This window comes from Bacillus sp. B2-WWTP-C-10-Post-4, from assembly GCF_009183805.1.
Classification (GTDB): Bacteria; Bacillota; Bacilli; order Bacillales; family Bacillaceae_G; genus Bacillus_A; species Bacillus_A cereus.
The window spans coordinates 1-49,237 of record NZ_WEII01000030.1; the positions used below are offsets into that span (position 1 = coordinate 1).

A 49,237-nucleotide genomic window follows, 5' to 3' on the forward strand; every position below is an offset into this window, starting at 1 on the left:
AGATGTGATAGGTGAATAATTTATGGACAATTATATTAAATGTGAATGTATGACGAAAAGATTAAAAGGAAATATTGTGTTAGATAATATTAGTTTGTCAGTAAAAAAAGGCGAATTTTTAGTTTTGAAGGGGCATAATGGCTCTGGTAAAACGATGATTTTACGCGCTATATCAGGGTTAATGCGCTTGAATTCTGGAGTTGTTTATATAGATAATGAAATAATTGGAAAACAAAAGCAATTTCCTGATTCTATGGGAATATTGATTGAATATCCAAGTTTTATTCCAGGGTATACTGGTTTTCAGAATTTGAAATTTTTATCATCGATTAACAATAAAATCTCCGATGAGGAGATTTATAATATTATTCAAAGGGTTGGACTTGATAAAACAGATAAGAGAAAGTATAAAAGATACTCTTTAGGTATGAAACAACGTTTAGGGATAGCGCAAGCTTTAATGGAACAACCAAAATTACTGTTATTAGACGAGCCAACTAATGCTTTAGATAGTGATGGGATAAAAGATGTTTTAGATATTTTGAAAGTAGAAAAAGCCAAGGGAACGACTATTGTTGTAGCCAGTCATGATGTGCATGTTTTAGATAATGAAATGGTAGATCGTATTGTACATGTTAATAATGGAAAGTTGGTAGATTAAGAGTGACGAGAAAACATATCTTAATAAGTATTGGATTGTGTCTGTTGCTATGTATATTTGCTAGTTTATTAAGATTTAAAACATTAAATCTTAATAATGAATCTTATAAAGTGGTAAAAGATGAGTTTTTATCTAATAGAACTTTTGAAGATGGGCAAGGAGTTACGTTTCATGCACTCAATCCTCTTGATCCTACAAAAGTTTATGATCCCTATGAAGACCGTGAAGTAGTGACGTATGTTTTACCTTTAGATATTACAAATACAACAAATCGAGATATTAACTTGCTTAGTAATAAGTCTATTTCCGATACAATGTTTTATTCTAAAATAGGTGAGTTTTATAATTTAATCCCTTATTCAATGGAATTACCTAAAAAATATCAGTTTGATCCTGTAATACCTGCTGGTAAAACAGTACGAGGGTATATAGGGACAAATTATTTTATAGGAGATGACCCTTATAAAAATTATAAAAACTTTTCAAATGAATCAACTAAAGTGAAATTCATTTCTTGTATAAAAGATAAGAAAGGGAAATATCATGAATTAGAAATACCGATAAATTAATAAAATTTATGATTGATACAGCTATATTTTAATGGTGTTTGTAGATCTTGCAACATAACAATATCTTTTAAAGTCGGAGTTTTTTTGTAGGTGTAAGTATCTATGGATGCTGCACCTGCAAAGTTTCCGGCTTTTTGTAATTGTCGATTTAGATTTTATTAAGGAATTTCTGGTAGTCATATTCTTTAAAAGGAAACTTGAAAGAATATGACTTAGATTTAATACGAAATTTGTAACGTGAAATTGAAATAGCGAGACAGAGAAAAGGAACGTAACAAATGAAATAAAAACTTTTTCTGAATATAAGGCCCGACATCTTGCCGATTGTTGTCATAGTTATGAGACAAGTGTTACAATTATCATTAGGTATATACATTTTAGTTTTTTTAATTAGGAGAAAAATTGGCATAACATACATTTGATTTTTATAACGACTGATTGTAATAGAGAAAAAGAAAACAATCGGAAGTTTTATTTTAATAAAAAGAGGAGCGTATTTCCTATGATCGGTATTTTAAAAAAGGTGTTTGATGTAAATCAACGCCAAATTAAACGTATGCAAAAGACAGTTGAGCAAATTGATGCATTAGAGTCATCTATTAAGCCACTAACTGATGAACAATTAAAAGGAAAGACGCTTGAATTTAAAGAACGTCTAACAAAAGGTGAAACAGTAGATGATCTACTACCTGAAGCTTTTGCAGTTGTTCGCGAAGCGGCAACTCGTGTTCTTGGAATGCGTCCATATGGCGTACAGTTAATGGGTGGTATTGCCTTACATGAAGGCAATATTTCTGAGATGAAAACGGGTGAAGGTAAAACGTTAACATCTACATTACCTGTATATTTAAATGCTTTAACAGGAAAAGGTGTTCATGTTGTTACAGTCAATGAATACTTAGCACAACGTGATGCGAGCGAAATGGGACAACTTCATGAGTTCCTTGGCTTAACGGTAGGAATTAACTTAAATAGTATGTCACGCGAAGAGAAACAAGAAGCTTATGCTGCTGATATTACGTATAGCACAAATAATGAGCTTGGATTCGATTACTTACGTGATAACATGGTTTTATATAAAGAGCAGTGCGTTCAACGTCCACTTCACTTTGCTATTATCGATGAAGTCGATTCTATTTTAGTCGATGAAGCACGTACGCCGCTTATTATTTCAGGACAAGCTCAAAAATCAACAGAGCTATACATGTTTGCAAATGCATTTGTTCGTACGTTAGAAAATGAAAAAGATTATTCATTTGATGTGAAAACGAAAAATGTAATGCTAACAGAAGATGGTATTACGAAAGCGGAGAAAGCTTTCCATATTGAAAACTTATTCGATTTAAAACATGTAGCACTTCTTCACCATATTAATCAGGGACTTCGTGCACACGTTGTTATGCACCGTGATACAGATTATGTTGTACAAGAAGGCGAAATCGTAATTGTAGACCAATTCACTGGTCGTCTTATGAAAGGTCGTCGTTATAGCGAAGGATTACACCAAGCGATTGAAGCAAAAGAAGGTGTAGAAATTCAAAATGAAAGCATGACGCTTGCAACAATTACATTCCAGAACTACTTCCGTATGTATGAAAAATTATCTGGTATGACTGGTACAGCGAAAACAGAGGAAGAGGAATTCCGTAACATTTACAATATGAACGTTATTGTAATTCCGACCAACAAACCGATTATTCGTGATGATCGTGCCGATTTAATCTTTAAATCAATGGAAGGTAAGTTCAATGCTGTTGTTGAAGATATTGTAAATCGTCATAAAAAAGGACAACCTGTTCTTGTAGGTACAGTTGCAATTGAAACTTCAGAGCTTATTTCAAAAATGTTAACGCGTAAAGGTGTACGTCATAACATCTTAAATGCGAAAAACCATGCTCGTGAAGCAGATATCATTGCAGAGGCTGGTATGAAAGGTGCTGTAACAATCGCGACGAACATGGCAGGTCGTGGTACAGATATTAAGCTTGGAGACGATGTGAAAAACGTTGGTTTAGCAGTTATTGGTACAGAGCGTCACGAAAGTCGTCGTATTGATAATCAGTTACGTGGTCGTGCTGGTCGTCAAGGGGACCCTGGTGTTACGCAGTTCTACTTATCGATGGAAGATGAATTAATGCGCCGATTTGGTTCAGATAATATGAAAGCAATGATGGACCGCCTTGGTATGGATGATTCTCAGCCGATTGAAAGTAAAATGGTTTCTCGTGCGGTAGAATCTGCACAAAAACGTGTTGAAGGAAATAACTATGATGCACGTAAGCAGTTACTGCAATATGATGATGTACTTCGTCAACAACGTGAAGTTATTTACAAACAGCGTCAAGAGGTAATGGAGTCTGACAACTTACGCGGCATTATTGAAGGTATGATGAAATCTACAGTAGAACGTGCTGTTGCCCTTCATACACAAGAGGAAATTGAAGAAGATTGGAACATTAAAGGTCTTGTTGACTACTTAAATACAAACCTTCTTCAAGACGGAGATGTAAAAGAAGAAGAATTACGTCGCCTTGCTCCTGAGGAAATGAGCGAACCGATTATCGCGAAATTAATAGAGCGATACAATGAAAAGGAAAAGCTTATGCCAGAAGAGCAAATGCGTGAGTTTGAGAAGGTTGTTGTATTCCGCGTTGTAGATACGAAATGGACAGAGCATATTGATGCGATGGATCACCTTCGTGAAGGTATTCATTTACGTGCTTACGGTCAAATCGATCCACTTCGTGAGTACCAAATGGAAGGATTCGCGATGTTCGAGTCAATGGTTGCCTCTATTGAAGAGGAAATTTCTCGTTACATTATGAAAGCTGAAATTGAACAAAACTTAGAACGTCAAGAAGTTGTTCAAGGTGAAGCTGTTCATCCTTCTAGCGATGGCGAAGAAGCAAAGAAAAAGCCAGTTGTAAAAGGTGACCAAGTGGGCCGCAACGATTTATGTAAATGTGGTAGCGGTAAAAAATATAAAAACTGCTGTGGTATCGTTCAGTAATATAGGACGGTAGCTTTGGCTGTTTTGCAAACTTTTATATCAAAAATGTATAATTAAGAAGGATTAAACTCTCTCCGTAATAAGTGGAGAGAGTTTCCCTTGTTTTCATACGAAAGTAACAGCAATTACATAGAGGTGAAGGAAATGGAATTAGTAGAAATTAGACAGGAATTAGAGAAAATGGCTAAGCGATTAGCGGCTTTTAGGGGGTCTCTTTGACCTCCCTACTAAGGAGAAACAAATTGCAGAATTAGAAGAAAAAATGATGGGCGCAGGATTTTGGGATGACCAACAAGGCGCGCAAGCTGTAATTAATGAAGCGAATGCGTTAAAAGATATGGTTGGAAAGTTCCGTCAGTTAGATGAGACGTTCGAAAATTTAGAAATCACGCATGAGCTTTTAAAAGAAGAGTATGATGAAGATTTACATGAGGAATTAGAATCAGAAGTAAAAGGCTTAATTCAAGAAATGAATGAGTATGAGCTTCAGTTACTATTAAGTGATCCTTATGATAAAAATAATGCGATTTTAGAATTACATCCAGGTGCAGGTGGAACTGAGTCACAAGACTGGGGTTCTATGTTATTACGTATGTACACACGCTGGGCTGAAAAACGCGGATTCAAAGTAGAAACGGTTGATTATTTACCAGGTGATGAAGCTGGTATTAAGAGTGTAACTTTATTAATTAAAGGTCATAACGCTTACGGTTACTTAAAAGCAGAGAAAGGTGTACATCGTCTTGTACGTATTTCACCATTCGATTCTTCAGGGCGCCGTCATACATCGTTCGTATCTTGTGAAGTTGTACCAGAGTTCAATGATGAAGTTGAAATCGAAGTACGTACAGAAGATTTAAAAATTGATACGTACCGCGCAAGTGGAGCGGGTGGGCAGCACGTAAATACGACAGATTCAGCAGTTCGTATTACACATACACCGACAAATACAGTTGTAACGTGTCAGTCGGAGCGTTCTCAAATTAAAAACCGTGAGCATGCGATGAAGATGTTAAAAGCGAAATTATATCAAAAGAAACTAGAAGAGCAACAAGCAGAATTAGATGAAATTCGCGGAGAGCAAAAAGAAATCGGATGGGGTAGCCAAATCCGTTCTTACGTATTCCACCCGTATTCTCTTGTAAAAGACCATCGTACAAATACGGAGGTTGGTAACGTACAAGCTGTTATGGATGGAGAGATTGATCCATTTATTGATGCTTACTTACGTTCTCGTATCTAATAAGCGTAAAAAAAGCCAACGAAATTGTTGGCGCATGCTGAGGACAATAGAGGATATAAAGAATTTGATTCTATTTTTATAGATGAAGTAAAGAGGAAGAGAAGTTGGAAACGACAACTTCTCTTTTTGATGGGATTATATGTAGATTACAATGCTGTATATTGTTTTGTAAAAAGTAGAGAATAGTAAAATAGAGCGGTAATAGGGTAAAGATTTATATAGAACTTTTCTAATTTTTCTTTTAAAAAGGATACTTTATAGAAGTTTTTTAAGTTGTTCACAGAATTGAAACAACTTATGAAAGCTTTATTTTATCAAGGTTCTCACTGTATTTTTGAGGAATATGAAATACACCTTAGTTTTTCTATATAAAGATAATGCTTATAATGAAAATGAGTGTGTTAGGAATAAAAAGAATATCAACAATGGGGAGCGATAGAAGTGAAAAAGAAATTGTTGGCTATTGCGCTAGGGACATCGGTTGTTTTTGCTTTAGGAGCATGCGGAAATAAAGAAGAGAGTAAGTCTTCGAAACAGTCTGCAAGCACAGACAGCGCAGAACAAATTTTCCAAAGAAGTTGTGCGGGATGTCACGCAACAGATTTATCAGGGGCAACTGGACCTGATTTAAGAAAAGTAGGCGGTAAGTACGACGCTGCAGATATTGAAGAGATTATTAAAAAAGGCCGTGGTTCAATGTCACCAGGACTTATTCAAGGTGAAGATGCGAAAAAAGTATCTGAATGGTTAGCTGAACATAAATAAAAAGGTGAAATGGGCGAGTTGATAATATAGTCAGCTCGTTTTCCTTTTTTCTGGTATGTAACATAACTGTAACAAAAATGTATCCAAATTGGAAACCGTTTGATGTTACAATGGGGTTTGTAGAATTTTGCTGAAATATATTACATAGAGTGGTATTGCTTATGAGAAAGCATAAGTAAACTACCTTCAACAAGGATGACTAAATGAAAATGAAGGATGTCTTTTATTTTCAGATGTACAGAAAAGTATTTCGAAAAAAATCATTAAGTATTGGGTGATAAATAATGATAAAAATGACGAATGTTTATAAGGAGTACCCGAATGGTATGAAAGCCATTGCTGGTCTTACAGTTAACATTAAACAAGGTGAATTCGTATACGTAGTTGGACCGAGTGGAGCCGGGAAATCTACATTTATTAAAATGATGTATCGTGAAGAGAAACCATCTACAGGATCTATTAATGTAAATGGACTTACTATCGAAACATTGGCAGAAAGAGACGTTCCGTATTTTCGTCGTCAATTAGGCGTAATTTTCCAAGATTTTAAATTGCTACCTAAATTAACGGTATATGAGAATGTTTCGTTTGCTTTAGAAGTAATTGAAGAAGAACCGGATGCAATTCGTGAGCGTGTAACAGAAGTGCTAGGTCTTGTAGGCCTTGAAGATCGCGCAGACGCACTTCCAAGTGAGCTTTCAGGTGGGGAGCAACAACGTGTGGCTATTGCAAGAGCAATTGTAAATAGACCAAAGGTTGTAATTGCCGATGAGCCAACAGGTAACTTAGATATTGAAACAGCTCTTGATATTATGAATATTTTTACTCGCATTAATGAGCGCGGCACAACGATCGTTATGGCGACGCATAATGCAGATATCGTAAATACAATCCGTCATCGTGTAATCGCGATTGAAGGCGGAAAAATTGTTCGAGATGAGATTGAGGGAGGATACGGATATGAAGGCTAAGACCCTTAGTCGACATTTGCGAGAAGGTGTAAAGAATCTATCACGTAACGGATGGATGACATTTGCTTCTGTTAGTGCAGTAACAGTTACATTATTACTTGTAGGTGTCTTTTTAACAGCGATTATGAATATGAACCATTTTGCGACGAAAGTAGAGCAAGATGTAGAGATTCGTGTACACATTGATCCAGCTGCAAAAGAAGCGGATCAAAAGAAATTAGAAGAAGATATGAGTAAGATTGCAAAAGTAGATTCTATTAAATATTCTTCTAAAGAAGAAGAGTTAAAACGTTTAATTAAAAGCTTAGGTGATAGTGGAAAAACGTTTGAGTTATTTGAACAAGATAACCCACTTAAAAACGTATTCGTTGTAAAAGCAAAAGAACCAACCGATACAGCGACAATCGCGAAGAAGGTTGAAAAAATGCAGTTTGTTAGTAATGTTCAGTACGGAAAAGGGCAAGTTGAACGATTATTTGATACTGTAAAAACTGGTCGTAACATTGGGATTGCATTAATTGCTGGTCTTTTATTCACAGCGATGTTCTTAATCTCTAATACAATTAAAATTACAATTTATGCTCGTAGTACAGAAATTGAAATTATGAAACTTGTTGGTGCAACAAACTGGTTTATTCGTTGGCCATTCTTGCTAGAGGGATTATTCTTAGGAGTATTAGGATCAATTATTCCAATTGGCCTAATTCTAATTACGTATAAATCGTTGCAAGGTGTGTTTAATGAAAAACTTGGCGGAACAATTTTCGAGCTTCTACCATACAGTCCGTTCGTATTCCAATTAGCTGGTTTACTAGTGTTAATCGGTGCTTTAATCGGTATGTGGGGAAGTGTAATGTCAATTCGTCGCTTCTTAAAAGTATAAAAAGTTGCAAACATAATTCGTACAAGCTTATCATATAGTAGAAATAGGTAAAGGCATCACACACTGTGTGATGCCTTTTGCTACACCACCTGTGTGTTTTGGAAAGGGGAATTCCGCATTGAAACGTAGAGTTGCAATTATTGGAATGGTTATTGCATTTTTAATTGGTGCTGGCGGAATGTTTGCAGGCATGTCTGTATTTGGGGTTAACCCATCAGAAGTAACGCAAACAATTTCGAGTGGGAATGCTAGCACTGCGCAAGGGAATTTGGCAAAAATTAATGAGGCGTATGCACTAATTGATTCACGTTATGTGGAAGACGTGAAAGATGAAAAGTTAGTTGAAGGTGCAATACAAGGTATGTTGTCTACGCTGAAGGACCCTTATTCCACGTATATGGATAAAGAAACAGCCAAACAGTTTAGTGAATCGCTTGATCCCGAATTAGAGGGGATTGGGGCTGAGGTGAACAAGACGGACGGTAAGCTTATTATCGTATCGCCAATTAAAGGTTCACCAGCAGAAAAGATAGGAATTAAACCGAATGACCAAATTTTATCTGTAGATGGAAACAGTGTGAAAGACTTATCACGTGAAGAAGCAGTATTAAAAATTCGTGGTAAAAAGGGAACGACTGTCGCAATTGAAATTAAACGTGCGGGAGTAACTGATCCGATCGTATTTAAAATTAAGCGTGAAAAGATTCCAATCTTTACAGTATTTAGTTCTGTGAAGCAAGAGAGTGGAAAAGATATCGGTTATATGCAAATCACTTCTTTTGCTGAAAATACAGCGAAAGAATTTAAGGATCAGTTAAAAGAGTTAGAGAAGAAAAATATAAAAGGCTTAGTTATTGACGTACGTGGTAATCCTGGTGGCTATTTAAATAGTGTAGAAGATATACTAGGGGAAATTATGACGAATAAAAAGCCGATGCTACAAGTAGAGCAGCGAAATGGTGAGAAGAAGAAATTCTCTACGGAACTGAAAGAGAGAAAACCATATCCAATTTCAGTATTAATTGATAATGGAAGTGCTTCTGCTTCAGAGATTTTAGCGGGTGCGCTAAAAGAAGGAGAAGGATACGATTTAATTGGTGAAAAGACATTTGGTAAAGGTACTGTCCAGCAAGCTGTTCCATTTAAAGACGGCAGCAACATTAAATTAACAATGTTTAAATGGTTAACACCGGATGGGAACTGGATTCATAAAAAAGGAATCGCACCAACAGTAGAAGTGAAGCAACCAAATTATTATCATGCGACACCAATTCAAATTGAAAAAACACTTTCATACAATTCAAATGATGTACAAGTAAAACATGCTCAAGAAATGCTTAAGAGCTTAGGGTACGTACCAGGTCGTGAAGATGGATACTTTAGTAAAGAGACAGAATCGGCGCTGAAAGCATTCCAAAATGCAAATGAGATGGAAGCGACAGGACAGCTTGATAAAAAGACAGCTGAAGCGATTCAAACTAAAATTATCGAAAAAATTCGTTCTGGAGAAAATGATCTACAATTACAGTCAGCATTAAAATTAATGGCAAAATAAGAAGAAATACAGGCAGTTTGCTGCCTGTATTTTTTTGTGTTAAACAAACGTTTGTTTAGTTATGATAATATAAAAAGAAAGAATGATATAAATGGTGGTGAATGAGTTCATGGAGGCGTGGATTTTTGAAATAATGCGGGCAGCTGGACGTTTTTTCTTACACCCTGCTGTCTATATATTTGTAATAAGTAGTATCTTCGTTGGATACTTACGTATGTTAAGAGAACGAAAAGATTTTTCTTTTAAAGTTTATGATATTTGGTTTGAACTGCGAACCTCTCTATTTGCAGGGATTGGATACGGATTAGTAGTATCTATTGTTACGATTGGGCTTGGACTTGTTGTTTCTAAAGCAAGCTTATGGGCCATTTTAATTTGGACGTTACTATTTGGATTAACGGCTATGTATCGATATTTATCGGCGGCTTATACATTTAGCATTGCGATTGTATGTGTTCTATTATCTTCTAAGCTACCAGTTTCCTTTTTACAGCTTCGAGAAGGTGAAGAGAGTACCATTGTATCCCTTGTTATTTTACTAGGCGTTATGCTTATTGTAGAAGGCTTATTGATTTCTAAAAACGCAGTAGGATATTCGACGCCGAGGATTAGGAAGGGGAAGCGTGGATTAAAGATTGGTTTACACGAATCAAAGCGTTTATGGATCGTTCCTATTTTTATTCTTGTACCGGGTGATGCGGTAACGCAGTTTATTTCATGGTGGCCTGTCGTTTCAATCGGTTCAAATACATATTCTCTATTCCTCGTTCCATTTTTAATTGGATTTATGAGAAAGATTAAAAGTTATGAGCCGACGGAAGCTTTATTATTTACAGGAAGACGTGTTTATGGATTAGCAGGACTTGTGCTCGTTTTAGGAATCGCAAGTTATTGGTGGCACGTACTTGCAATTATCGCGATGGGAGTCGCAATGCTTGGGCGTTTCACAATCTCGATGCAAGAGAAAATTGCCGATGAAACAAGACCAGCATATTTTGCTGCACGCAATGATGGGCTCGTTGTACTAGATACAATTCCAAATACAATTGGAGCAGAGCTAAAATTACTGCCTGGAGAAATTATTACGAAAGTAAATGGAGTCATTCCAAAAAGCGCCGAGGAATTTTATGATGCGCTTCAAACGAAGACGACAGGAGCATTTTGTAAATTAGAAGTATTAGATACAAATGGTGAGCTTCGTCTTGCACAAACTGCATTATATGCTGGTGGACATCACGAATTAGGTATTGTATTCGTTGAGCAGGAGCACGAGTGGGATTCGGAAGCGATGTAATAGAAGGAAAGGTATCACCTTGTGGTGGTACCTTTTTTGTTTTTGGGGGTGGGGAGAGTAGTTAGTAAATGAAATTTATATCGGCGATTATCCGAATATATCAGCGCAACTTGAAATATATCGGCGATTTTGCAAATATATCAGCGCAACTCGAAATATATCGGCGATTATTCGAATATATCGACTTTCCAGCAAAAAACGACAACTATCGCAAAGCTTATTTTCAGTTTCATAGACGGATAACTTGAATAATTATTTGATAATGGTTATCATTTAGGGAGTCTTTTTAATTTTGGAAAATGGAGGTAAGATATGCTGCGTAAATTTTTCTCGTACTATAAACCGTATAAAGGTTTATTTATACTCGACTTTTCTTGTGCGGTTGTCGCAGGATTATTAGAACTCGGCTTCCCGCTTATCGTAAATCAATTTATTGATAAGTTATTGCCAGGGCAAAACTGGACGCTTATTTTATGGGCTTGTTTCGGTTTACTCGCAGTTTATATGTTAAATGCAGGCTTACAATATGTCGTTACATATTGGGGACATATGCTTGGTGTTAACATTGAAACAGATATGAGGCAGAAATTATTTGATCATATTCAAAAGCTATCATTCAGATTTTTTGATAATAATAAAACTGGTCATTTAATTTCACGCCTTACAAACGATTTAATGGAAATTGGGGAAATTGCTCACCATGGACCAGAAGATCTATTTATCGCCGTAATGACTTTAGTTGGGGCATTCTCATTTATGATGATGATCAACTGGAAGTTAGCGTTATTAACGTTCTTCGTCATTCCATTCCTATTATGGTTAGCACTTTACTTTAATAAAAAAATGACAGGTACATTTAGACGTTTATTCTCAGACGTTGCTGATTTTAATGCATGCATTGAGAACAATGTTGGGGGAATTCGTGTTGTACAAGCATTCGGAAATGAAAAGTTTGAGAAAGAGCAATTTGCTGTCAACAACGCTCGTTTCCGTACAACGAAATTAATGGCGTATAAAATTATGGCGTTAAATTCATCGATTAGTTATATGCTCATGCGGCTCGTAACGCTCTTCGTCTTAATATGCGGTACATGGTTTGTTCTGCAAGGAGAATTAACGTACGGTGGATTTATCGGATTCGTTCTATTAACGAATATTTTCTTCCGCCCAATTGAAAAAATTAACGCGGTAATCGAAAGCTATCCGAAGGGAATCGCCGGTTTTAAAAGATATGTAGAGCTTCTTGAAACAGAGCCTGACATTGTAGACTCTAAAGATGCAATGGAAGTTAAACATGTACATGGTGATATTCAATATAACAACATTACGTTCGGATATGAAAATAAAGAACCAATTTTAAATGACATTAGTTTGAAAATACATGCAGGTGAAACGGTTGCGTTCGTTGGACCATCAGGAGCTGGGAAAACGACGTTATGTAGCCTATTACCACGTTTTTATGAGCAATCATCTGGATCAATTCAAATTGATGGGATTGATACGAAAGATATGACATTATCTTCACTTCGTAAGCAAATTGGAATCGTGCAGCAAGACGTGTTCTTATTTTCAGGAACAATTCGTGAAAATATCGCTTACGGAAATTTAAAGGCATCAGAGCCTGAAATTTGGCAGGCGGTAAAACGTGCGCAGTTAGAAGATTTAATTTACTCACAGCCGGAAGGTTTAGATACTGTTATCGGTGAGCGCGGCGTGAAACTTTCAGGTGGACAAAAGCAGCGTCTAGCTATTGCTCGTATGTTCTTGAAAAACCCGCCAATTTTAATATTGGATGAAGCAACTTCTGCACTAGATACAGAGACAGAACTTGCGATTCAAAAATCGCTTGCTGAATTAGCTGTCGGTCGCACAACGCTAGTTATCGCTCACAGACTTGCAACGATTAAAAATGCAGATCGCATCGTCGTTGTAAATAAAGATGGCATTGCAGAACAAGGTTCACATAATGAATTAATTGAGCAAGGCGGAGGATACAGTAGGTTATACGAAGCTCAGTTTAGTTCGTAAATATAATTTGTACTGAATTAGTGCACCATAAGTAGGTAAAAATCTCATATGGGAGGCTATAAAGTATGATTGTAACAACAACGTCTACAATTCAAGGAAAAGAAATTATTGAGTATATCGATATCGTCAATGGAGAAGCGATTATGGGTGCGAATATCGTTCGTGACCTTTTCGCTTCTGTTCGTGACGTTGTCGGTGGTCGTGCTGGCGCTTATGAAAGTAAATTAAAAGAAGCACGCGACATCGCAATGGAAGAGATGAAAACTTTCGCAAGACAAAAAAATGCAAATGCAATTGTTGGTATCGACGTGGATTACGAAGTAGTTCGCGAAGGTATGTTAATGGTTGCGGTGAGCGGGACTGCTGTCCGCATATAAAGTAAAAAGCCGTGCTGATGCACGGCTTTTTACTTTGTATGTCGAAGTTTCAATATTTCTTGGGAAATGTGGAAGGCCCCGTCGATATATAGGGAAGACATTAGAGCGCTTCTTTACATTTTTGAATTTGAGTTAATAATTTTGCGTATTCTTGTTCGAGAGATGTGATGTCATCGTGATGATTTGGAATGGAAATCCGGTCGATGACTTCTGTTAATTTTGTTTGTAATCGTAACAATTCTTGCTCAGTAACGTTTACAGAAGCTCCGGTGGTTCTTTTTGTGTATTGCTCGTAATTACCGTGGAAGATTCTTGGTTCACTCTCATCTACTTGTAGAATATGGTCTGCAACAGAGCGAATAAAGGCACGGTCATGGCTAATGAAAAGTATTGTGCCAGGATATTCTTGTAACATGGTTTCTAATTCTTCTTGCGTTGCTAAGTCTAAATAGTTTGTCGGTTCATCTAGCAGAAGCATATTATAGTTTCCTAAAAATACTTTTGCCAGTGCAACCTTCATTCGTTCACCCCCGCTTAGAACGTGCACAGGTTTATGAACATCCTCACGGCGGAATAGAAGTCGTGCAAGTATTGTGCGAACGAATGCTTCTGTATAGTTTGTTTCTTCTAGAACATTTTCTAAAATGGTTTTATCTGTTTTTAAAATAGATAATGTTTGTTCGAAGTATCCAATTTTACAACTTTTCGATAGCTGCATGCCACGCTCGTTTGTGAGAAGCATGTTGAACAAAGTGGTTTTTCCGCTTCCATTTGCCCCTAAAACGGCAAGCTTTGCACCAGGGGCAATAGTTCCATTCATATTTTTAAATAGTGTGCGGTCGCCTATTTTCTTTGTTGCTTTATTGAATTGTACTGCCACCTTACTATGAATGGGAGTATGGTATTGCACGTCAAATTGAGCTTGAGAAAGATCCTTTGGCTTTTCCTTCTTTTCTAGTTTTTCGAGACGTGTCTCTAATGCCTTCGCTGCTTTGCTAACCTGTTCTTGGCCATGAGCCCCACTTAACCTATAAAGTCTAGATTCAGATGAACTGAACCGCGTTGGGATTTTTGTCATGTTAGAAGCACGTTGCTTTCTTTGTAGAATGGACTGTTCTAAACGATTTTTTTCTTGTACATATTGCTCATATTCTGCTTGTTTTTGTATTCGTTCACGTTCTTTTTGTTTTCGATAGTTTGAATAATTCCCTTTGTACTCTTGAATAGTACCGTCTTCAATTTCAATAATTTTGGTACATATATTATCTAGAAATTCACGATCATGCGATATTAAAACAAGTGCTCCTTTATAAGATGAAAGTGCCTTTTCTAATTGCTCTGTACCGACCATATCTAAGTGGCTTGTTGGTTCATCAGCGAATAAAATGCCTGCATTTTGTTCGAGAGCATGGGCGATCTTTAGCCGCATTCGTTCACCGCCGCTCATTGCGTCGGTAACGTTTGAAATACTCCATTTTCCTTTTGCAAGAGAAGAAGCAGTTTCCGGTAGTTCTTCGCTAAGCTGAGGAATGATGCTGATAGAACTATGATGAGTTACTATGCCTCTGTCAGCTTCTATTTCTTTACTTAATATTTGTAATAACGTAGATTTACCAGCTCCGTTGACTCCGACAATTCCTATGCGATCCTGTGCTTGAATTTCCAGTGATGGTAATGTAAATAGTGTGCGATCACCAAAGCTCTTTTCAATATTACTTGCGAATAAAATAGTCATAAAAAAACCTCCCTAGTTTCACTAGAGAGGATAAACGTCGCCCTTGTATGTAAAAAATCGTACATAAATAAACGATTTTTTACATGATCGTTTCGAAAGAAAGTATCGACAAATGGACAGACTAATCCCCTGCTAGTTTTCATCATTTTTGTTCACTATTTGTGATGGATGAAATAAATAAGAGAATTAGAACTTCATTGGTCAAAGTACCTTCCTTTCATAATATTACTTTTATTGTATGCGCATACAAAAGGGTTTGTCAAACTTATTTCTGTTCGCTATTTTTGAATGTATCATTATACAATTGTGCTTTTGCCAGCGCCTCAGCATCGTTTTTAATTTCATCCAGTCCATTCGCATTCCCAATAACATAACCTTCAAATGAAGAGCCAACAAAATCAAAGATATATTGGAATTGAGCAATAAGCGGTAATGCTTTTACCTTTGGGTTGTCCCCGCCAACGATGACAACATACATTTTTTTGCCTTTCATTTTTTCTTTGAAATGAAGAGATGTATCGCGCAAGCTTTGTGACCAGCGATCAACAAAATTTTTCATATGTCCACTCATTCCGTACCAATATAATGGTGTAGCAAAGATAATCGTGTCGTGCTCTAGCATGCGGTTGGTTAACTGCTTATAGTCATCATTTACAGGTTGGAATCCTTCTGCATCATGACGTTGGTCTGTAATAGGATAGACGGTATGATCACGCAAATAAATTTGTTCTGTTTCAATGTCCTCTATCATCATATGTGTTAAAGCTTCTGTATTTCCGTTTTGTCTTGAACTGCCATGTATAACAAACATGTAATCATCCCTTTTCTTTTGCATGTTTTAGGAGTGAAACGTGTTTTTGCAAATTCGTTTGGATGTTGGAAAGCAATGAGATTTGCTTTGTTACTTCATTGAGTTTATCTTCGTAAAGCGTAAGGATACTGCTGCACGGATTGTCGTACAGGTGCGGTTCAATTTCAAGGCAGCGCAGCATCCTTGCCGTCTCTTCTAAATTTAAGCCAATTTGTAAGTACATTTGAATAAGCTCCACTTTTTCGATGGCACTTTCATCAAAATCACGGTAACCATTTGCAAGGCGCTTAGAAGGGAGTAAGCCCTTTTCTTCGTAATGTCTTAGTGATCTTTCACTAACGCCAGTTTCTTTTGATAATTCTCCAATTCGCAATGTATTTCACTCCTTTTACATGTATTGTAAACCTTCACACTAATGTGAAGGTCAACTCTGTTTTTTCGCAAAAGAATCTACATGATTTAAGAACACTTGAATGGCTTTAGATGGAATGAAATATTTACCGCGCACGATGGAGAACGGACGGATTAGTTGTTCATTTGGAACTTCGACGTGGAATAGTTCTTTTGCTAGTAGCTCTTTCCGTACAGTCCAATCAGAAAGGATAGCGATGCCAAGCCCAGCACTAACAGCTTCCTTTACGCTTTGGATACTACTGAATGTAAAGAATCGTTTCATTTTTAAATGGTGTTGATGAATAAAGCGGTCACTATAAGCGCGTGTACCAGAACCACTTTCTCTTAATACCCATACTTGATCTTGGAGTGTACTTTCATTTATTTCATTTGTGCGGAGTAATGGATGATTTGGCGGGACGACGAGCTTCATTTCATCTTGCATAAATGTTTCAACATCTACGTCGGCGTATACGACTTGTCCTTCCACTAGGCCGATATCAATTTGATTAGAGCGAAGGCTTTGCAAAACGTCTTCTGTATTTGAGATGAAAGTATGAACTTCGACGTGTGGATTTTCATTCGCATAGTTAGCCAGTATTTTTGGAAGTAAGTATTCGCCAATTGTAAAACTAGCACCAATGCGAAGTGTTCCTGTTACAACGTTATGTAGTTCATTAATTTCTTGTTTCGCATCTTCGTAAAGAGAGAGCATTTGCTTTGCATGTATATATAATATGTTTCCAGCTTCAGTAACTTGGACGTGCTTCGGGGAGCGTTGAATAAGTGTAGTGCCAAATTCGTTTTCTAAGTTGCGTATATGCATACTTACTCCAGGCTGTGAAAGGTTTAATAATTCTGCTGCACGGGAGAAGTGTTTCTGTTCAACGACAGTAACAAAAATTTTTAAAATGTCTACGTTCATATAATGGGCTCCTTTCTTTTTCTATCATCTTATCATAAGTATTTCTAATGATAGATATTTGGTATTGGTATTAAACTTATTATAGAAACTCTCTTATAATGTAAGTAGAAAGAACATGCATGTTCCAATACGATTATTGGAGTGGTTCAAAATGGAACAAACACTTGTTATACAAAAGAAGAAGCGTTTTGGATTTTCGCAAGGAATTGGGATTACATTATTAATCGCAATTGCCGCGAAATATTTAGCAGAGCTTCCATTTTTAAATATTATGGGACAATTAGTAATTGCTATTCTAATTGGGATGGTTTGGCGCGCTGCAATTGGAGTCCCTCAAGATGCGATTGCAGGGACGAACTTTGCGAGTAAGAAGTTGCTGCGCTTTGGAATCATCTTACTTGGAATGCGATTAAATCTTGTTGATATTGCGAAGGCAGGGCCGAAAGTATTGGTCATCGCAGCGGTTGTTATTACATTTACGATTTTCGTTGTATATGGACTAACGAAAGTATTTAAGGTAGAAAAGAAACTTGGGATTTTAACAGCATGTGGTACAGCAATTTGCGGGGCGGCAGCGGTCGTGGCAATTGCGCCGCAAGTGAAAGCAAAAGATGATGAAACGGCAGTTGGGGCTGCAATTATTGCTATTTTAGGTACGATATTTACGCTTATTTATACGTTATTATATCCAGTGCTTGGCCTATCTCCATATGGTTACGGTGTATTCTCAGGGGCCACGCTGCATGAAATTGCTCATGTTATCGCAGCTGCGGCGCCAGGAGGAAGTACAGCTGTAGACATCGCAGTTATCGTGAAGTTAACGCGCGTTGCAATGCTCGTACCAGTAGCAATTTTAATTGGATTATGGTTTGGAAAGAGTGAAGGAAGCAAGGAAAAAAGATCGTGGCGTGATCTTCCGATTCCGTGGTTCATTTTCGGATTTTTAGCGATGAGTGCAGTGCATTCGCTCGGGATTATTCCAGAAGTTGTTGCGGGATACATTGTTGTCATTGCTTATATGCTAATCGCAATGGCGATGGCAGGACTTGGTTTAAATGTAGAGTTTAAAACGTTCCGTAAGTTAGGAAGCAAAGCGTTCGTGGCGGGGCTGATTGGCTCGGTTTGCTTATCGGTTCTTGGATACGTTCTTGTATATGCGCTAGGATTTATGTAGTAGAGGAGAAAGCTGTTCCCGAAGGTATTTGGGGACAGCTTTTTCTTATGATTATAGTAGCGCTACGGATGTCGATATTTGTCGGTAAGTCGATATATTTAAAAAATCGCCGATATAAATGGAGTTGCGCTGATATATTTGGGAAATCGCCGATATAATTTAAGTTGCGCTGATATATTTAAAAAATCGCTGATATAAATTGAATTACTCTTGTACTTCGTTAGAGTAGATGTTTAATGAAATATTTTTCTAAAATTTGTAAAGATATCTTTACTTATAACTGGAAAATATTTATAATTTAAGTAAAGATATCTTTACTTTTGAAGGTGGAGCCTATGGGTGTGAAAAATAAAATAAAAGAGTTAAGAAAGCAAAATCATATAACGCAAGTTGAAATGGCAAAGGCGATGCAAGTGACGCGGCAGACGATAGTGGCGATTGAAAACCATCATTACAATCCGAGTCTAGAGTTATCTTTAAAAATCGCCAAGTATTTTGGAGTGAAGGTGGAGGAAATATTTACGCTGGAGTAAGGAGAAAGAAAATAAATGATAAGCTTGAGAGATTTCAATTAGAGTAAACGTTTAAATATATAAGGATTGGTTTTGATTTATTAATTAGTATCGCATCAACGAGCGTGTTAGCAACAAAGAATAATAGATAGAAAAAGGGGAACTGGGATGGGATTACCGGTATTATGTGTCGCTACGGCTATTTTTGCTTTGTTTTGGGGAATGCAGAACTTCTCTCGTAATCCAGTACCGAGTATTTGTATTATGCTTGGCACTGTAGGTTTATCATATTATTTATTAGTGTCAGCTCATTATCATAAAACAGCAACGAGTGTTGTCGTTGGAGCACTTATTTTATTTTGTGGGCGCGCTGTACAAAAAGGATTACTTCCGTAAAAGCTGTTTATACGAAGAGTATAAACAGCTTTTTGTATTTTTTTAACAAAACGCTTGAAAGTTACGTAACGTCATCTTTTATAATGAGAGGGAAGAGGTGATGGTAGTGATTTCAATACAAGAATTGACGAAAGAAACAGGGGTTACAGTACGTACACTACGTTATTATGATCAAATAGATTTATTAAAGCCGAGCGGAAAAACAGAGGGTGGACATCGGTTATATAGTGAAAATGACGTTATTCGTTTGCAACAAATTTTATTTTTAAAGGAAATGGGATTTTCATTAAAAGAGTCTGCGAATATGTTAGTAAAAGGTGAGCTTAACTTAAAGGATTCGCTTGAAAAACAACTTCGATTTGTACAGGAAGAACAAAAGAAATTCAATCGAATGGAGCGCGTTTTACAAGCGGTTGTTTATTCGGTAGATGTGGAGGGAGAGCTCGATTGGAAAGTTATGTTTGAACTTATTCAGCTTTCGAAACAGTCTTCTCGTATACGTGAAATATTTCAAAATGATGTATTTTCAAAGGAAGAACAAAAATTGCTTCATAATTTGCCAAATATGAGTGAAGAAAATCCGAATGTTTTAGAGTGGGTAGATTTATTAAAGCAATTTCGCACTTTTATGAAAGATTGTAAAGAAACTGCAAATGATGAGGTACAACGGGCAACGAAGAGATTAATGCAGAAGTGTTTAGAAATGGCCAATGGTGATGAAGCATTTTTAGATAAGTTATGGGAAGTTAGAAAATCGAAGGAAGATTCACAGAAAATGAGCATGTATCCAATTGAAGAAGAACTTTTATTATATATGGATGAAGCTTTTCGTATATATGATGAAAAGGAGAAGGATAAATGAGTATACTTGCAGAATATCGTTGGTATTTTTTAATTGGGGCAGAAATTGTATTTTGGTTATCAGCTATCGGTTTCTTTTTACTCCGTTACGGATTCCGTTTGAAGAAGGCAAGCTTTATTATGGGGATTGTACTACTCATAAATGAAGTATTTATTTTAACTTTAGGGGTAGTGGACTATTATCAAACAGGAAAGTTCTCTAACTTTCAAATCATTACGGTAATTATTTTATTGTATGCAGTTTTCTACGGGAAAAAGGATTTAAAGAAGCTTGATATATTTGTACAAAAATCAGTTGCGAAATGGCGTAATGAACCGGCGCCTATTATTGAAGAACAGGTAGAATTAACAGGTATGGCCTATGCAAAGCAGGAAATAAAAAATTGGGTATTACATCTTGTTTTATTCGTTGGTGTGCACATATTCTTTTTCTTCGCGTATGGATTTATTCCATTTGAACAATGGGGTAATTGGTTAGAATCGGGAATCGTTTTAAATAAAGCTGCAAGTCGCGTGAGTCAAGTGTGGGCAATTATATTTTTAGTTGATACAGCGATTTCATTTTCATATGTGATTTTTCCGAAGAAGGAGAAAGGAAAAGAAAAGCTACTTTCATAGTTGAAAGTAGCTTTTCTGGTATACAAATAATTTTTATAGGAGGGGATGACAATAGGAAAAAGAACCAGTTTTATAAGTCTATTTCTCTTTAGTTTAGTAGCATGTTCACCATCTAGCACTACAATTGATAAGAAGAATGATGTCATTGTAAAGGAAGCAGGAATTCTCAATCTAGATAAATTTGAAAAGTTCGTTTTGAATGTCGAGCAAAGGGAAGTTGATAAAATAAGAATTGTACAGTATACCCTTGAAGGGGACCCGATTTTTCAAACGTTAGAGTATAGTGGGAACGATATATTTTATGTGTCAGATAATAGAAAAGACAAATTTGCTGGGAAGGATAAAGGGTTATATAAAGATAGTTGTAAAAGTATTATTAAAGAGCAGCGCGAATCAGAAAGTACTTATCGGCTAATAGATTGTATGAATGAAGCTGGGCGCAATGGATATGACTTAGTATATGTACCTAAAAAATAGAACTAGTAGAGGAAGGAGGTATTTACTCCTTCCTTTTTTTATGTGTATATTGTCGAAAACTTTACCGAATATCTGTTCGTTTTTTTAGGTTTTTTATAGGTGTTCGTGGTAAAATAATAATACAGATTTTTATGAGGAGGTCGGATTTTCTTGGAACGTCAATTTGAAATTGTCTCAGCGTATTCCCCGCAAGGTGATCAGCCGGTAGCTATAGAGAAGCTTGTAGAGGGAATTAATAGTGGAAAGAAAAAGCAAGTGTTGCTTGGAGCGACAGGAACGGGTAAGACATTTACGATTTCAAATGTCATTAAAGAAGTGCAAAAGCCAACACTTGTTATGGCTCATAATAAAACGTTAGCAGGGCAGTTGTATAGTGAGTTGAAAGACTTTTTCCCGAATAATGCAGTTGAATATTTTGTTAGTTACTACGATTATTATCAGCCAGAAGCGTATGTGCCGCAAACAGATACGTTTATTGAAAAAGATGCGCAGATTAATGATGAAATTGATAAATTGCGTCACTCGGCAACGTCTGCATTATTTGAACGGGACGATGTAATTATCGTTGCGAGTGTTTCGTGTATATATGGCTTAGGTTCTCCAGAAGAATACCGCGAGCTAGTTGTTTCGCTTCGAGTTGGTATGGAAAAAGACCGCAATCAATTGCTTCGTGAACTTGTTGATGTACAGTATGGACGTAATGATATTGATTTCAAGCGTGGTACATTCCGTGTACGCGGAGATGTAGTTGAAATCTTCCCGGCATCACTTGATGAGCATTGTATTCGAATTGAATTTTTCGGTGATGAAATCGATCGTATTCGTGAAGTAAATGCGTTAACAGGTGAAGTATTAGCAGAACGTGATCATGTAGCAATCTTCCCAGCATCTCACTTCGTTACACGTGAAGAGAAAATGAAGGTCGCTATTGAAAATATCGAAAAAGAATTAGAAGAGCGTTTAAAGGAGTTAAATGATAACGGTAAGTTGTTAGAAGCGCAGCGTATAGAGCAACGTACACGTTATGATTTAGAAATGATGCGCGAGATGGGCTTTTGTTCAGGTATTGAAAACTACTCCCGTCATTTAACACTTCGTCCAGCGGGGGCAACGCCGTATACGTTATTAGACTATTTCCCGAAAGATTTCTTAATCGTTATGGATGAGTCGCACGTATCAGTACCGCAAGTAAGAGCGATGTATAACGGTGACCAAGCACGTAAACAAGTGCTTGTGGATCATGGATTCCGTCTGCCATCGGCTCTAGATAATAGACCGCTTATGTTTGATGAGTTTGAAGAGAAAACAAATCAAGTTATTTATGTTTCAGCAACGCCAGGACCGTACGAGTTAGAGCAGTCACCAGAAGTAATAGAACAAATTATTCGTCCAACAGGACTTTTAGATCCGCCAATTGATATACGACCAATTGAAGGGCAAATTGACGATTTATTAGGAGAGATTCAAGATCGCATTGCAAAAAATGAACGTGTATTAATTACGACTTTAACGAAGAAAATGTCAGAGGATTTAACGGATTACTTAAAAGATGTAGGAATTAAAGTTAACTATCTTCACTCTGAAATTAAAACGTTAGAACGTATTGAAATTATCCGTGATCTTCGCCTCGGTAAATTTGATGTACTTGTCGGCATTAACTTATTACGAGAAGGATTAGATATTCCGGAAGTATCACTTGTAGCTATTTTAGATGCTGATAAGGAAGGGTTCTTGCGTTCAGAACGTTCATTAATTCAAACAATCGGTCGTGCCGCGCGTAATGAAAACGGCCGCGTTATTATGTATGCAGATCGTATAACGAAATCTATGGGAATTGCGATTGAAGAAACGAAGCGTCGTCGTAGTATACAAGAAGCTTACAATGAAGAGCATGGTATTACGCCGAAAACGATTCAAAAAGGCGTTCGTGATGTTATCCGTGCAACGACAGCTGCTGAAGAGACAGAAACATACGAAGCAACTCCTGCTAAGAAAATGACGAAAAAAGAGCGTGAAAAGACAATTGCGAAGATGGAAGCAGAGATGAAAGAAGCAGCAAAAGCGTTAGACTTCGAGCGTGCAGCTGAACTAAGAGATTTACTATTAGAATTAAAAGCGGAAGGGTGAAAAAAGTGAGTAAGAGCAAGGATTTTATCGTTGTAAAAGGTGCTAGAGCACATAACTTAAAAAATATTGATGTAACCATTCCGAGAAATCAGCTTGTCGTTGTAACGGGATTGTCTGGTTCGGGGAAATCATCATTAGCATTTGATACGATTTATGCAGAAGGGCAGCGCAGATACGTAGAATCATTATCTGCGTATGCGCGCCAGTTTTTAGGACAAATGGATAAGCCGGATGTGGACACGATTGAAGGATTGTCACCAGCGATTTCAATCGATCAAAAAACGACGAGTCGTAATCCACGTTCAACTGTCGGAACGGTAACGGAGATTTATGATTATTTACGTTTATTATTTGCGCGAATTGGTACGCCAATTTGTCCAAATCATGGGATTGAAATTACATCACAAACAGTAGAGCAGATGGTAGACCGTGTTCTTGAATATCCTGAACGTACGAAATTACAAGTGTTAGCTCCTATCGTGTCTGGGCGTAAAGGTGCACATGTGAAAGTACTTGAAGATATTAAGAAGCAAGGATATGTTCGTGTACGTGTTGATGGTGAAATGCTTGATGTATCTGAGGATATTACGTTAGATAAAAATAAGAAGCATTCCATTGAAGTTGTAATTGACCGTATTGTTGTAAAAGAAGGAATCGCAAGCCGTCTTGCTGATTCACTTGAAAGTGCATTAAAGCTTGGCGGAGGCCGAGTGTTAATTGATGTAATGGGAGAAGAGGAACTTCTATTTAGTGAACATCATGCTTGTCCGCATTGTGGTTTTTCAATCGGAGAATTAGAGCCGCGTATGTTCTCATTCAATAGTCCGTTCGGAGCATGTCCTTCTTGTGATGGACTTGGTTCAAAGCTAGAGGTAGATTTAGAGCTTGTTATCCCGAACTGGGATTTATCATTAAATGAACATGCAATTGCACCTTGGGAACCGACAAGTTCACAATATTACCCGCAACTTTTACAATCTGTATGTAATCACTACGGCGTTGATATGGATGTGCCTGTGAAAAATATACCGAAAGATTTATTTGATAAAGTGTTGTACGGAAGCGGGGAAGAGAAGGTTTATTTCCGCTATGTAAATGAATTTGGTCAAGTAAAGGAAAATGAGATTTTATTTGAAGGTGTTATTCCAAACATTGAACGTCGTTATCGTGAAACGAGCTCCGATTACATTCGTGAGCAAATGGAAAAGTATATGGCAGAACAAGCTTGTCCGAAGTGTAAAGGTGGACGCTTAAAGCCTGAGAGCTTAGCTGTATTTGTTGGCAATAAAACGATTGCTGACGTAACGAAGTATTCAGTTCAAGAAGTACAAGAATTCTTCTCGAATGTAGAGCTAACGGAGAAGCAACAAAAAATAGCTCATTTAATTTTAAGAGAAATTCAGGAGCGCGTTGGGTTCTTAGTGAACGTTGGTTTAGATTATTTAACGTTAAGTCGTGCCGCAGGAACTTTATCAGGTGGTGAGGCGCAGCGTATTCGTTTAGCGACGCAAATTGGTTCTCGTCTAACTGGCGTACTTTATATTCTTGATGAACCTTCAATTGGTTTACACCAGCGTGATAACGATCGTCTTATTCGTACATTGCAAGAAATGCGCGATTTAGGTAATACGTTAATTGTTGTTGAACATGATGAAGATACGATGATGGCTGCTGACTATTTACTTGATATAGGGCCTGGTGCAGGTATTCACGGTGGACAGGTCGTTTCAGCAGGGACGCCGGCTGAAGTTATGCAAGATGATAATTCATTAACAGGGAAGTATTTAAGCGGTAAAGAGTTTATTCCAGTTCCACTTGAAAGACGTAAAGGTGATGGACGTAAAGTAGAGATTGTCGGCGCAAAAGAGAATAACTTAAAGAATGCGAAAATGTCATTCCCGCTTGGTACGTTTGTAGCGGTAACAGGGGTATCTGGTTCTGGTAAAAGTACGATGATTAATGAAGTACTATATAAATCGCTAGCTCAAAAGTTATATAAAGCGAAAGCGAAGCCAGGTACTCATAAAGAGATTAAAGGTCTTGAACATTTAGATAAGGTAATTGATATTGATCAATCACCAATCGGTCGTACACCACGTTCTAATCCAGCGACGTATACAGGTGTATTCGATGATATTCGTGATGTGTTTGCACAAACGAATGAAGCGAAAGTGCGCGGATATCAAAAAGGACGTTTCAGCTTTAATGTAAAAGGTGGACGTTGTGAAGCGTGCCGTGGTGATGGAATTATTAAAATCGAAATGCACTTCTTACCAGACGTATACGTTCCGTGTGAAGTTTGTCATGGTAAACGTTACAACCGTGAAACGTTAGAAGTGAAATATAAAGATAAGAATATTTCTGAAGTGTTAGGGATGACAATTGAAGATGGAGTAGAGTTCTTCGCTAATATCCCAAAAATTAAGCGTAAACTTCAAACGCTTGTAGACGTTGGGCTTGGTTATATGAAATTAGGTCAACCAGCAACAACATTATCTGGTGGGGAAGCACAGCGTGTGAAATTAGCCTCTGAATTACACCGTCGTTCTACAGGACGTACGTTATACATTTTAGATGAACCAACGACTGGTTTGCATGCGCATGATATTGCACGTCTTCTAGAAGTGCTGCAACGTCTTGTTGAGAGCGGTGAGACGGTACTTGTAATTGAACATAATTTAGATGTGATAAAAACAGCTGATTATATCGTTGACCTTGGACCAGAGGGTGGAGATAAAGGTGGACAAATCGTTGCTTCCGGAACGCCAGAGCAAGTAGTGAAAGAAGAGCGCTCGTACACAGGTAAATATTTAAAAGAGATTTTAAATCGTGATAAAGCAAGAATGAAAGAGAAAATAAAAGAAGTAGAATTATCGCAATAAGTTTATTGATGAAAACCGGGTGGAAATGACGCTCGGTTTTTATTGTATAGGGGGAGAAGATGAAGTTTTTAGAGGTGTTAAGGAAGAAAAATATGAAAGTAAGAGAGTTTCGAAGTTGGGGTGTATATTTTCGAAAGCGCTGGGAGGATCACTTTGCAAATCATTTAAGTGATGAAGAAAAAGAAGACATTTTTCTTTATGGAGATAAGTATGGATGTGGGTATCTTTGGCACATATTTAGTTATGAGAAAAAGAAGTGTTTAGAGGGTAAAGAAGCAAAGAACGCGTTTCATAATGAAGTGAAAAAGGATTGCTACATTTTCTACCAACACTGTGATGAGGTACTGTTAATAAAGGATGCGAGTTTGTTACATATGGATGATATATTGTGTGAGAGGGACGATATGTATAAGGGTGATATCTATATTGTAGATAAGGAGTTCACTTGGACTTTTGTAAAAACTCATGAACATAGATGGTGCGGCCCTTATTTTACTAAGAAATGTTAGTAGGTATACAAGCATGAAAGATAGAATAAGTTGATATAAGTGTTCGTATCATACTTGCGTTTCTTATCTATTAGCGTATGATGAAATATATATGTTTAAAAGGATGTGTAACGAAATGAGATGGATTGTATCACTTCTTGTAAATAGCGTTGTGTTAATCGCTGTATCGGGACTTTTAAAAGGGATTGCACCAGATGCATTTTACGTAGCAAATATACAAACTGCAATTATTGCGAGTATTATATTGGCGGTTTTAAATGTGTTCGTAAAGCCATTTTTAATTTTAATTACGCTACCAATTACTGTTGTAACTTTCGGCTTCTTCTTAATTGTTATTAATGCGATTACGTTAAAAATAGCAGATTCATTATTAGGAGATGCTTTTAATATATCAGGATTTGGTGTAGCGATTGTTGCGGCAATTTGTATTTCAATTTTTAATATGATAATTGAAAAGGCAATTGTTGAGCCTCTATATGAAAAAAAGAGAAAGTGACAAAAAGAAAAACATTTCATTATTCGTATGAAATGTTTTTTTCTATTTATTAGAAACCGTATTTCTTGTTTTCAGAAAAAAATGGTACAATATCCGATAGAATGGAATTTTACATCAAACGAGACTGAACCCGCAGCGGAGTGGAGGTTTATACATATGCCGAAAGTAAGGACAAAAGATTTAATTGAACAATTTCAATTGGAGTTAATCAGTGGTGAAGAAGGTATTCATCGTCCAATTGATACAAGTGATTTATCACGACCTGGAATTGAAATGGCAGGATTTTTTACATACTATCCAGCAGATCGTGTGCAGCTTCTTGGTAAAACGGAGCTTACTTTCTTTGACACGTTAACGTCAGAGCAAAAACAAGAGAGAATGAAAGCGCTTTGTACTGAGGAGACGCCATGTATTATTGTAACTCGTAATCAAGATGTACCAGATGAGTTATTACAAGCATCACGTGAATCAGGTATGCCTTTATTACGTTCTTCTCAAACGACAACGAGATTATCAAGTCGTTTAACAAACTATTTAGAAGGTAAGTTAGCACCAACAACAGCTGTTCATGGTGTGTTAGTAGATATTTACGGCGTTGGTGTTTTAATTACAGGTCAAAGTGGTGTTGGTAAAAGTGAGACAGCTCTTGAGCTTGTAAAGCGTGGTCACCGTCTTGTTGCGGATGATAGTGTAGAAATTCGTCAAGAAGATGAAGATATGTTAGTCGGAAGTTCACCAGATTTAATCGAGCATTTATTAGAAATTCGCGGTCTAGGTATTATTAACGTTATGACGTTATTCGGTGCAGGGGCAGTACGAAATTATAAGCGTATTACACTTGTTATTAATCTTGAAATTTGGGATCAAAAGAAAAATTACGATCGCTTAGGTCTTGATGAAGAGAAGATGAAAATTATTGATACAGAACTTACGAAGATTACACTTCCAGTTCGTCCTGGTCGAAACTTGGCTGTTATTATTGAAGTAGCAGCGATGAACTTCCGTTTGAAACGTATGGGAGTCAATGCAGCACAGCAGTTCTCTGAACGATTAATGAGTGCAATTGAGTTAGGAAATCAGGAGTAAACTTTGGAGAGGGAGGTCATATACATATGCTGTTAGCTTCTGTACCACAGCTTGACCGTGTAGCTATCCAACTTGGGCCGTTTCCTGTGTATTGGTACGGGATTATTATCGGTACAGGTGTGCTATTAGGTCTTTGGCTGGCAACTCGCGAGGGAGAAAGGCTAGGTATTCCAAAAGATACATTTGTTGACCTTGTATTAATTGCAGTACCGATCGCTATTCTTTTTGCGAGAATGTACTATGTTATTTTTGAATGGGAATATTACGCACAAAATCCGAGTCAAATTATTAATATTCGTCAAGGCGGTTTGGCGATTCATGGTGGTTTAATCGGAGCTGTTATTACCGGAATTCTTTTTGCGAAGCGACGCGGGGTTTCCTTCTGGAAGTTGGCTGATATTGCTGCACCAAGTATTTTACTAGGACAAGCAATTGGCCGATGGGGAAACTTTATGAACCAAGAGGCGCATGGTGATGAAGTAACGAGACAGTTTTTAGAAGGTCTTCATTTACCGGATTTCATTATTAATCAAATGTATATTGAGGGTGTGTACTATCATCCGACGTTTTTATATGAATCATTATGGAATTTTGCAGGCGTAATTTTACTACTTGCATTAAGAAAAGTGAATTTACGTCGCGGGGAGTTATTCTTCACATATTTAATTTGGTATTCAGTAGGACGCTTCTTCGTAGAAGGCTTACGTACAGATAGTTTAATGCTAGGACCACTTCGTATTGCACAAGTAATGTCAATTGGACTTGTTGTTATTTCTATTATTTTCATTATTGTGAGACGAAAAATGGGGCAAGCTGATAAAAGATATTTAGAAAATTAGAGACAAGTAGCATCTTATTATAAGATGCTGCTTCTTTCATATTCAGGAAGGCGAAAGGACTAAGGCGATGAGAATAAATACCGTGTTATTTGATTTAGATGGAACTTTAATTAATACAAATGAACTTATTATTTCTTCGTTTTTACATACTTTAAATACATATTATCCAAATCAATATAAGCGTGAAGATGTGTTGCCATTTATCGGTCCATCTTTGCATGATACTTTCAGCAAGATTGATGAAAGTAAGGTTGAAGAGATGATTACTAGCTATCGGAAATTTAACCATGATCATCATGATGAATTAGTAGAAGAATATGAAACTGTATATGAAACAGTTCGAGAGTTGAAGAAGCAAGGTTATAAAGTTGGTATTGTTACAACGAAAGCGAGACAAACCGTTGAGATGGGATTACAGTTGTCAAAGCTTGATGAATTTTTTGATGTTGTCGTGACAATTGATGATGTAGAGCATGTGAAACCACATCCGGAGCCACTTCAAAAAGCGCTTGAATTATTAGATGCAAAACCAGAAGAGGCATTGATGGTTGGGGATAATCATCATGATATTGTCGGTGGTCAAAATGCGGGGACGAAAACAGCTGCGGTTTCATGGACGTTGAAAGGTAGAGCGTATTTAGAGGCTTACAAGCCGGACTTTATGCTAGATAAAATGAGTGATTTGCTACCGATTTTGTCTAACATGAACCGTTCATAAAGGTCCAAGTAAGTTAGTAGAGGAGCGAGCTAAGTGCGACGGACAACGCGCTATCCTGTTTCAGGAGAAAATTCGTTATGGAATGTGTATAAAACAGTGTCTTTTTGGAAGGTAATGAAAAACTTTATTATTATCCAAATTGCGCGTTACACGCCATTTTTATCCGTAAAAAATTGGTTGTACCGCACTTTTTTACGGATGAAAGTAGGAAAGAAAACATCATTTGCGCTTATGGTAATGCCGGATATTATGTTCCCAGAAAAGATAACTGTGGGAGAGAATTCGATTATTGGCTATAACACAACGCTTTTAGCACATGAATATTTAATTCGTGAATATCGACTTGGCGAAATCGTCATTGGAAATGAAGTAATGATTGGAGCGAATGTAACAATATTACCAGGTGTGAACATTGGAGACGGTGCGACTGTCTCAGCTGGCACACTTGTTCATAGAGATGTACCGAGCGGTGCTTTCGTAGGTGGAAATCCAATGCGTATTATTTATACGAAAGAGCAAATGACCGCAAGAGAAGGTTCATGGTGAAAATGTAACATTTCTCCTCTTTTTTTATGAATAAAAAGGAAATAATTGAGTATAATATACTGTTTTGTTTTTTACGGAATCGTTTATACTTATAGATAGAAGAATGTGTGAACGAAGAAAACAAAAAACTGGAGGATATATGGGGAAAAATCAAAGGATATATAAGGAGAACGGACAAGTTATCTCTTTTAATCAATTAGCGGACTTCTTTTATAAAAAAGGGATGAGAGCTTACAAAGGACAAAAATTGCAAGATGCAATTAAATATTTTCGAAGAGCGGCACAAAGTGAGAAGGAGCCGTTTATTTTATGTCAATTAGCATCAGTATTATCTGAGGCTGGTGAATATCAAGAATCGAATCAAATCTTCTTAAAGTTAGTTAGATCTAATCCAGAACTTGAACAGTGCTATTATTTTATTGCAAATAATTATGCATATATGGGGTTATTTCAACAGGCGAAGAAATATGCAGATCGTTATTTAGAAGTTGCAAAAGAGAAGGAATTCGTAGAAGATACATTAGAACTTCTTGAGATTATGGAAGAAGAAGCAATGGGTGCGGAAGAGATTGAAGATGAAGATGATTTAATTGTTATGCAGGAAGAAGCGAATCGCTATATTCGTAATGGACAATTGGAAGAAGCAATTGCTACATTAGAAATTGTTACGAAAGATTATCCGGAATTTTGGTCAGGTCATAATAATTTAGCCATTGCACATTTTCAATCTGGTAATGTAGACAAAGCACTGAAGTTAACAGAAATGATTTTAGAGAAAAACCCTGGTAATATACATGCGCTTTGTAATACGCTTATTTTTCTATATTCAATTGGAGAGCATAAACAAGTAGAGGCATTAGCGGGACAGCTAGTTTCGGTATATCCGATTTCATTTGAACATCGTTTGAAACTGGGAACTACACTCGCAACAATTGGTTATTTCGAGCATGCATATAAGTGGTTCAAACTATTAAAGCGTCAAGGATATGAGGGAGACGTTAGTTTTTATTATTGGTTTGCATATTCTGCGTATATGGTGAAAGACCAGCAACTAGCTGAAAAAATGTGGCAATATGTCGTGGAATTACATCCTGATAAAAAGGGAAAAGAACCGTGGAATGCGCTGAATTTAGCAGATGAAGGGCAAAATGTGTTATTTGAAGAATTACGAAAATCATTTCAGCAAAGTGCGACGCTAGAAGAACAAATGCTAGCTTTATATTTAATGAATGAATTGTCAACGCCGGAGAAGGTTGGATTCTTCTTTGATATAACGCAAGCGAAGAACGGTGTTCCCATCGTATCGCAACTTGCAAAGTACTTCTTTTTACTTAATAGTCATAAGAGTATTCCAGCTGATTTACAGCAATTTGAGCAGTGCGCGAGAATTGCGGATGCATTATACAATTATACGAAAAAAGATGATGAATTAATCGAAGAGTGTTTACACTTTTGGTTTTGTACGTTCATACGTTTATATACATCTGGAGACATATTTACAAATGTGTACGGCTGGTCAGCTGCGATTGAATACATTGTACGCGGCGAACAAGGAAATAAAATGACACAGTCGGAGCTTGGAGATGTATATAATGTATCTGTAGCGACTGTCCGAAAGTATGTGCAAGCTGTTAAGCGTACGCACACATAAGATAAGCAAATCATTGGGAAAAAAATGATGCTAACAGTATAATGAGGGTAACTTAATTGTGTAGGAATGGATAGGAGTGAATAGTGTGTCAGAAGAAAAAATTTATGATGTCGTTATTATTGGTGCAGGACCAGCTGGTATGACAGCTGCAGTATATACATCTCGTGCAAATTTAAGCACATTAATGCTTGAGCGTGGTATTCCAGGTGGCCAAATGGCAAACACGGAAGATGTAGAAAACTACCCAGGTTATGAGTCTATTTTAGGACCAGATTTATCAAATAAAATGTTTGAGCATGCGAAGAAATTTGGTGCTGAATATGCATACGGTGATGTGAAAGAAGTCATCGATGGTAAAGAATACAAAACAATTATTGCTGGTAAAAAAGAATATAAAGCACGTGCAATTATCGTTGCAAGCGGTGCAGAGTATAAAAAAATTGGTGTACCGGGTGAAACAGAACTTGGCGGCCGCGGTGTATCATATTGTGCAGTATGTGACGGAGCATTCTTTAAAGGAAAAGAGCTTATCGTAATTGGTGGCGGAGATTCTGCTGTTGAAGAGGGTGTGTTCTTAACACGCTTCGCATCAAAAGTAACGATCGTTCACCGTCGTGACACGCTTCGTGCACAGAAAATTTTACAAGACCGTGCTTTCCAAAACGAAAAAGTAGATTTCATTTGGAATCACACTATAAAAGAAATCAACGAAGCAAGTGGTAAAGTAGGAAGTGTAACACTTGTGGACGTAAATAGTGGAGAAGAGAAAGAAGTCAAAACTGACGGCGTATTCGTATACATCGGTATGTTACCTTTATCAAAACCATTTGTTGAACTAGGTATTACAAATGAAAATGGTTACCTTGAAACGAACGAGCGTATGGAAACGAAAATCCCTGGTATTTTCGCAGCTGGTGATGTTCGTGAAAAAATGCTTCGTCAAATTGTAACTGCAACAGGTGACGGTAGTATTGCAGCGCAAAGTGCACAACATTACGTAGAAGAATTATTAGAGGAATTAAAAACTGTATCAGAAAAATAAGGGATAATATACCTTTTGAGAAGAAAGCTACCGACAGGAGCTTTCTTCTTTTTTTGTGTGAAAATGTCAAAGTTTTGTCAAAAAATATAAGGATTATAAGCTTTCTTATTGATATACTGGACTTTACGGAAAAAATCACTATAAGAAATGAGGAATTTATTCAGTATGGAATGGCGTAATATATATCGTGGATTTTGTATGGGCGTTAGTGATTTAATTCCTGGTGTGAGCGGCGGTACAATCGCTGTTGTGTTAGGGATTTATGAACAATTGCTTGCGGCAATTAGTGGATTCTTTAGTCGTGAATGGAAAAAACATTTAGGATTTTTAATTCCCCTTGCAGCTGGTGTGGCAGCTGCATTTTTAACGTTAAGTCACGTTATTAAATATTTACTTGCAAATCATTATGAACCGACTCAATTTTTCTTCCTCGGTTTAATTATTAGTATATTACCGATGTTAATGAGGGAAGCTGATGCAAAGTCGTCGTTTAAAGGTAAGCACATCGTTTTATTAATAGTTGCAGCAATTCTTGTTGCGATTACAGCTTTCTTTAAACCAGATAAGGAAGCAGATCCGATTACGACTTTAACAATTTTAAATGCAATTGGTTTATTTTTCGCAGGATGGATGGCTAGTATGGCAATGCTGCTTCCTGGGATTAGTGGGTCGTTTATTTTATTAATTATTGGTGTGTATCCAACAGCAATTAACGCTTTAACTACACTTAACTTACCTTTAATCGTGGTTATCGGTGCTGGTGTTATGGTTGGATTTGTTGTAAGTAGTAAAGGTATTAGTTTTTTATTAGATCGTTATAAAAGTATGACATTTGCGGCAATTATTGGACTTGTAATCGGTTCGATTGTAATTGTATTCCCTGGGATTCCGACTGGCGGATTTTCAATTATAAGTTCAATTATTACCTTTATTTTAGGATTTGCGATTGTTACTTATTTCGGTAAGAAATAAGGGCTTTAATCCCCTTGGCGATAAAAATCGTTAAGGGGATTTTTCATGCTATTCATTAAAAGTCTAAGCATTTACATTGCTTGTTATAGAAAGCTTTTTTAAAATTGCTGAGTAGCATATGCTTAGCGAAAGAGGACTGGCTCCTTCGTTGTAGCAAACTGTTTTTGATAGTATAATGAAAGAAGTATGCAGTGAGGAATTTTACTGCAAGTAGCTGAGGTGAAGAAACATGCAAAGAGTGACAAACTGTGTGTTAATTAGAGATAATGAAGTACTCTTACTCCAAAAACCTCGCCGGAATTGGTGGGTTGCACCAGGCGGGAAAATGGAGCGTGGTGAGACTGTAAGAGATTCCGTTGTTCGCGAATATCGCGAAGAAACAGGTATTTATTTGAAAAACCCAGCGTTAAAGGGGGTCTTCACCTTTGTCATCCAAGAAGGTGATAAAGTTGTTTCTGAATGGATGATGTTCTCCTTTTTAGCGACAGATTTTGCAGGAGAAAACAAACTAGAGAGCGAAGAAGGCATCATTGGTTGGCATACATTTGATAAAATTGATGATTTAGCAATGGCGCCAGGAGATTATCACATTATTGATTATTTAATTAAAGGAAATGGCATAATCTACGGTACATTTGTATATACCCCAGATTTTGAGTTGCTTTCATATCGATTAGATCCGAGTTAAACCGTCAAGGAGAGGATACGATGACAGAGAATAATGATATAAAAATGGTAATTATTACAGGGATGTCTGGAGCTGGAAAAACAGTAGCTTTACAAAGTTTTGAAGATTTAGGATATTTTTGTGTAGATAATTTACCACCGATGTTATTGCCAAAGTTTATTGAGCTTATGGCGGATTCAAAAGGGAAAATGAATAAAGTGGCACTTGGTATTGATTTACGTGGCCGAGAGTTTTTCGAACATTTATGGGGAGCACTTGATGATTTATCAGAACGTACATGGATTATTCCTCATATTTTATTTTTAGATGCGAAAGATAGTACGCTTGTAACTCGTTATAAAGAAACGAGACGTTCGCATCCACTTGCACCAACTGGTTTGCCATTAAAGGGAATCGAAGCAGAGCGCAATTTATTAACAGATATGAAGGCACGAGCGAATATTGTGCTTGATACATCGGATTTAAAACCAAAAGAATTACGTGAAAAAATTGTTCACTTGTTCTCAACAGAAACTGAGCAAGCATTTCGTGTAAATGTTATGTCATTTGGATTTAAGTACGGTATTCCAATTGATGCAGATTTAGTATTTGATGTTCGTTTTTTACCAAATCCATATTACATTCCACACATGAAGCCATTAACAGGACTAGATGAAGAAGTTTCTTCGTATGTACTGAAATTTAATGAGACACATAAGTTTTTAGAGAAGTTGACGGATCTGATTACTTTCATGCTGCCTCATTATAAAAGAGAAGGCAAAAGTCAACTTGTAATTGCAATTGGATGTACAGGTGGACAGCATCGTTCTGTTACGCTTACAGAATACCTTGGGAAACATTTGAAACCAGAGTATAGTGTTCATGTATCTCATCGTGATGTGGAGAAGAGAAAGGGCCATTAAGGGATGAAAAAAGAGAGAAAGCCTAAAATTGTCATCATGGGAGGCGGAACTGGACTCTCTGTTTTATTAAGAGGATTAAAGCAATATCCTGTTGATATTACAGCAGTTGTTACAATCGCTGATGATGGTGGTAGTTCGGGTAGATTACGTGATGAGCTAGAAATTCCACCTCCAGGTGACATCCGTAACGTACTTGTTGCGTTATCGGATGTAGAGCCACTGGTGGAAGCTTTATTTCAGCACCGTTTCACAACAGGAGACGGACTGAAAGGTCATGCGTTAGGAAATCTATTATTGGCAGGTATGACCTCGATTACAGGAGACTTTTTCCATGCAATTACGGAAACAAGTAAAGTATTAAATGTCAGAGGACGTGTATTACCAGCAGCGAATCAAAGTGCGGTACTTCATGCGGAACTTGAAGATGGAGAAATTGTAACAGGTGAATCAAAGATTCCTTATTACGGAAAGAAGATTAATCGCGTCTTTTTGACTCCAGAAGATGTAGAGCCATTGCATGAAACGTTGGCTGAGATTAAACGAGCTGATTTACTTGTTTTCGGCCCAGGAAGTTTGTATACGAGTATATTACCCAATTTAGTTGTTAACAAAATTGGAGACGCTGTTCTTGCTGCAAAGGCGAAGAAGGTATATGTATGTAACGTTATGACACAAGCGGGTGAAACGATGGGATATACTGCTTTTGATCATGTGCAGGCGTTACACGATCATTTAGGGCAACCATTTATCAATACTGCAATTGTAAATAACCGTGAGATTCCTTGTGAATTACGTAAGTTATATGATGAAGAAATGTCTACACCAGTTGTAGTGGATGAAGAACGTTTTGTTGAAAATAATATTGATGTTATTCAAGAGGGATTAGCGAAGTATGATGATCATGTTGTAAGGCATGATACGTTAAAGTTAGCTTCGATTTTATATTCATTGTTATAAATATGCGTTGCCTCGTTTGAGGTAGCGCTCCTCATTCATATAGGACAAGAATTTTGTTCCGCAATAATCGTATAAGGAGGTGTTGACTGTGTCATTTGCATCAGAAACAAAGAAAGAGTTGACGAATCTTGAGATGAAGGAATGCTGTGAGAAAGCAGAATTATCAGCGCTACTTCGAATGAACGGGTCGCTTTCTTTTTCAAACCGTCGTCTATCTATCGATATTCAAACGGAAAATGCGGCAATTGCAAGAAGGATTTATACGCTTTTGAAAAAAGGATATGACGTGACGGTAGAATTACTTGTTCGTAAAAAAATGCGATTGAAGAAAAATAATGTATATATTGTGCGGCTTGTTGAGAAGTCTCGCGAAATATTAGCTGATCTTCATATCGTTCGAGATGACTTTTCATTTATTCGAAATATATCACAAGAACTGATTGAGAAGAAATGTTGTAAACGATCGTATTTACGCGGAGCATTTTTAGCAGGTGGTTCAGTAAATAACCCAGAAACATCATCTTATCATTTAGAAATCTTTTCGTTATATAAGGAACATAATGATGCTATATGTGAACTGATGAACGGATTTGATTTAAATAGTAAGACGCTGGAGAGAAGAAAAGGGTACATTACGTATTTGAAAGAAGCAGAAAAAATTACAGAGTTTTTAAATATTATAGGTGCTCATAATGCACTTTTAAGATTTGAAGATATTCGAATCGTACGTGATATGCGTAATTCTGTAAATCGTTTAGTGAACTGCGAAACAGCTAATTTAAATAAAACAATTGGTGCAGCACTAAGGCAGATTGAAAATATTCGTTACATTGATGAGACAGTTGGTCTTGATATATTGCCGGATAAACTACAAGAGATTGCACAATTACGAAGAGATTATCAAGATGTAACATTGAAAGAGTTAGGTGAGATGGTATCCGGGGGGAAGATTAGTAAGTCGGGTATTAATCATCGTTTGCGTAAAATCGATGAAATTGCAGAGAAATTACGCGCGGGGGAAACGGTAGCAAAAAAATAAGAGGTTAAAGGGGAAATGGAGCTGTGGTTCAAAAACGAGTTCAGGTTTCATTAAAAAATGGTTTACAAGCACGTCCGGCTGCGTTGTTTGTACAAGAGGCAAATCGCTTTCATGCAGATATCTTCATCGAGAAAGATGGAAAGACAGTAAATGCAAAGAGCATAATGGGGATTATGAGCTTAGCAATTGGAACTGGAAGCATGATAACAATTACAACAGAAGGTTCAGATGCAGAAGAGGCTTTAGAAGCATTAGCTGCATATGTATAATAAAAAGCTATCGCGTATATGCGATAGCTTTTTTGTTTTGTTGTCTGTGCGAATTAGCGGGGAGGGGTATTTAAGGAGAATGTGCTTGTCGAGGATTGTCGGTAAGTCGATAAGTGGTGTCGAAACGTCGATATATTAAAATAATCGCCGATATAATCGGAGTTACGGTCGATATATTTGAAAAATCGCTGATATATTTAGGTGAATACCAGGGTGGGTATCCAGACGGAGGTGCATGATAATAAAAAAGCGCCCTGTAATAGGGCGCTTTTTTATGTATCTAGCTTCAGCGGCTAGAATCTCCGGTTGTTTCGCCCCTTCATTCGAGGCAAAAAGCGCCTCGGAATCAGGTGCTCCAGCGACCTGCGATTCTAAACGAGCCGCTTTCGCTTTAAATTAATTAACGATTTGTAAAGATTTTATCGATTAAACCGTATTCTAAAGCTTTTTCTGCTGTCATGAAGTTGTCGCGGTCTGTGTCGCGTTGTAGTACTTCAAGTGGTTGACCAGTGCGGTCAGCAAGAATTTGGTTTAGTTTTTCACGTAAGAATAGGATACGTTTTGCAGCGATTTCGATTTCAGTCGCTTGACCTTGTGCTCCGCCAAGTGGTTGGTGAATCATTACTTCACTGTTTGGAAGTGCATAACGTTTTCCTTTTTCACCTGCTGCAAGTAAGAATGCACCCATAGATGCTGCCATACCGATACAGATTGTTGATACTTGTGGCTTAATAAACTGCATTGTATCATAGATTGCCATACCTGCTGTGATAGAACCACCAGGGCTGTTGATGTAGATGTGAATATCTTTTTCTGGATCTTGAGATTCCAAGAATAAAAGCTGGGAAACGATTGAGTTAGCTACGTTGTCATCAATTGCACTACCAAGCATAATGATGCGGTCTTTTAATAGTCGAGAGTAAATATCGTAAGCGCGTTCTCCACGATTTGTTTGTTCAATTACTGTAGGAATTAAATTCATCTGTTATTTCCTCCTTATAAAGCTTTCTTAGTCTTATAATACAATTATGGTCAATAAAGGTCAAACGAAACCACTTTAAATCAAAAAAATATGTAGTTGTACCATGAAATATTCGCTATGTTTTCGAAATTCCCTGCTTATGTATCTTCAACATCATAACCGAATTACATAAATTTAAACGTTATGAAAACTGGAGAAAAAAGAAAAGAACGCCTTTTAACTGAAGCGTTCTTTCGATAATTAGTCTTTTAAAAGATAGGTTACTTTATTTAAAATCTTTTCGATTTGTTTCGCGTTTTTACTATACATTTCGCTTGCTGATTTCGACTTTGTTTCTAGGGAAAATAGTTCAAGATCAGCATGACATTTTTTTAAAGATGCTAATAATAAAGGTTTGTTTTGAGGAGAAGGCATTTGGAGTTTGTCATTGTAAATGTCGATAGTAAGTTGTCCGTATGAATCCACTTGACCGAGGAAGACATTTTCAATAACAACACCGAGTTTTTCTAATTCTGAATGTAGCCAAGCGCGGTTATGTCCGCTTGCTGAAAGAGGTTCATCTAGTACATTTCCATCCATAATAACAGTTTGTGGTTCTTTCTCGTTTGGTACTTTTAAACCGATATCTTTTGCTGTAAGTGGCTGGGAATCTTTCTTTAATAATACATTTAATTCTCCGCTCGGTTCTAAGACAGCAAATTCGACTTCAGCTACGCTGAACGCACTTTTTCCACGGAGAAGTTCCAGTAATTCGTCACTCGTATATTTTTCTTTCTTTAAGTTATCTTCGAGTATCTTTCCGTCTTTTATTAATACGGTAGATTTCCCTTCAAAGAAGTCCCGAGCTGTTTTGTTCTTTAAAGAGAGGATTCCTGTTAAAAAAGGTACCACAGCGAAAATGAGTATCGCAAAGACGCCGTGAAAAAATTTTGAATCGAGCCCTGTAGATACTTGGGCAGCGATGTCACCAATCGTCATTCCGGCTATGTATTCAAAAAAGGAAAGCTGAGAGATTTGTCTTTTGCCTAACCATTTCGTAATAGCGAATAAAATAATTAATATGAATACAGAGCGAAGAATGACAAGTGTCCATTCCGGCAGGTGAGACATAGTCGTTTCCTCCAGTCTACTTAAAACCCTTTATATTGAGGTTCTTCACGTTCTAATACTGAAATTCTATCCTTTAAATCAGCGATGACGCTGTCCATTTCTAACATACATTCATGAAATACGCGTTTTGATTCTTCGTCTTGTGAATTTAATGAAAGGGAGCTTAAACTTGCTTGAGCGCCCCTTACACTAGCAAGGCAAGTTTTTACGCTAGCGATAACAGTCATATAAACACCTCTTATCCTTTCGGTTTGAATAACAATGCTCCAATGAAGCCGAAAATAATAGCCGCTGATACACCGGCGCTCGTTACTTTAAACATGCCGGTAATAACGCCAACGATGCCATGTTTTGCAGCTTCTTCCATTGCGCCATGAACGAGGGCATTACCAAAGCTTGTAATAGGTACAGTTGCCCCGGCTCCAGCGAAATCAATTAATGGCTCATACAAATTAAATCCATCTAATATAGCTCCAGCAACAACGAGTGTTGCCATTGTATGAGCAGGTGTTAGTTTGCCGACATCAAACATAAGTTGGCCGATTACACATATAAGTCCGCCAATGACGAAAGCCCAGAAAAAAATCATTGCGTTGCACCTCCAAATTCAATCGAAACGGCGTGAGCGATACACGGAATCGTTTCTTCTTGTTGGAATGTAAGTGGAGATAGTAAAGCGCCTGTCGCAACGACAAGTATTTTTTTGAACTCTCCTCTTTTCATTCGGTTTAATAAATGACCGTATACGACTGTTGCGGAACATCCAGGTCCGCTAGCACCAGCTATGACAGGTTGTCCTTCTCTATAAATGATAATTCCGCAATCTTGAAATTGTTCGCTCGTTACTTTCGTTCCGTGTTTATGTAGTAAGTCATAAGCAATTTCGCGTCCTACATGTCCGAGATCGCCTGTTACGATTAAATCGTAGTAAGAGGCATCAATTTGACGTTCACGTAAATGGGCTTCAATTGTATCAACTGCAGCTGGAGCCATTGCGCCTCCCATATTAAACGGATCCGTTAATCCCATATCAACCACTCGGCCGATTGTTGCAGAGGTTACTCTTGGACCGTGTCCAGTATCGCTTAAAATAGCGGCTCCTGCTCCGGTTACTGTCCACTGTGCAGTAGGCGGCTTTTGTCCACCGTATTCGGTAGGGTAGCGGAACTGTTTTTCTACAGCTGTATTATGGCTTGAAGCTCCAGTTAATAAATATTTTGCACCTTTTGCATTTACGATACTTGCCCCAAGTGCTAAACCTTCCATAGAAGTAGAGCAAGCCCCGAATAATCCGAGATAAGGAGTCCCAAGTGTGCGGCAAGCAAAGCTTGTTGGAGTAATTTGATTAATTAAATCTCCTGCGAGTACGAATTGAATATCATCTTTACGAAGCTCTGCTTTTTCAGTAGCGCGACTACAAGCTTCTTCGAATAAAATCTTATGTGCTTTTTCATAGGAATCTTGTCCGAGCCATAAATCTTCATGAAGGATATCGAAGTCTTCTGGGATGTTCCCCTTTGCTTCAAATGGTCCACCGACAACCCCTGTTGAGATAATGACTGGTTTGTTTTCAAATACCCACGTTCGGTGTCCTTGTAACATTTATAGCCCTCCCCATTGAACGAGAATAGTTTTAATAAGCGCGATGACGAAAGCGGAAAATACACCAAATAAAATAACAGAACCAGCTAGTTTAAACATATTGCCACCAACGCCAAGGACAAATCCTTCCGTTCGATGCTCAATACATGCGGCAATAACAGAATTACCAAATCCAGTAACAGGTACAGCTGTACCAGCACCGGCAAACTGTCCAAAACGATCGTATATACCAAATCCAGTTAGTAACATGGAGATGAAAATGAGAGTTGCGACTGTTGGATTGCCTGCTGAGCGTTCAGTGAAATCAAAATATGTGATGTAAAAAGTAGAAATGAGTTGTCCGATGAAGCAAATAAAACCACCGACGAAAAAGGCTTTTATACAATTTTTTAAGACAGGTCGTTTCGGTTCGCGTTCTTGTTCGAATTTTTTATACTCCTGTTGTACAGGGGTTAAGTTTTTATCTTTACTAGACATTGCAATCCTTCCTTTTCTTTTAAAAAGCGTTAAGTGTTAGACTCCATTTTTTTACCAATGAATTTTAATTGTTTATTAATTTCATCTTTAGATACTTCTTTTTCCTTAATTTTTCTTTCGAGTTTTTCGAGTAACATAAAGATTTTTTTATCTGTACTGACACGAACATCGAAAGTAGGGTGCTCATCACTTAGTTGCTTTTGAAGTTTGCTGCGCAGCGGCTTTAATCCAAACCTTTCGTGATGCTCAGGTGTAACTGCTATGTAGAGATCTAAATTTGAATTCACTGCTGTGCTTTTTATAATTTCATCCATAGCGAGAGCTCTTTTCTTCGCTCCTTGTGATATAGATTGATTAAAGGATTCCGTACTCGTCTTTGTTAACTTTGGACCTTTTTCTTTCTCCGTTCGTTTTGCTTCTTCTTTCACTTTTTTATCTAAAGGACTATTATCACATCCGGTAAAAGAGCTAAATAGAAGTGCAAATAATGCGGTTATGAGGCCGAGTTTTCGCATAATTATCATTCCATTTCTATTGCAATATGTAATGTGATAGAAAAAGGATGACTGCATATCATCCTTTTTCTATTTCACAGCAAGATTGGTTCGTTATTGCTGTGAGTATTGTGGTTCTTCTTGTTGGACTTCTTCAACACGTGGGTTTAAAGAATCGATAATCGTTTGTGTTTGCTGCGCAGCTGTTTGGAAAAGTTGCTTAGCTTGTTGGTTATCCGTATCAAGAGCGAATCCCTCTAAGCTAGCTTGGGCACTTTTTAATCCAGAAACAGTCTGCTTTAATTTTGTAATTACAGTCATTGAATGAAGCCCCCTTTGGAATATCAATTCAAAGATTATAATTTGTGAGTTGGGGAGAATTTATGATTGGAAAATTTAGGGGTGGAATGGATTTTATATGCTCTTAGCTAAGATGCATAAGGTATTACGGGGATATTTTTATTGATTTAGATGGATTTTATTGCTATTATTATGAGAAGAAAATGAAGTGTTTTCTATAATCATGCGCCCATAGCTCAGTCGGATAGAGCGGTGGTTTCCGGTACCACGTCTGCCGGGGGTTCGAATCCCTCTGGGCGCGTCAAAAAGTCCTAACTTACGTTTTGTAGGTTAGGACTTTTTTATTTATCTCATTATTTGAGGGTTAAACAAAACAAACTGATGGAAGTCTCATTTTATATGTGTACTTTCAAAATGCCTTGTCTCATTGCTTCTGTTAAAGCTTCGGAGCGTGATCCTACTTTTAATTTTTTGAAGATTTTTGTTAGGTTGTATTCTACAGCTCTTGAACTCATGTACAGTTCATCAGCAATTTGTTTATTGCTACTTCCTTTAGAGACGGATTCTAAGATTTCTAATTCTTTTTGTGTAAGAAGAGCGGTTTTATTTTCAAGTTGTTGAGTCATTATATCGTCTGTACGTAGTTGACGTAATAACGAAATAGGAAGTAAAGTATATCCGTTTACAGCTGCACGAATTGCCATTAATAGCTCTTGTTGAGAAGCTGATTTACTAATAATGCCACTGATACCAGAGTTTATTAATAAATTGAATTGGGATACGTATTCAAAACCTGTATATAAAATGATTTTTGCATCTGTTTGAATATGTAATATTTTCTGGGCGAGTTCAATACCACTACAATTGGGCATATTCATATCTAAGAGGTATACGTCAAAAGGTGTAGCGTCACTTTTTATAAGTGCTTCCTGTTCATTTAAAATATATTCTGCTTGCATATCTTCTTCTAATTCAATCATGTTCTTTGTTCCTTCGCCTACAATTTGATGATCATCTACGATTAATACTCGAATCATTATTTACCACCTCGGAACTGTAATGTTTATTTGAAGTCCTTTTTTAGCTTCGGATACTATATGTATTTCTCCACCAATTGATTGAAGCCTTCCTTTTATACCGGAAAGTCCCATATGCTGATTAGGAGAGTAGGGAGTGTCTATATTAAAACCTTTGCCGTTGTCTCGGTAGTCTAGGAAAATACAGTTATTCTCTTCCCATAAAAAAATCGATACGATGGTTGCCTCGGAATGTTTATCTGCGTTTGTTAGTAGTTCTTGAATGATACGATATAAAGATAAAATTTTGTCAAAATCGTAATGATGTTCTTGAATTGATTCATGATCAAATTGAATTTGAAACTGCACACGCAATTGTGTTTGGGCTAGCAATTCTCTTAATGCACCAATTAAACCAGCATCTGATAAAAGTGATGGACGCAATTCATTACATGTGTCGCGAATTTGTTGTATTACATTGTGCATACCGAAATGGATTTTTTTTAGTTCATTTTTTAATTCTAGTGGAACCGATTTGTTTTTTAGTAAAGAGTCTAGTTTGCGGTACCATACGATTTGATCTTGTAATGCAGAGTCGTGTAAATCTGAAGCGAGCCGGCGCCTTTCTTGTTCAGAAATTTGAAAGAGTAGGCGTGATAAGCTTGCAGAATTTGTTTTGGATTCTAAACTCTCCTGCTCTAGAGAATGAATAATTTCATTAATGGTATACAAGTTTTCGTAAATAAGACGGACGTATGTCGTGACAGTGATGAACCATGATTTTTCATGCGTATTATATTTAATATTATTCACTTTTGTTCCAATCCAGATGTAGTGTTTTATATGTTTAGTAGAGTATAAGTAAATGCCGATGCATCCATCATCCTCTAATAAATCATTAATTAGTAATGCTGCCATACTCCATTTTTTCTTTTTAGAAAGTGTGAAATCTTTCGTTTGTCCATATCCGTTGCATTGTGTATATGTGTTGTCTTTCATATCATATTGAACAAATTGAACAAAAGAAGGTTTCAACATCGAAACGATTTCATTAGTGAATTTTTTCTCTAACTCTTCTGTTTTCATAATAGATGATAGCTGTGCGGTAAACTGTTCAATGTTTACGTATAAGTTTGTTTTAGTCCGAAAGAGGTGATTACGGAATGTAAAATCTAATCTTTCTTTTAATATGAGAAATAGAATGTTTAACGGGAAAATAATAATAAAACTTTGCAGCAGTCGAGAGAGAAAATTGTCTTTGTAATAAATGCTCCAGCTCGTAATGATTGCAATTAATAGAGTTGGGATTAGTGACAGAAATGCGTAATATCGTAAACGATCAAATACAAAATCTATATCAAAAATCTGCTTAGTCGCTACTAAATAAAAATAACCGATTGGAAGAGCGATTAGGAACATAGCTCCAATATCTGCTGAGAGAATCGGTGTACTGAATATTGCATCTGGAAGAGCATAGAGTGTAACGAACGGAAAGAAGGCAATGGAATGAATCGTGAGCATTAATTTTAAAAATGGTTTATGTACTGTATTGTGATATTTGATATAGGCACGGATTAAAAAGTATATGCAAAAGATAATATTTATTGAAAGGTAAATTAGTTCTAATCCATCGGTATTAACTACGGGAAATGGAATGAACATCATTAAAATAGAGAGTGATAATAAAATAATGCCAATTGCAATGTCGATTTTTAGAAATCTCATAGAAATGACGTATAGTTGCTTTTTCTTAAATAATTCATTCAACAATAAAATGAGAGACATAGGTGTACCTTGAAATACAATACTTAAAATAATGAGGGCGATAAAATCACCTTTACCAGATTCAACTGCAATTAGAAGACTTGAGGAAGTCATGAATAGAAACGTGATCAAAAAGAATTTTTCCAGGTTCAAAGGCTTCTTTGTATAAAGAAAAATAGATAACCCTAAACAAATAAAAGCGAGTAGGAAGGGGAAGTATACAGAAATGATTTTGTCACCATAATCAATGAAATGTTGTGTTCCTTTATAAGTTTGGGTGATATCATCTTTTTTAACTTGTATTTCTGATGCATTTAGTGATTGGTTTTGATATCCAGGAAGTATTCCTAAATGAGGCTTTTCTTTATTAATCGAATAGATTATATCTCCTTCTTTTAAGTCCGTATGAAAAGCCCAACCGGAGGATTTAATTTTTGCTATTGTGTATGTAGCTGAGTCTGTTTTAGAAATAAGAACTCCACTATATGGTTGGTTTATTTTATATAAGATATAGCCTTGTAAACAAAAATACAGGATAGTTACACATGAAATGAAAATGAAATTACGTTGTATCTGCAACGGTTTGGACACCTCTCTTTGTAGGTACATCATTTAATTTCTGAATATTTTTATAATAACATTTAACAAGTTTTCATACAATCAACTTCATCTGTTGAAATTGCGGTGAACCACATAAGAGTGGTTCGCTTTTTTTACGGTAAATACAGTACGGATTGCGGACAATAGCATCAGAAAGAAGTCTATGATAAAGATACAACTTAACAAGTAAATGAAAGGGGAAATAGTTATGAAAAAGTTTTTGTTGATGGTAGGCGGGATTGTATTAGGAATGGCGGTTATTTATTTCGTAAAAAGCTAAAAGGAGCTGTTAAGGGTGGCATTTGAAATTCAAGGATTAAATAAAACATTTGGTGAATATAAAGCCGTTAATGATTTAAATATACGTGTAGAAGAAGGTGGAATTTTAGGGATGCTGGGCCGAAATGGTGCTGGTAAGACGACAACGATTCGTATGATCTTAGATTTAATCAAACCGGATAGCGGCCAAATTCTATGGAATAATCGCCCTTTTTCAAAGAAAGACCTATCTATTGGCTATTTACCAGAAGAGCGTGGATTATACCCGAAAATGAATGTAGTGGAGCAATTGGTGTATTTCGGCAAGTTAGAAGGAATGCCAGCTAATCTTGCAAAAAGGCATGCGTTACAATGGCTAGAAAAATTAGAAATGACACCACATTTAAAGAAGAAAACAGAGGAATTGTCAAAGGGAAATCAACAAAAAATCCAATTGATTTCAGCGATATTGCATAATCCGGAATTCATCATACTAGATGAACCATTTAGTGGATTGGATCCTGTAAATGCAGAGATGTTAAAAAATGTTGTGCTTGAGTTAATTGCGCAAAGAAAAACGATTATTTTTTGTAGTCATCAAATGGACAGTGTAGAAACGTTCTGTGAGGAAATTTGTATTATGAAAAACGGTCAACTTGTATTATCGGGTGCTTTGTCAGATATTAAGAAAAGTTATCAATATAAATATATGACGTTGCAAACGGAAGGGGATATTGAACCTATTCTTAAGAAGAAAAATTTCAATTTTGAAAAAGTTAATCGTACGTTCATGATTAAAGTTAATGATGGAGAGGATGCATTTTCGCTGCTTGAAGATATTAAAACTAAACAATATATCCGAGATGTTTCTATTAAAGAACCTTCTTTACATCAAATCTTTGTTGAAAAGGCGGGTGCATAAGTAATGAGGAATTTCTGGATTGTTTTAGGGCAAACATACTGGGACCGTGTGAGAACGAAAATATTTATTGGGATGACATTGTTATTAATAGGAGGAGGGATATTCTTATTCTCTTTTCCAACTTTAGTACAAAAGTTTTCTGGGGAGAAAGAAAAAGCAAAGGTTGTATTTATTTCTGAAGCACCCAATGTTACGGTGGATCAATCTAATCTTAGTAAAGCTCTGCCAGAATGGGATTGGTCTTTAGGAGATAAAACAAAATTAAATCAATATAAGCAACAATTGTTAGATAAGAAAGTCGAAGCGCTCTTTATATTAAAAGAGGGTGCGGGTGCTGAACCAGTATTAGATTACTTTATGAAGCTAGATAATCCTAAGTTGATTCAAAGTGCACAGGTATTTGTACAAAATCAGTATTTTCAAAGTGCGGTAGTTAAGCAGCAGTTATCAGAAGAGGCTGTGAAATCATTGACGATGAACGTGCAAGCGACAAAGCAAAACTTAAATAATGAAGAAACAAGTTCATTTTTACTAGTATATTTATTAGTAGCGATTATGTACTTAGCGATCACTTCATATGGAAATGCTATCGCGACAGCAGTTGCATCAGAGAAAGCCTCACGTGTTATGGAAGTGATGGTTACAAAAGTATCTCCTGTCCATATGGTTTTCGGGAAAATTTTAGGAATCGGTCTTGCTAGTTTGACACAGTTATTTATCTTCTTCTTTAGTATGGCGCTATATATTAAATCTGGAATTTTTAAGGTATCGGATTCGTTTTTTGGAGTGAATATTGATGTAAATATGATTACAGGTGAGCACGCTGCATATTTCTTGTTATATTTTGTTCTCGGTTACTTCGTTTATGCGGCACTTTTCGCAGTGTTTGGTTCTATGGTAAGCAGGCCAGAAGAATTATCTGGAACAACGATGCCAATTACTCTTATATTGATGGGAAGCTTAGTGGTGGAGTTATTAGTAGTACTTGATAACCCTGAAGGGCTAGTATCAAGAGTGACATCATATGTACCGTTTACAGCTCCAATTAGTATGGTAGTTAGGATTATTAATGGATCCGTTGGGAGTTTAGAAATTATTACATCTATGGTTGTATTATTAGCTAGTATCAGCTTAATTGCTATGTTTGCAGCGAAGGTCTATCCGAAAGGCGTGTTAAGAAGTGGTAAGAGCCTTAAATTTAGTCAATTGTTAAAAAATAATTAATTGTAGGGGGGAATAAATAATGAGATTTTTTTCGAAAAGAAAACAAAAAATGATGGATAGTAGTGGCGAGAGAAGCGTGAAAAAAATAGTTGAGTTGTCTGTGGAAGAGATGAGGGGAATTCAAGGAGCGTCTAGTGAATCAAATGATTATCTCTATGATTCCTATGTAATTAGGAATCAAAGTTCCTTAGCGTTGAATAAAAGGTTTCTTCCTTAATAAAAATCATAAAAGAGTAGTTAGGCATAGTGAAGCGTCACTATACCTAAACTGCTCTTTTTATTTTGGAATTGAACAGAGAGAAATTTAATGTTGTTATATATAAAATTAAGAGTTACTATTAGTATGTGGTTATAAAAAGTTTATCCCGCATTAACGGGCAGTAAGACCCCCACCTCAAAATTCAGCGGAAGCAAAGAAGTTAGGTGGGGATCGGACTGCCCGTAAAAGCCCGATTGGTAAGGGCTAATAATCAGTGGGGATGGACAAAACCCCCCACTGATTAAAGT

General features: G+C 36.8%; 50 protein-coding genes, 1 tRNA gene and 1 pseudogene. 37 read left to right on the plus strand and 15 right to left on the minus strand.

From position 1 onward, the window contains the following. Positions 1 to 22 precede the first annotated feature (22 nt). Positions 23 to 661: an ATP-binding cassette domain-containing protein gene (locus GBN78_RS13995; RefSeq protein WP_000371027.1), complete on the plus strand. Its 639-nt coding sequence runs from the start codon at positions 23 to 25 to the stop codon at positions 659 to 661. A gap of 41 nt (positions 662 to 702) precedes the next feature. Further along, positions 703 to 1,230, plus strand: a complete 528-nt coding sequence (locus GBN78_RS14000) for a hypothetical protein (protein WP_033668381.1) — start codon at positions 703 to 705, stop codon at positions 1,228 to 1,230. Here the strand turns inward: GBN78_RS14000 and GBN78_RS31165 are convergent. Beyond that, positions 1,227 to 1,376: pseudogene (locus GBN78_RS31165) on the minus strand (tyrosine-type recombinase/integrase); the annotation flags it as partial. The gene GBN78_RS14000 and the pseudogene GBN78_RS31165 overlap by 4 nt on opposite strands. 356 nt (positions 1,377 to 1,732) lie before the next feature. Between GBN78_RS31165 and secA the strand changes: the two are divergent. The 9 genes from secA (at position 1,733) to GBN78_RS14050 (ending at position 13,356) form a co-directional block, all read left to right on the plus strand. Further along, the gene (gene secA / locus GBN78_RS14005) at positions 1,733 to 4,240 is read left to right on the plus strand and encodes a preprotein translocase subunit SecA (protein WP_000579387.1); all 2,508 of its coding nucleotides are present in this window, start codon (positions 1,733 to 1,735) and stop codon (positions 4,238 to 4,240) included. Positions 4,241 to 4,384: 144 nt separating this feature from the next. Next, a protein-coding gene (prfB, locus tag GBN78_RS14010) for a peptide chain release factor 2 (protein ID WP_096001716.1) occupies positions 4,385 to 5,483 on the plus strand; the annotation gives its coding sequence in 2 pieces (ribosomal slippage) (positions 4,385 to 4,456 and positions 4,458 to 5,483; 1,098 coding nt in all). Between the two features lie 441 nt (positions 5,484 to 5,924). Further along, a complete protein-coding gene (gene cccB / locus GBN78_RS14015; protein ID WP_000727971.1) occupies positions 5,925 to 6,248 on the plus strand; it encodes a cytochrome c551 in 324 nt (107 codons plus the stop codon). A 284-nt stretch (positions 6,249 to 6,532) separates the two neighbouring features. Further along, positions 6,533 to 7,219, plus strand: a complete 687-nt coding sequence (ftsE, locus tag GBN78_RS14025) for a cell division ATP-binding protein FtsE (protein ID WP_000594321.1) — start codon at positions 6,533 to 6,535, stop codon at positions 7,217 to 7,219. Further along, complete coding sequence (gene ftsX / locus GBN78_RS14030; RefSeq protein ID WP_070184464.1) at positions 7,209 to 8,102, plus strand: permease-like cell division protein FtsX; 894 nt, start codon at positions 7,209 to 7,211, stop codon at positions 8,100 to 8,102. Before ftsE ends, ftsX begins: the two co-directional genes overlap by 11 nt. A gap of 118 nt (positions 8,103 to 8,220) precedes the next feature. After that, on the plus strand, positions 8,221 to 9,657 hold the full coding sequence (locus tag GBN78_RS14035) for a S41 family peptidase (RefSeq protein ID WP_076774598.1): 1,437 nt from the start codon (positions 8,221 to 8,223) through the stop codon (positions 9,655 to 9,657). A gap of 109 nt (positions 9,658 to 9,766) precedes the next feature. Then, positions 9,767 to 10,951, plus strand: coding sequence for a PDZ domain-containing protein (locus GBN78_RS14040; RefSeq protein WP_152127480.1), 1,185 nt, complete (start codon positions 9,767 to 9,769; stop codon positions 10,949 to 10,951). A gap of 312 nt (positions 10,952 to 11,263) precedes the next feature. Beyond that, positions 11,264 to 12,979 carry an ABC transporter ATP-binding protein gene (locus GBN78_RS14045; RefSeq protein ID WP_000944624.1) on the plus strand — a complete coding sequence of 572 codons (1,716 nt, stop codon included), beginning with the start codon at positions 11,264 to 11,266 and terminating at the stop codon, positions 12,977 to 12,979. A gap of 65 nt (positions 12,980 to 13,044) precedes the next feature. After that, a complete protein-coding gene (locus GBN78_RS14050; RefSeq protein ID WP_000637523.1) occupies positions 13,045 to 13,356 on the plus strand; it encodes a heavy metal-binding domain-containing protein in 312 nt (103 codons plus the stop codon). Between the two features lie 100 nt (positions 13,357 to 13,456). Here GBN78_RS14050 and abc-f read toward each other — a convergent pair whose 3' ends face one another. From abc-f to GBN78_RS14070, 4 genes are all read right to left on the minus strand, one after another. Then, positions 13,457 to 15,091, minus strand: coding sequence for a ribosomal protection-like ABC-F family protein (gene abc-f, locus GBN78_RS14055; RefSeq protein WP_152127481.1), 1,635 nt, complete (start codon positions 15,089 to 15,091; stop codon positions 13,457 to 13,459). 265 nt (positions 15,092 to 15,356) lie between these two features. After that, on the minus strand, positions 15,357 to 15,902 hold the full coding sequence (locus GBN78_RS14060) for a flavodoxin family protein (protein ID WP_030029315.1): 546 nt from the start codon (positions 15,900 to 15,902) through the stop codon (positions 15,357 to 15,359). A 4-nt stretch (positions 15,903 to 15,906) separates the two neighbouring features. Next, on the minus strand, positions 15,907 to 16,275 hold the full coding sequence (locus GBN78_RS14065) for a MerR family transcriptional regulator (protein WP_001219199.1): 369 nt from the start codon (positions 16,273 to 16,275) through the stop codon (positions 15,907 to 15,909). 51 nt (positions 16,276 to 16,326) lie between these two features. Continuing rightward, a complete protein-coding gene (locus tag GBN78_RS14070) occupies positions 16,327 to 17,220 on the minus strand; it encodes a LysR family transcriptional regulator (RefSeq protein ID WP_001099987.1) in 894 nt (297 codons plus the stop codon). A 151-nt stretch (positions 17,221 to 17,371) separates the two neighbouring features. Between GBN78_RS14070 and GBN78_RS14075 the strand changes: the two genes are divergently transcribed. From GBN78_RS14075 to GBN78_RS14180, 22 genes are all read left to right on the plus strand, one after another. After that, positions 17,372 to 18,394 carry a YeiH family protein gene (locus tag GBN78_RS14075; RefSeq protein WP_000438439.1) on the plus strand — a complete coding sequence of 341 codons (1,023 nt, stop codon included), beginning with the start codon at positions 17,372 to 17,374 and terminating at the stop codon, positions 18,392 to 18,394. Positions 18,395 to 18,729: 335 nt separating this feature from the next. Beyond that, positions 18,730 to 18,927 carry a helix-turn-helix transcriptional regulator gene (locus GBN78_RS14080; protein WP_000538364.1) on the plus strand — a complete coding sequence of 66 codons (198 nt, stop codon included), beginning with the start codon at positions 18,730 to 18,732 and terminating at the stop codon, positions 18,925 to 18,927. Between the two features lie 147 nt (positions 18,928 to 19,074). Continuing rightward, complete coding sequence (locus GBN78_RS14085) at positions 19,075 to 19,302, plus strand: hypothetical protein (protein WP_000524125.1); 228 nt, start codon at positions 19,075 to 19,077, stop codon at positions 19,300 to 19,302. Between the two features lie 100 nt (positions 19,303 to 19,402). Continuing rightward, a complete protein-coding gene (locus GBN78_RS14090; RefSeq protein ID WP_070184463.1) occupies positions 19,403 to 20,164 on the plus strand; it encodes a MerR family transcriptional regulator in 762 nt (253 codons plus the stop codon). After that, a complete protein-coding gene (locus GBN78_RS14095; RefSeq protein ID WP_000025194.1) occupies positions 20,161 to 20,781 on the plus strand; it encodes a hypothetical protein in 621 nt (206 codons plus the stop codon). Before GBN78_RS14090 ends, GBN78_RS14095 begins: the two co-directional genes overlap by 4 nt. A gap of 45 nt (positions 20,782 to 20,826) precedes the next feature. Beyond that, on the plus strand, positions 20,827 to 21,258 hold the full coding sequence (locus GBN78_RS14100; protein WP_000151999.1) for a DUF4362 domain-containing protein: 432 nt from the start codon (positions 20,827 to 20,829) through the stop codon (positions 21,256 to 21,258). Positions 21,259 to 21,408: 150 nt separating this feature from the next. After that, positions 21,409 to 23,385, plus strand: a complete 1,977-nt coding sequence (gene uvrB, locus GBN78_RS14105) for an excinuclease ABC subunit B (RefSeq protein ID WP_000441054.1) — start codon at positions 21,409 to 21,411, stop codon at positions 23,383 to 23,385. A gap of 5 nt (positions 23,386 to 23,390) precedes the next feature. Further along, positions 23,391 to 26,267, plus strand: a complete 2,877-nt coding sequence (gene uvrA / locus GBN78_RS14110; RefSeq protein WP_000045583.1) for an excinuclease ABC subunit UvrA — start codon at positions 23,391 to 23,393, stop codon at positions 26,265 to 26,267. A 59-nt stretch (positions 26,268 to 26,326) separates the two neighbouring features. Beyond that, positions 26,327 to 26,776, plus strand: coding sequence for a DUF4275 family protein (locus GBN78_RS14115; protein WP_000670208.1), 450 nt, complete (start codon positions 26,327 to 26,329; stop codon positions 26,774 to 26,776). Between the two features lie 115 nt (positions 26,777 to 26,891). Further along, a complete protein-coding gene (locus GBN78_RS14120) occupies positions 26,892 to 27,272 on the plus strand; it encodes a phage holin family protein (RefSeq protein WP_001267308.1) in 381 nt (126 codons plus the stop codon). Positions 27,273 to 27,428: 156 nt separating this feature from the next. Continuing rightward, positions 27,429 to 28,358 carry an HPr(Ser) kinase/phosphatase gene (gene hprK / locus GBN78_RS14125; protein WP_001127250.1) on the plus strand — a complete coding sequence of 310 codons (930 nt, stop codon included), beginning with the start codon at positions 27,429 to 27,431 and terminating at the stop codon, positions 28,356 to 28,358. Between the two features lie 26 nt (positions 28,359 to 28,384). Beyond that, a complete protein-coding gene (lgt, locus tag GBN78_RS14130) occupies positions 28,385 to 29,197 on the plus strand; it encodes a prolipoprotein diacylglyceryl transferase (protein WP_000922848.1) in 813 nt (270 codons plus the stop codon). Between the two features lie 67 nt (positions 29,198 to 29,264). Further along, positions 29,265 to 29,915, plus strand: a complete 651-nt coding sequence (gene ppaX, locus GBN78_RS14135; protein ID WP_002097946.1) for a pyrophosphatase PpaX — start codon at positions 29,265 to 29,267, stop codon at positions 29,913 to 29,915. A 33-nt stretch (positions 29,916 to 29,948) separates the two neighbouring features. Further along, positions 29,949 to 30,461: an acyltransferase gene (locus GBN78_RS14140; RefSeq protein WP_001255073.1), complete on the plus strand. Its 513-nt coding sequence runs from the start codon at positions 29,949 to 29,951 to the stop codon at positions 30,459 to 30,461. A gap of 139 nt (positions 30,462 to 30,600) precedes the next feature. After that, on the plus strand, positions 30,601 to 32,112 hold the full coding sequence (locus GBN78_RS14145; RefSeq protein WP_000517720.1) for a tetratricopeptide repeat protein: 1,512 nt from the start codon (positions 30,601 to 30,603) through the stop codon (positions 32,110 to 32,112). Between the two features lie 85 nt (positions 32,113 to 32,197). Beyond that, on the plus strand, positions 32,198 to 33,154 hold the full coding sequence (gene trxB / locus GBN78_RS14150) for a thioredoxin-disulfide reductase (RefSeq protein WP_001288078.1): 957 nt from the start codon (positions 32,198 to 32,200) through the stop codon (positions 33,152 to 33,154). A 165-nt stretch (positions 33,155 to 33,319) separates the two neighbouring features. After that, a complete protein-coding gene (locus GBN78_RS14155) occupies positions 33,320 to 34,126 on the plus strand; it encodes a DUF368 domain-containing protein (protein WP_152127482.1) in 807 nt (268 codons plus the stop codon). A gap of 229 nt (positions 34,127 to 34,355) precedes the next feature. Then, the gene (locus GBN78_RS14160) at positions 34,356 to 34,814 is read left to right on the plus strand and encodes an NUDIX hydrolase (RefSeq protein WP_001190080.1); all 459 of its coding nucleotides are present in this window, start codon (positions 34,356 to 34,358) and stop codon (positions 34,812 to 34,814) included. Between the two features lie 20 nt (positions 34,815 to 34,834). Next, positions 34,835 to 35,716, plus strand: coding sequence for an RNase adapter RapZ (gene rapZ / locus GBN78_RS14165; protein ID WP_000138459.1), 882 nt, complete (start codon positions 34,835 to 34,837; stop codon positions 35,714 to 35,716). Positions 35,717 to 35,719: 3 nt separating this feature from the next. Next, a complete protein-coding gene (locus GBN78_RS14170; RefSeq protein ID WP_000712186.1) occupies positions 35,720 to 36,673 on the plus strand; it encodes a gluconeogenesis factor YvcK family protein in 954 nt (317 codons plus the stop codon). An 88-nt stretch (positions 36,674 to 36,761) separates the two neighbouring features. Continuing rightward, positions 36,762 to 37,712 carry a DNA-binding protein WhiA gene (gene whiA, locus GBN78_RS14175; RefSeq protein WP_000006560.1) on the plus strand — a complete coding sequence of 317 codons (951 nt, stop codon included), beginning with the start codon at positions 36,762 to 36,764 and terminating at the stop codon, positions 37,710 to 37,712. Between the two features lie 23 nt (positions 37,713 to 37,735). Then, complete coding sequence (locus tag GBN78_RS14180; RefSeq protein WP_044584977.1) at positions 37,736 to 37,981, plus strand: HPr family phosphocarrier protein; 246 nt, start codon at positions 37,736 to 37,738, stop codon at positions 37,979 to 37,981. A 400-nt stretch (positions 37,982 to 38,381) separates the two neighbouring features. Here GBN78_RS14180 and clpP read toward each other — a convergent pair whose 3' ends face one another. The 8 genes from clpP to GBN78_RS14225 form a co-directional block, all read right to left on the minus strand. Beyond that, positions 38,382 to 38,963 (minus strand): ATP-dependent Clp endopeptidase proteolytic subunit ClpP, encoded by a 582-nt coding sequence (gene clpP, locus GBN78_RS14190; RefSeq protein ID WP_001049162.1) that lies wholly within the window; start codon positions 38,961 to 38,963, stop codon positions 38,382 to 38,384. Positions 38,964 to 39,203: 240 nt separating this feature from the next. Continuing rightward, complete coding sequence (locus tag GBN78_RS14195) at positions 39,204 to 40,073, minus strand: DUF421 domain-containing protein (RefSeq protein ID WP_000018924.1); 870 nt, start codon at positions 40,071 to 40,073, stop codon at positions 39,204 to 39,206. Between the two features lie 20 nt (positions 40,074 to 40,093). Continuing rightward, on the minus strand, positions 40,094 to 40,300 hold the full coding sequence (locus tag GBN78_RS14200) for a DUF1657 domain-containing protein (protein WP_000215909.1): 207 nt from the start codon (positions 40,298 to 40,300) through the stop codon (positions 40,094 to 40,096). Between the two features lie 11 nt (positions 40,301 to 40,311). After that, positions 40,312 to 40,662, minus strand: coding sequence for a stage V sporulation protein AE (gene spoVAE / locus GBN78_RS14205; RefSeq protein ID WP_000575919.1), 351 nt, complete (start codon positions 40,660 to 40,662; stop codon positions 40,312 to 40,314). After that, entirely contained in the window at positions 40,659 to 41,675 is a 1,017-nt protein-coding gene (gene spoVAD, locus GBN78_RS14210) for a stage V sporulation protein AD (RefSeq protein ID WP_000938972.1), read from the minus strand. Before spoVAD ends, spoVAE begins: the two co-directional genes overlap by 4 nt. Next, complete coding sequence (gene spoVAC / locus GBN78_RS14215) at positions 41,676 to 42,152, minus strand: stage V sporulation protein AC (protein WP_000095399.1); 477 nt, start codon at positions 42,150 to 42,152, stop codon at positions 41,676 to 41,678. A 29-nt stretch (positions 42,153 to 42,181) separates the two neighbouring features. Continuing rightward, positions 42,182 to 42,667 carry a YhcN/YlaJ family sporulation lipoprotein gene (locus tag GBN78_RS14220; protein ID WP_001228546.1) on the minus strand — a complete coding sequence of 162 codons (486 nt, stop codon included), beginning with the start codon at positions 42,665 to 42,667 and terminating at the stop codon, positions 42,182 to 42,184. A 93-nt stretch (positions 42,668 to 42,760) separates the two neighbouring features. Next, positions 42,761 to 42,967: a DUF1657 domain-containing protein gene (locus tag GBN78_RS14225; RefSeq protein WP_000216166.1), complete on the minus strand. Its 207-nt coding sequence runs from the start codon at positions 42,965 to 42,967 to the stop codon at positions 42,761 to 42,763. A 204-nt stretch (positions 42,968 to 43,171) separates the two neighbouring features. On the opposite strand from GBN78_RS14225, the gene GBN78_RS14230 reads away from it, so the two are divergent. Next, positions 43,172 to 43,247: transfer RNA gene (locus GBN78_RS14230), tRNA-Arg, on the plus strand. A 94-nt stretch (positions 43,248 to 43,341) separates the two neighbouring features. On the opposite strand, the gene GBN78_RS14235 is transcribed toward GBN78_RS14230, so the two are convergent. Next, positions 43,342 to 43,983, minus strand: a complete 642-nt coding sequence (locus GBN78_RS14235; protein ID WP_044584976.1) for a response regulator transcription factor — start codon at positions 43,981 to 43,983, stop codon at positions 43,342 to 43,344. A 3-nt stretch (positions 43,984 to 43,986) separates the two neighbouring features. Beyond that, positions 43,987 to 46,338: a sensor histidine kinase gene (locus GBN78_RS14240; protein WP_481747361.1), complete on the minus strand. Its 2,352-nt coding sequence runs from the start codon at positions 46,336 to 46,338 to the stop codon at positions 43,987 to 43,989. Between the two features lie 283 nt (positions 46,339 to 46,621). Here GBN78_RS14240 and GBN78_RS14245 point away from each other — a divergent pair, with 283 nt between their 5' ends. The 3 genes from GBN78_RS14245 to GBN78_RS31000 are packed head-to-tail and all read left to right on the plus strand — an operon-like array spanning position 46,622 to position 48,947. Next, entirely contained in the window at positions 46,622 to 47,506 is an 885-nt protein-coding gene (locus GBN78_RS14245; protein ID WP_000863493.1) for an ABC transporter ATP-binding protein, read from the plus strand. A gap of 3 nt (positions 47,507 to 47,509) precedes the next feature. After that, positions 47,510 to 48,730: an ABC transporter permease gene (locus GBN78_RS14250; RefSeq protein ID WP_044584974.1), complete on the plus strand. Its 1,221-nt coding sequence runs from the start codon at positions 47,510 to 47,512 to the stop codon at positions 48,728 to 48,730. Positions 48,731 to 48,749: 19 nt separating this feature from the next. Beyond that, entirely contained in the window at positions 48,750 to 48,947 is a 198-nt protein-coding gene (locus GBN78_RS31000; protein WP_001210632.1) for a hypothetical protein, read from the plus strand. The last annotated feature ends 290 nt before the right edge of the window (positions 48,948 to 49,237 follow it).

Excerpts from the sequence above, each read along its gene's own strand:
- GBN78_RS13995 (WP_000371027.1), top strand. The coding sequence starts at position 23 with ATGGACAATTATATTAAATGTGAATGTATGACGAAAAGATTAAAAGGA.
- secA (WP_000579387.1), top strand. The coding sequence starts at position 1,733 with ATGATCGGTATTTTAAAAAAGGTGTTTGATGTAAATCAACGCCAAATT.
- ftsE (WP_000594321.1), top strand. The coding sequence starts at position 6,533 with ATGATAAAAATGACGAATGTTTATAAGGAGTACCCGAATGGTATGAAA.
- ftsX (WP_070184464.1), top strand. The coding sequence starts at position 7,209 with ATGAAGGCTAAGACCCTTAGTCGACATTTGCGAGAAGGTGTAAAGAAT.
- GBN78_RS14040 (WP_152127480.1), top strand. The coding sequence starts at position 9,767 with ATGGAGGCGTGGATTTTTGAAATAATGCGGGCAGCTGGACGTTTTTTC.
- GBN78_RS14045 (WP_000944624.1), top strand. The coding sequence starts at position 11,264 with ATGCTGCGTAAATTTTTCTCGTACTATAAACCGTATAAAGGTTTATTT.
- GBN78_RS14050 (WP_000637523.1), top strand. The coding sequence starts at position 13,045 with ATGATTGTAACAACAACGTCTACAATTCAAGGAAAAGAAATTATTGAG.
- abc-f (WP_152127481.1), bottom strand. The coding sequence starts at position 15,091 with ATGACTATTTTATTCGCAAGTAATATTGAAAAGAGCTTTGGTGATCGC.
- GBN78_RS14060 (WP_030029315.1), bottom strand. The coding sequence starts at position 15,902 with ATGTTTGTTATACATGGCAGTTCAAGACAAAACGGAAATACAGAAGCT.
- GBN78_RS14070 (WP_001099987.1), bottom strand. The coding sequence starts at position 17,220 with ATGAACGTAGACATTTTAAAAATTTTTGTTACTGTCGTTGAACAGAAA.
- GBN78_RS14075 (WP_000438439.1), top strand. The coding sequence starts at position 17,372 with ATGGAACAAACACTTGTTATACAAAAGAAGAAGCGTTTTGGATTTTCG.
- GBN78_RS14080 (WP_000538364.1), top strand. The coding sequence starts at position 18,730 with ATGGGTGTGAAAAATAAAATAAAAGAGTTAAGAAAGCAAAATCATATA.
- GBN78_RS14085 (WP_000524125.1), top strand. The coding sequence starts at position 19,075 with ATGGGATTACCGGTATTATGTGTCGCTACGGCTATTTTTGCTTTGTTT.
- GBN78_RS14090 (WP_070184463.1), top strand. The coding sequence starts at position 19,403 with ATGGTAGTGATTTCAATACAAGAATTGACGAAAGAAACAGGGGTTACA.
- GBN78_RS14095 (WP_000025194.1), top strand. The coding sequence starts at position 20,161 with ATGAGTATACTTGCAGAATATCGTTGGTATTTTTTAATTGGGGCAGAA.
- GBN78_RS14100 (WP_000151999.1), top strand. The coding sequence starts at position 20,827 with ATGACAATAGGAAAAAGAACCAGTTTTATAAGTCTATTTCTCTTTAGT.
- GBN78_RS14115 (WP_000670208.1), top strand. The coding sequence starts at position 26,327 with ATGAAGTTTTTAGAGGTGTTAAGGAAGAAAAATATGAAAGTAAGAGAG.
- GBN78_RS14120 (WP_001267308.1), top strand. The coding sequence starts at position 26,892 with ATGAGATGGATTGTATCACTTCTTGTAAATAGCGTTGTGTTAATCGCT.
- hprK (WP_001127250.1), top strand. The coding sequence starts at position 27,429 with ATGCCGAAAGTAAGGACAAAAGATTTAATTGAACAATTTCAATTGGAG.
- lgt (WP_000922848.1), top strand. The coding sequence starts at position 28,385 with ATGCTGTTAGCTTCTGTACCACAGCTTGACCGTGTAGCTATCCAACTT.
- ppaX (WP_002097946.1), top strand. The coding sequence starts at position 29,265 with ATGAGAATAAATACCGTGTTATTTGATTTAGATGGAACTTTAATTAAT.
- GBN78_RS14145 (WP_000517720.1), top strand. The coding sequence starts at position 30,601 with ATGGGGAAAAATCAAAGGATATATAAGGAGAACGGACAAGTTATCTCT.
- GBN78_RS14155 (WP_152127482.1), top strand. The coding sequence starts at position 33,320 with ATGGAATGGCGTAATATATATCGTGGATTTTGTATGGGCGTTAGTGAT.
- GBN78_RS14160 (WP_001190080.1), top strand. The coding sequence starts at position 34,356 with ATGCAAAGAGTGACAAACTGTGTGTTAATTAGAGATAATGAAGTACTC.
- rapZ (WP_000138459.1), top strand. The coding sequence starts at position 34,835 with ATGACAGAGAATAATGATATAAAAATGGTAATTATTACAGGGATGTCT.
- GBN78_RS14170 (WP_000712186.1), top strand. The coding sequence starts at position 35,720 with ATGAAAAAAGAGAGAAAGCCTAAAATTGTCATCATGGGAGGCGGAACT.
- clpP (WP_001049162.1), bottom strand. The coding sequence starts at position 38,963 with ATGAATTTAATTCCTACAGTAATTGAACAAACAAATCGTGGAGAACGC.
- GBN78_RS14195 (WP_000018924.1), bottom strand. The coding sequence starts at position 40,073 with ATGTCTCACCTGCCGGAATGGACACTTGTCATTCTTCGCTCTGTATTC.
- GBN78_RS14200 (WP_000215909.1), bottom strand. The coding sequence starts at position 40,300 with ATGACTGTTATCGCTAGCGTAAAAACTTGCCTTGCTAGTGTAAGGGGC.
- spoVAE (WP_000575919.1), bottom strand. The coding sequence starts at position 40,662 with ATGATTTTTTTCTGGGCTTTCGTCATTGGCGGACTTATATGTGTAATC.
- spoVAD (WP_000938972.1), bottom strand. The coding sequence starts at position 41,675 with ATGTTACAAGGACACCGAACGTGGGTATTTGAAAACAAACCAGTCATT.
- spoVAC (WP_000095399.1), bottom strand. The coding sequence starts at position 42,152 with ATGTCTAGTAAAGATAAAAACTTAACCCCTGTACAACAGGAGTATAAA.
- GBN78_RS14220 (WP_001228546.1), bottom strand. The coding sequence starts at position 42,667 with ATGCGAAAACTCGGCCTCATAACCGCATTATTTGCACTTCTATTTAGC.
- GBN78_RS14225 (WP_000216166.1), bottom strand. The coding sequence starts at position 42,967 with ATGACTGTAATTACAAAATTAAAGCAGACTGTTTCTGGATTAAAAAGT.
- GBN78_RS14235 (WP_044584976.1), bottom strand. The coding sequence starts at position 43,983 with ATGATTCGAGTATTAATCGTAGATGATCATCAAATTGTAGGCGAAGGA.
- GBN78_RS14240 (WP_481747361.1), bottom strand. The coding sequence starts at position 46,338 with ATGATGTACCTACAAAGAGAGGTGTCCAAACCGTTGCAGATACAACGT.
- GBN78_RS14250 (WP_044584974.1), top strand. The coding sequence starts at position 47,510 with ATGAGGAATTTCTGGATTGTTTTAGGGCAAACATACTGGGACCGTGTG.
- GBN78_RS31000 (WP_001210632.1), top strand. The coding sequence starts at position 48,750 with ATGAGATTTTTTTCGAAAAGAAAACAAAAAATGATGGATAGTAGTGGC.